47 protein-coding genes and 1 pseudogene are annotated in these 42,187 nt (G+C 58.6%); 9 read left to right on the top strand and 39 right to left on the bottom strand.

The annotated features are described in order from the left end of the window. From UW3_RS29830 to UW3_RS0121250, 4 genes are all read right to left on the bottom strand, one after another. On the bottom strand, positions 1-368 hold a 368-nt coding region (locus UW3_RS29830; protein ID WP_010225444.1), incomplete at its 3' end, for an agmatine deiminase family protein. 24 nt (positions 369-392) lie between these two features. Further along, positions 393-1,484 carry an extracellular solute-binding protein gene (locus UW3_RS0121260; RefSeq protein WP_010225443.1) on the bottom strand — a complete coding sequence of 364 codons (1,092 nt, stop codon included), beginning with the start codon at positions 1,482-1,484 and terminating at the stop codon, positions 393-395. After that, positions 1,481-2,386 carry an N-carbamoylputrescine amidase gene (gene aguB, locus UW3_RS0121255; RefSeq protein ID WP_010225442.1) on the bottom strand — a complete coding sequence of 302 codons (906 nt, stop codon included), beginning with the start codon at positions 2,384-2,386 and terminating at the stop codon, positions 1,481-1,483. The genes UW3_RS0121260 and aguB overlap by 4 nt, the downstream gene beginning before the upstream one ends. Further along, a complete protein-coding gene (locus UW3_RS0121250; RefSeq protein WP_010225440.1) occupies positions 2,383-3,444 on the bottom strand; it encodes an agmatine deiminase family protein in 1,062 nt (353 codons plus the stop codon). The genes aguB and UW3_RS0121250 overlap by 4 nt, the downstream gene beginning before the upstream one ends. Before the next feature lie 125 nt (positions 3,445-3,569). On the opposite strand from UW3_RS0121250, the gene UW3_RS0121245 reads away from it, so the two are divergent. Then, complete coding sequence (locus UW3_RS0121245; RefSeq protein WP_010225438.1) at positions 3,570-4,463, top strand: LysR substrate-binding domain-containing protein; 894 nt, start codon at positions 3,570-3,572, stop codon at positions 4,461-4,463. On the opposite strand, the gene UW3_RS0121240 is transcribed toward UW3_RS0121245, so the two are convergent. From UW3_RS0121240 to UW3_RS0121190, 10 genes are all read right to left on the bottom strand, one after another. Beyond that, positions 4,435-5,109, bottom strand: coding sequence for a polysaccharide lyase family 7 protein (locus tag UW3_RS0121240; protein WP_010225436.1), 675 nt, complete (start codon positions 5,107-5,109; stop codon positions 4,435-4,437). The two genes, UW3_RS0121245 and UW3_RS0121240, sit on opposite strands and share 29 nt — an antisense overlap. A 248-nt stretch (positions 5,110-5,357) precedes the next feature. Next, positions 5,358-6,710: a glutamine synthetase family protein gene (locus UW3_RS0121235; RefSeq protein WP_010225433.1), complete on the bottom strand. Its 1,353-nt coding sequence runs from the start codon at positions 6,708-6,710 to the stop codon at positions 5,358-5,360. A 23-nt stretch (positions 6,711-6,733) separates the two neighbouring features. Further along, entirely contained in the window at positions 6,734-7,291 is a 558-nt protein-coding gene (locus UW3_RS0121230) for a helix-turn-helix domain-containing protein (RefSeq protein WP_010225431.1), read from the bottom strand. 11 nt (positions 7,292-7,302) lie between these two features. Beyond that, positions 7,303-8,592 carry an NAD(P)/FAD-dependent oxidoreductase gene (locus UW3_RS0121225; protein ID WP_010225430.1) on the bottom strand — a complete coding sequence of 430 codons (1,290 nt, stop codon included), beginning with the start codon at positions 8,590-8,592 and terminating at the stop codon, positions 7,303-7,305. 99 nt (positions 8,593-8,691) lie between these two features. After that, positions 8,692-8,985 carry a helix-turn-helix domain-containing protein gene (locus UW3_RS0121215; protein WP_010225429.1) on the bottom strand — a complete coding sequence of 98 codons (294 nt, stop codon included), beginning with the start codon at positions 8,983-8,985 and terminating at the stop codon, positions 8,692-8,694. A 113-nt stretch (positions 8,986-9,098) separates the two neighbouring features. Then, positions 9,099-9,779: a S24 family peptidase gene (locus UW3_RS0121210; protein WP_010225428.1), complete on the bottom strand. Its 681-nt coding sequence runs from the start codon at positions 9,777-9,779 to the stop codon at positions 9,099-9,101. A gap of 62 nt (positions 9,780-9,841) precedes the next feature. Next, the gene (locus tag UW3_RS0121205; RefSeq protein WP_010225427.1) at positions 9,842-10,297 is read right to left on the bottom strand and encodes a multidrug/biocide efflux PACE transporter; all 456 of its coding nucleotides are present in this window, start codon (positions 10,295-10,297) and stop codon (positions 9,842-9,844) included. Positions 10,298-10,445: 148 nt separating this feature from the next. Continuing rightward, a complete protein-coding gene (locus UW3_RS0121200; protein WP_010225426.1) occupies positions 10,446-11,384 on the bottom strand; it encodes a cyclase family protein in 939 nt (312 codons plus the stop codon). A gap of 167 nt (positions 11,385-11,551) precedes the next feature. After that, complete coding sequence (locus UW3_RS0121195) at positions 11,552-12,037, bottom strand: adenosine-specific kinase (protein ID WP_010225424.1); 486 nt, start codon at positions 12,035-12,037, stop codon at positions 11,552-11,554. A gap of 143 nt (positions 12,038-12,180) precedes the next feature. Further along, complete coding sequence (locus UW3_RS0121190) at positions 12,181-13,053, bottom strand: universal stress protein (protein WP_010225422.1); 873 nt, start codon at positions 13,051-13,053, stop codon at positions 12,181-12,183. Positions 13,054-13,345: 292 nt separating this feature from the next. On the opposite strand from UW3_RS0121190, the gene UW3_RS0121185 reads away from it, so the two are divergent. Beyond that, positions 13,346-14,398 (top strand): alpha/beta hydrolase family protein, encoded by a 1,053-nt coding sequence (locus UW3_RS0121185; protein ID WP_026001447.1) that lies wholly within the window; start codon positions 13,346-13,348, stop codon positions 14,396-14,398. A 207-nt stretch (positions 14,399-14,605) separates the two neighbouring features. On the opposite strand, the gene tssI is transcribed toward UW3_RS0121185, so the two are convergent. Both tssI and UW3_RS0121170 read right to left on the bottom strand, forming a co-directional pair. Then, a complete protein-coding gene (gene tssI, locus UW3_RS0121175) occupies positions 14,606-15,757 on the bottom strand; it encodes a type VI secretion system tip protein TssI/VgrG (protein ID WP_010225416.1) in 1,152 nt (383 codons plus the stop codon). Between the two features lie 316 nt (positions 15,758-16,073). After that, positions 16,074-17,177, bottom strand: coding sequence for a polyamine ABC transporter substrate-binding protein (locus UW3_RS0121170; RefSeq protein ID WP_010225414.1), 1,104 nt, complete (start codon positions 17,175-17,177; stop codon positions 16,074-16,076). A gap of 138 nt (positions 17,178-17,315) precedes the next feature. On the opposite strand from UW3_RS0121170, the gene UW3_RS0121165 reads away from it, so the two are divergent. Continuing rightward, a complete protein-coding gene (locus UW3_RS0121165) occupies positions 17,316-18,107 on the top strand; it encodes a response regulator transcription factor (RefSeq protein WP_010225412.1) in 792 nt (263 codons plus the stop codon). Positions 18,108-18,228: 121 nt separating this feature from the next. Here UW3_RS0121165 and UW3_RS29825 read toward each other — a convergent pair. From UW3_RS29825 to UW3_RS0121130, 7 genes and pseudogenes are all read right to left on the bottom strand, one after another. Further along, a pseudogene (locus UW3_RS29825) lies at positions 18,229-18,405 on the bottom strand (LysR family transcriptional regulator); the annotation flags it as partial. 334 nt (positions 18,406-18,739) lie between these two features. After that, the gene (locus UW3_RS27440; protein WP_010225409.1) at positions 18,740-20,350 is read right to left on the bottom strand and encodes an AAA family ATPase; all 1,611 of its coding nucleotides are present in this window, start codon (positions 20,348-20,350) and stop codon (positions 18,740-18,742) included. 27 nt (positions 20,351-20,377) lie between these two features. Beyond that, positions 20,378-20,899 carry a 4Fe-4S single cluster domain-containing protein gene (locus UW3_RS0121150; RefSeq protein WP_010225407.1) on the bottom strand — a complete coding sequence of 174 codons (522 nt, stop codon included), beginning with the start codon at positions 20,897-20,899 and terminating at the stop codon, positions 20,378-20,380. Beyond that, positions 20,900-21,532 carry a DUF2997 domain-containing protein gene (locus UW3_RS0121145; RefSeq protein WP_010225405.1) on the bottom strand — a complete coding sequence of 211 codons (633 nt, stop codon included), beginning with the start codon at positions 21,530-21,532 and terminating at the stop codon, positions 20,900-20,902. It lies immediately after the preceding gene. Between the two features lie 2 nt (positions 21,533-21,534). Then, on the bottom strand, positions 21,535-22,482 hold the full coding sequence (locus tag UW3_RS0121140; RefSeq protein ID WP_237716765.1) for a hypothetical protein: 948 nt from the start codon (positions 22,480-22,482) through the stop codon (positions 21,535-21,537). A gap of 307 nt (positions 22,483-22,789) precedes the next feature. Further along, positions 22,790-23,152 carry a DUF6632 domain-containing protein gene (locus UW3_RS29820; protein ID WP_026001444.1) on the bottom strand — a complete coding sequence of 121 codons (363 nt, stop codon included), beginning with the start codon at positions 23,150-23,152 and terminating at the stop codon, positions 22,790-22,792. Between the two features lie 223 nt (positions 23,153-23,375). Beyond that, complete coding sequence (locus UW3_RS0121130) at positions 23,376-23,942, bottom strand: TetR/AcrR family transcriptional regulator (protein ID WP_010225401.1); 567 nt, start codon at positions 23,940-23,942, stop codon at positions 23,376-23,378. Between the two features lie 113 nt (positions 23,943-24,055). On the opposite strand from UW3_RS0121130, the gene UW3_RS0121125 reads away from it, so the two are divergent. Beyond that, positions 24,056-24,703 carry a glutathione S-transferase family protein gene (locus tag UW3_RS0121125; RefSeq protein WP_010225400.1) on the top strand — a complete coding sequence of 216 codons (648 nt, stop codon included), beginning with the start codon at positions 24,056-24,058 and terminating at the stop codon, positions 24,701-24,703. Here the strand turns inward: UW3_RS0121125 and UW3_RS29110 are convergent. From UW3_RS29110 to UW3_RS28910, 3 genes are read right to left on the bottom strand one after another with little or no spacing between them, the layout of a single operon-like run. Further along, positions 24,696-24,962 carry a DHCW motif cupin fold protein gene (locus UW3_RS29110; RefSeq protein ID WP_081492834.1) on the bottom strand — a complete coding sequence of 89 codons (267 nt, stop codon included), beginning with the start codon at positions 24,960-24,962 and terminating at the stop codon, positions 24,696-24,698. The two genes, UW3_RS0121125 and UW3_RS29110, sit on opposite strands and share 8 nt — an antisense overlap. A gap of 24 nt (positions 24,963-24,986) precedes the next feature. Next, on the bottom strand, positions 24,987-25,361 hold the full coding sequence (locus UW3_RS0121120; protein WP_010225399.1) for a tautomerase family protein: 375 nt from the start codon (positions 25,359-25,361) through the stop codon (positions 24,987-24,989). A gap of 6 nt (positions 25,362-25,367) precedes the next feature. Continuing rightward, positions 25,368-25,517 (bottom strand): hypothetical protein, encoded by a 150-nt coding sequence (locus UW3_RS28910; RefSeq protein ID WP_010225397.1) that lies wholly within the window; start codon positions 25,515-25,517, stop codon positions 25,368-25,370. Between the two features lie 109 nt (positions 25,518-25,626). Here UW3_RS28910 and UW3_RS0121110 point away from each other — a divergent pair, with 109 nt between their 5' ends. Continuing rightward, a complete protein-coding gene (locus tag UW3_RS0121110; RefSeq protein WP_010225395.1) occupies positions 25,627-26,514 on the top strand; it encodes a LysR substrate-binding domain-containing protein in 888 nt (295 codons plus the stop codon). Positions 26,515-26,641: 127 nt separating this feature from the next. On the opposite strand, the gene UW3_RS0121105 is transcribed toward UW3_RS0121110, so the two are convergent. The 5 genes from UW3_RS0121105 to UW3_RS0121085 all read right to left on the bottom strand — a co-directional run bounded on the left by UW3_RS0121105 (position 26,642) and on the right by UW3_RS0121085 (position 31,882). Continuing rightward, complete coding sequence (locus UW3_RS0121105; RefSeq protein ID WP_010225393.1) at positions 26,642-27,202, bottom strand: nucleotidyltransferase family protein; 561 nt, start codon at positions 27,200-27,202, stop codon at positions 26,642-26,644. 46 nt (positions 27,203-27,248) lie between these two features. Beyond that, positions 27,249-29,693, bottom strand: coding sequence for a TonB-dependent siderophore receptor (locus UW3_RS0121100; RefSeq protein ID WP_010225392.1), 2,445 nt, complete (start codon positions 29,691-29,693; stop codon positions 27,249-27,251). Between the two features lie 110 nt (positions 29,694-29,803). Further along, positions 29,804-30,727, bottom strand: a complete 924-nt coding sequence (locus UW3_RS0121095; RefSeq protein WP_010225390.1) for a FecR domain-containing protein — start codon at positions 30,725-30,727, stop codon at positions 29,804-29,806. Then, positions 30,724-31,239, bottom strand: coding sequence for a sigma-70 family RNA polymerase sigma factor (locus UW3_RS0121090; RefSeq protein ID WP_010225389.1), 516 nt, complete (start codon positions 31,237-31,239; stop codon positions 30,724-30,726). The genes UW3_RS0121095 and UW3_RS0121090 overlap by 4 nt, the downstream gene beginning before the upstream one ends. Positions 31,240-31,324: 85 nt before the next feature. Further along, a complete protein-coding gene (locus tag UW3_RS0121085; RefSeq protein WP_010225387.1) occupies positions 31,325-31,882 on the bottom strand; it encodes a GNAT family N-acetyltransferase in 558 nt (185 codons plus the stop codon). A 156-nt stretch (positions 31,883-32,038) separates the two neighbouring features. Here UW3_RS0121085 and UW3_RS0121080 point away from each other — a divergent pair, with 156 nt between their 5' ends. Continuing rightward, positions 32,039-32,893 carry a helix-turn-helix domain-containing protein gene (locus UW3_RS0121080; RefSeq protein ID WP_010225385.1) on the top strand — a complete coding sequence of 285 codons (855 nt, stop codon included), beginning with the start codon at positions 32,039-32,041 and terminating at the stop codon, positions 32,891-32,893. 106 nt (positions 32,894-32,999) lie between these two features. Here UW3_RS0121080 and UW3_RS0121075 read toward each other — a convergent pair whose 3' ends face one another. Together UW3_RS0121075 and UW3_RS27430 are read right to left on the bottom strand one after the other, a co-directional pair. Further along, positions 33,000-33,872 (bottom strand): universal stress protein, encoded by an 873-nt coding sequence (locus UW3_RS0121075; protein WP_010225383.1) that lies wholly within the window; start codon positions 33,870-33,872, stop codon positions 33,000-33,002. Between the two features lie 188 nt (positions 33,873-34,060). Beyond that, positions 34,061-34,396 carry a DUF6124 family protein gene (locus tag UW3_RS27430; RefSeq protein WP_010225381.1) on the bottom strand — a complete coding sequence of 112 codons (336 nt, stop codon included), beginning with the start codon at positions 34,394-34,396 and terminating at the stop codon, positions 34,061-34,063. Positions 34,397-34,499: 103 nt separating this feature from the next. Between UW3_RS27430 and UW3_RS0121065 the strand changes: the two genes are divergently transcribed. Together UW3_RS0121065 and UW3_RS0121060 are read left to right on the top strand one after the other, a co-directional pair. Next, complete coding sequence (locus tag UW3_RS0121065; protein ID WP_026001442.1) at positions 34,500-34,742, top strand: DUF7660 family protein; 243 nt, start codon at positions 34,500-34,502, stop codon at positions 34,740-34,742. Positions 34,743-35,136: 394 nt separating this feature from the next. After that, positions 35,137-35,628 (top strand): GNAT family N-acetyltransferase, encoded by a 492-nt coding sequence (locus UW3_RS0121060; protein ID WP_010225377.1) that lies wholly within the window; start codon positions 35,137-35,139, stop codon positions 35,626-35,628. A 149-nt stretch (positions 35,629-35,777) separates the two neighbouring features. Here the strand turns inward: UW3_RS0121060 and UW3_RS27425 are convergent, their stop codons facing one another. The 6 genes from UW3_RS27425 to UW3_RS0121030 form a co-directional block, all read right to left on the bottom strand. Next, complete coding sequence (locus UW3_RS27425) at positions 35,778-36,389, bottom strand: SDR family NAD(P)-dependent oxidoreductase (RefSeq protein ID WP_010225375.1); 612 nt, start codon at positions 36,387-36,389, stop codon at positions 35,778-35,780. A 64-nt stretch (positions 36,390-36,453) separates the two neighbouring features. Beyond that, positions 36,454-37,455, bottom strand: a complete 1,002-nt coding sequence (locus UW3_RS0121050) for an NADP-dependent oxidoreductase (RefSeq protein WP_010225373.1) — start codon at positions 37,453-37,455, stop codon at positions 36,454-36,456. Next, positions 37,436-37,912: an SDR family NAD(P)-dependent oxidoreductase gene (locus tag UW3_RS0121045; protein ID WP_010225371.1), complete on the bottom strand. Its 477-nt coding sequence runs from the start codon at positions 37,910-37,912 to the stop codon at positions 37,436-37,438. Before UW3_RS0121045 ends, UW3_RS0121050 begins: the two co-directional genes overlap by 20 nt. Beyond that, positions 37,909-38,838, bottom strand: a complete 930-nt coding sequence (locus UW3_RS0121040) for an alpha/beta fold hydrolase (RefSeq protein WP_010225369.1) — start codon at positions 38,836-38,838, stop codon at positions 37,909-37,911. The genes UW3_RS0121045 and UW3_RS0121040 overlap by 4 nt, the downstream gene beginning before the upstream one ends. Positions 38,839-38,872: 34 nt before the next feature. Then, complete coding sequence (locus tag UW3_RS0121035) at positions 38,873-39,661, bottom strand: SDR family NAD(P)-dependent oxidoreductase (protein ID WP_010225366.1); 789 nt, start codon at positions 39,659-39,661, stop codon at positions 38,873-38,875. A 60-nt stretch (positions 39,662-39,721) separates the two neighbouring features. Continuing rightward, complete coding sequence (locus UW3_RS0121030; RefSeq protein WP_010225364.1) at positions 39,722-40,816, bottom strand: alkene reductase; 1,095 nt, start codon at positions 40,814-40,816, stop codon at positions 39,722-39,724. 142 nt (positions 40,817-40,958) lie between these two features. Between UW3_RS0121030 and UW3_RS0121025 the strand changes: the two genes are divergently transcribed. Then, positions 40,959-41,549, top strand: coding sequence for a TetR/AcrR family transcriptional regulator (locus UW3_RS0121025; protein ID WP_010225362.1), 591 nt, complete (start codon positions 40,959-40,961; stop codon positions 41,547-41,549). The last annotated feature ends 638 nt before the right edge of the window (positions 41,550-42,187 follow it).

Genomic DNA, 42,187 nt, shown 5'->3' with positions numbered 1-42,187 from the left:
ACAACCCCCCCGCCGTAGTCGCGGATCCAGATGTCGTCCAGCGCCATCGGCAGGAACTCGATGTTGTCGCTGCCGCATTGCTGGCGCGCCTCAGCCAGGTCTTCGGGGCGGCAGAGTACGCTGACTGGCTGGTAGCGGGCGATGGTTCGGGCCAGTTGCGCGATGCAGCTGTTGACCGCGTCCGCCTGGTCTTCCCAGACATTTTCGGCGGCGGCGAAGGCCAGGAAGATCCGCCGCTGGGCCTGGTCTTCTTCGGGCATGAACCAGCGCGCGTCAGCGGCCATGGCCAGGCGCAACGGGCCCAGGCCCAGGCCGGCGATGCCGGCGGCGACTGACAGATGCTTGAGAAAGGTACGACGGGGTGTCATCGGTGTGGCTCTCGTAGTAACGGCTCAATGGGCCGAGGAGGTCTTGAGGGTGGTCCAGGTGCGCATGCGCGCGCGCATGTCTTTCTGGGAAATGTCCTTGCCCGGGATCAGCCGCGCGTAGGTCGCATCGCTGACGTAGATGTCCGGGTTGTCACGCATCTGCGGCTCGACCAGTGGCCGCGCCTTGGCGCTGGAGGTGGGGTAGCCGGTGAAGGAACTGATGGCGGCCATCTGCTGCGGCTGCATGACGAAGTTGATAAAAGCGTAGGCGTATTCTGGGTGGGCGGCGTCGGCGGGGATGGCCATGCTGTCCATCCAGATGGTCGTGCCTTCCACCGGGATGTGATAGCGGAATTCGACCTTTTTACCGGCGGCATCGGCGGTGCGCTGGGCCTGGATCATGTCGCCGCTGTAACCGAGCGAAATGCAGGTATCGCCATTGACCAGCTGGGTCACCGGCTGCGACTGGAACTTGCGGATGTACGGCTTGATCGCCCCCAGCATCTGGCGGGCGGCGAGCAAGTCGTCGGCCTTGCCGCTGCGCGGGTCCTTGCCCAGGTAGTGCAGCACCACCGCCAGCACCTCGTCGGGCGAATCGATCATCGAGATGCCGCAGTCGGCCAGCAGCGCGGCGTTCTCTGGTTTGAACAACAGGTCGAGGCTGTTGACCGGGGCATTGGCGATGCGCTGCTCGATGGCCGCGCGGTTGTAGGTCAGGCCAATGCTGCCCCAGGTGTAGGGCACGGTGCTCTCGCGCGAGTTGGGGTAGCGCTGGTGCAGGCGCTGCAGGCCGGGCTCGATGTCTGCCAGGTGCTCGAGCTTGCCCGGGTCGAGTTTTTGCAGGGCGCCGGCGCGGGCCAGGCGCTCGGCCACGGTGTCACCGGGGAAGATCAGGTCGTAGCCGCTGTGGCCCGACAGCAGCTTGGCCTCCAGGGTTTCGCTGCTGTCCATGACGTCGTAGATGACCTTGATGCCGGTCTGGGCGGTGAAGTCCTTGAGGGTGTCTTCGGCAAAGTAATCCGCCCAGTTGTACAGGCGCAGTACTTTATCTTCGGCACTGGCCAGGCCGCAGCTCAGGGCCAGGGAGAGGGCGAGCAGGGTTTTCAGGCTGTTCATGCGCCTTGCCTCCAGGTGGTGTGCGGGTGACGGCCATCCAGGCTCAACAATGCGCCGTACATTTCCGGGCGGCGGTCGCGGTAGATGCCCCAGGTCAGGCGCTCCTCGCGCATGTGTGCCAGGTCCAGCTCGGCCAGCAGCACGCAGGTGTTGTCGCGATCCGCTTCGGCCAGCAGGCGGCCCTTGTGGTCGGTGATGAACGAGGAGCCGTAGAAGCGCATGTGCAGCTCGGCATCGCTGCGCGCCACTTCAACGCCGGTGCGGTTGGCGGTGATCACCGGGAGGATGTTGGCGGCGGCGTGGCCGCGCTGGGTCAGCTGCCAATGGTCGCGTGAGTCCAGCGCCGCGGCGCCGGGTTCGGAGCCAATGGCGGTAGGGAACAGCAGAATCTCTGCGCCCTGCAAGGCCAGGCAGCGAGCGGTCTCGGGGAACCACTGGTCCCAGCAGATGCCCACGCCGAGGCGCCCGACGGCGGTGTCCCAGACTTTGAACCCGGTATCGCCGGGGCTGAAGTATTCCTTCTCCTGGTAGCCGATGGCGTTGGGGATGTGGGTCTTGCGATAGACGCCGAGCAAGCGTCCGTCGGCATCGGCCACGGTCAGCGAATTGAAGTAGGCGTTGCCGGCCTGTTCGAACCAGCTCAGCGGCAGCACCACACCCAGTTCTGCCGCCAGGGCGGCAAAACGCTGCAACAGCGGGCTGTGGTCATAAGGCTCGGCCAGCGCCAGATGCGTGTGGCATTGCTCGATGCAGAAGTACGGCGTGGCGAACAGCTCGGGCAAGAGGATCAGCTTGGCACCGGCTGCCGCGGCCTCGCGCACCAACTGCTCGGCGCGGTCGAGGTTGTCGGCCAGGTTCCAGTTGCAGGCCAGTTGCAGGCTGGCGACGGTCAGGGCGCTCATGCGTTGTTCCCCGCCAGTGGCCAGGCCGGTTGCTGCTGGGTGATGCAATGCACGCCGCCACCGCCGTGGGCCAGTTGGTTGATCTGTACCGGCACCACCGTGCGGTCGGGGAAGGCTTGCTGCAGGGTGGTGGCGGCCTGCTGGTCGGCGTCGATGCCGTAGGCCGGCATGATCACGGCACCGTTGCACAGGTAGAAGTTGGTGTAGGAGGCGCAGAACACTTCGGCGTCGGTATCGACGGCCGCCGAGGCTTCGTACAGGTCGATCAGCTCGAAGTGTCGGCCACGGGCGTCGGTCGCCCGTTCAAGGGCGCGGCGGTTCTCTTTGGCCACCTGGGCGTAGGTAGAGGTTTGGTCGTGGGTCGCATCGACCAGCAATACGCCCGGTCGGGCGAATGCACAGACGCCGTCGACGTGGCCATCGGTCATGTCGCCGGTGACGTAATCCGGGTCGCCCGGCAGCCAGATGACCTTGTTCACCCCCAGCAGGCGGATGAAGATTTCCTCGATGTCGTTTTTGCTCAGGCCCGGGTTGCGGTTGGGGTTGAGCAGTACCGATTCGGTGGTGATCAGCGTGCCGTCGCCATCGACATGAATGGCGCCGCCTTCGTTGGCCAGGAAACTGCCGAAGCACGGCAGGCCCAGGCCATTGAGTACTCGCCGGGCCAGGCCCTCATCGAGGTCATGGGCCGACTTGGCGCCCCAGGCATTGAAGCGCCAGCTGACCCCGGCCAGGCCCTGCTGCGGGTGGCAGATGAAACTTGGGCCGGAGTCGCGGCACCAACTGTCGTTGACGGCGATTTCGATCAGCTCGATGTTGGCCGCGCACAGCGCCCGGGCCTGGGCGGCCGCACTGGGGTCGACCACCAGCTTTACCGGCTCGAAGCGGGCGATGGCGTTGGCGACCCGGGCAAAATCGGCCTGCACATTCGCCAGGGTCACGCCCCAGGTCGACTCCCACAGGGCCTGGTTGTGCGGCCAGACCATCCAGGTGGCGGCGTGCCTTGCCCATTCGGCGGGCATGAACCAGCCGTTGTTGTTGGCGCTGTCGTTGTGCATTGCAATAGCCTTCAGTTAAGTAATTGTTTTCAGCAGGATTGCCTGGGTGTCCATGCTATAACTGGGCTTTGCCCCTGAACAAACGATGGATTTTGCCGATATATGATTAGCTGGGCTTATCAATCATGCTGAAACACTGGCCACCCCTCAACACCTTGCGCGGCTTTGAAGCGGCGGCGCGCCTGGGCAGTTTTCACAAGGCCGCCGAAGAGCTGCACCTGACCCAGTCGGCGATCAGCCAGCAGATCCGCAGCCTGGAAAGTTACCTGGAGCAACCGCTGTTCTTTCGCGAAGGGCGCAGCGTATCGCTCACCGATGCCGGCCACGACCTGCTCAGCACCGCCCAGGTGATGCTGCAGCAACTGACCGTGGGCATCCGCCGCCTGGAGCAGTACCGCAAGCCCAACCAACTGGTGGTCAACACCACGCCGGCATTTGCCCGGCACTGGCTGGTGCCGCACCTGGGCGACTTTCACCGGCTGTATCCGGACGTGGACCTGTGGCTGTTCACCAGCGATGAAATCCCTGACATGACCACTCAAACCATCGACGTTGCAGTGCGTGACGACATCAGCGCCCAGGCTGATTGTGGCTTTCGTGTGTTGTTGCAGGATCGCTTGTATCCGGCCTGTCACCCGCGCTTGCTGGCGCAAGAGGTGCAGCAGCGGACCACTCTGCATGGCGAGCGGGAAATGGACTGGAGCTACTGGCACACCCAGGGTGGCGAGGGCGTAGGGCAGAAGCTGCAGGGCCTGAATTTTTCCGACCCCGGGCAGTTGCTGGACGCTGCCAGCCAGGGCTTGGGCATTGCCCTGGTGAGTGCCTTGCTGGCCGAACAGGCGCGCGTGCAAGGCAGCCTGGTGGCCCTGACCGAGCAGACCGTGCGCGGCCCCAAGTGGGCATGGCTGGTACACCGCAACAGTGAAGGGGAGGCCTTGACTGTGAGCTTCTGCCAATGGCTGGAGCAGCGCCTGGCGGGCAGCTCAGGGCTTAATGGTGACCCAGCGCCAGCGCGCTGATGATGCAGATCGAACCGTCAGTGCTGAGTGTGCTGTCGTTGTAGTCGACCTGGTTGTAAACCCCGCCGTGGAAGTTGAAAGTGCGGCTGTTCCAGCTGGAATCCATCTGCAGCGGGCCGCTGCTGGCGGTGCTGCCATTGCAGGTGGCGAAGAGGGTGACCACGCCTTGGGCAGTGACATCGAGGATGATCTCGAACGCGGCGCCCAGCGGCACATTGGCCAACAGGGTGACGCTGGCCGGGGCGGTTTGGTTGTAGCTCTGGCGAAAGCCGTAGGTGAGTTTGCCCTTGTTCCAGAACACCTTGACCGTCGGGCTGTCGTCGTCTTTGACGTGCAACTGGGAGATCACCACCTTCTGCGCCGAGTTGACCTTGGTCAGGGTCATGGTCTGGTGGTTGTGGTGTTTGACTGCGCTGTTGAGTGACCAGTAGCTGGGCTCTTTCCATTCGCAGCGGGTGCGGTGGGTGCTTTTGCTGGAGGCGCCCTTGGTCGGGGCAGTGAAGCGGACCGAACCGTCGCTCAAGGTAGCGATGACCTCGGGCAGTTGCTCCAGGGCCTGGGCGCCGGTCAGTTCCAAGGCGGTGGGGTCGGTGCTGGACTTGGCCACCGGAGTGGTGATAGTGAGGCGGTCGATGTTGACGCTCATGGGTTTCTCCTTCCGTTTTGGATGTAGGCCCTCTCTGAATTGAATGTGGGCTTGAGCTAATATTTAGCCTCAAGCTAAAGTTTCGTCAATGGCTAAATAAGTTGCGGGCTGCAATTTCTCTGGGAGCTAGCCAGCACATCACGTGGCAAGTCCAGCTCCCACAATGGATCTGTATACACCCCACCCTGTGGGAGCTGGCTTGCCAGCGATGAGGCCGGTGCAGCCAGCAAGGGTTTTGCCTTCAGTCGTTAAAGAAACCAGCGATACTCCCGCGCACTCACCTCATGCATGAACGCCAGGTGGTCCTGGCGCTTGTTCTCGCAGTAGACCATGACGAACTCGCTGCCCAGTTGCTCATTGACCACCGGGTGATGACGCATGGCCGCCACCGCCGCGAGCATGTCCTTGGGAAAGTCGATGCCGCTGCTGCGGTCGTCGTTGAGCGGTGCAATCGGCTCCTTGCCAGCATCCAGGCCATGCTCCAGACCACTGAGGATCGCCGCCAGCACCAGGTACGGGTTGGCATCGGCGCCGGGCAGACGGTGCTCGATACGCAGGTTGCGCGCATCCGATTCGGGGATGCGGATGCACGCGTCGCGGTCTTCAAAACCCCAGCTGGCGCGGCTGGCGGCATTCACCATAGCGCCGTAGCGACGCATGGCGTTGTGGTTGGCGGCAAAGATCGGCATGCAGTGCGGCAGCAGCTCCAGGCAACCGGCCACGGCATGGCGCAGCGGGCGCTGGTCATCGGCCGCCAGCAGGTTGTTGCCCTGCGGGTCGTAGAGGCTGACATGCACGTGCATGCCGCTGCCCGGGGCATCCAGGTAGGGCTTGCTCATGAAGCTGGCGCGCATGCCGTGCTTGAGCGCCACGCCTCGGGTGCTGCGGCAGAACAGTGCGGCCCAGTCGGCGGCGCGCAGGCCATCGTCGCAGTGGCCGAAGTTGATCTCGAACTGGCCCGGGCCCAGTTCTGCCGTAATCACGTTGGCGTCCACGCCTTGTTCGTTGGCGGCTTCGACCATTTCCCGCAGCACATCGGAATAGCGCGACAGGCGCTCGATGTGCATGTTCGGCTGGTCATCCGGATCACCACTGAACGGGTCGTGGGGGAACTGCGGCAGGCCGTCCTTGAGCGTGCGGTCGAACAGGTAGAACTCCAGCTCGAAGGCCACCACCGGGCGGATGCCGCGCCGCCGCAGGCGCTGCAAGACTCGCGCAAGCACTTCGCGCGGCTCGAATTCGATCGGTGCGTCGGTGCCGTCGGAGCTGATCAGCATCTGCCCCAGTGGCTGGTTCTCCCAGCGTACCGGCTTGAGAGTGCCAGGGATCAAACGCCGTGGCGCATCCGGGTCGCCGTCGTTGAAGCAATAATCACCAATCGGGTGCAGGCCGCCCTGAACACCGAGCAGCACGCAGTTCTGCGGCAATTTCAGGGCGCTGCCGGCGGCGACCTTTTCGAGCATGTCGATGGGGTAACGCTTGCCGTAAAAGTGCCCGGGGATGTCCAGGCTGATCAGGTCTACATAACGCACCTGAGGATGCTCGGCGCGAAACGCGCGTACTTCGTTCAGTAGTTCAGGGCAGTCTTTGATTGTTGTCATTACGTGCGATCCTGCGCTTGGTTTCAACGGAATACCCAGAGCACCCGGGTAGTGTGGTCGGTCAGATTGGCGTAGCGGAACTGGCTGTGCGGCGGCAGCTGGAAGCTGTCGTTGGCGTGCAGGGTGACCGGTACGTGTGCGTCATCGAGCCAGATGCTCAGCTCGCCTTCGAGCACAAAGCCGCCTTGTTCGGAGCTGTCGTCCAGGTGCCCGTCACCGCTGCTGGCGCCCGGCGCCAGGTGGCTTTCGAGCATGGAAAAACCACCGTTGAGCTTGGGCGAGACCAGCACATCGGTGACCCCGGCGGCGTAGTACAGGGTGCGCCGTTCGCCGGGGCGGGTGACCCAGTCCACTTGCCGTGGCTTGCTCAGGTTGTAGAAGTAGGTGGTGGGCACGCACAGGGTTTCGCTGATGGCGGTCAGGTCGGCCACGGTCGGCCGTGACAGGCCGCGCTCGACCTGGGAGAGAAAACCCACCGAACGGTCGATGCGTTCGGCCAGCTCGCCGAGAGTCAGGTTGCGGTGCTTGCGCAGGTCGCGGATGAGGATCGCCAGGCTTTCGATTTCTTCCTGCATGTCCATGGATGGTCCTCTCAGATAGTGTCACGCAGGCGGTACCAGGCCTTGGCGGCAGCTTCCAGCGGCGCGGCGAGCAGGTCGCCGCCGGGGAAGCGGCCGTTGTCGATGGCCTGGTACAGCGCCAGCACATCAGGGTTGCCAAGGATCGCATCGCTGACCGCCCGGGCGCCGGCCAGGGTTGGCAGCACGCCATGGCCGGAAAACCCCTGTAGCCAGTAGCGCTGGCCCTGGCGGCCGATGTCCGGGGTGCGGCGCAGGCTGCAATCGATATGGCCGCCCCAGGCGTAGTCGATCGACACGCCTTGCAGCTGCGGGAAGGCCCGTTCCATGACCGGACGGGTGGCGGCGGCAACGTCCTTGGGGATGCCGCCCAGGTAGGTGCAACCGCCGCCGAACAGCAGGCGATGGTCCGGGGTCAGGCGGAAGTAGTCGGGGACGAACTGATTGTCGATCACGCAGCTGTTATGCGGCAGCAGCGAATGGGCCAGGGCCGGGTCCAGGGGCGCGGTGGCCACCTGATAGGAGCCCACCGGCAGCAGGCGCTGTGACAAAGGGCGGTCGAGCTGGTCGATGTAAGCGTTGCAGGCCAGGACCAGCACATCGCTGCGGATCTCGCCCTGGTCGGTGCGGGCGACAAAGCCTGCCGGGGTGTCGCGGTAGCTGAGCACCCGGCTCTGCTCGAAGATCCGTCCGCCGCCCGCCTCGATGGCGCTGGCCAGGCCCTGGGCCAGTTTCAGCGGGTTGAGGTGGGCGCCTTCGGCGTCATACAGCGCGGCCTGGTAGCGGGGGCTGCCAATCCATTCGGGTAATTCGTCGCGCTCGATCACCCGCAGCTGGTCATAGCCCCATTTAGCTTCGGCCTCACGCCGGGCCGCGTGGAGCATGGCCACGCGCCGGGGCAGCACCGCCGCCCACAGGCTGCCGCGCCGGTAGTCGACGGCAAAGCCGTGGCGTTCGGGCAACTCGCGCATCTCGCTGGCGGCCCAGCGCATGCTGTCCCACAGGCGCCGTGCGCGTTCCTGGCCAAGGGCTTTTTCCAGGGGGGCCATGTCGCACGACCAGCCCAGCAACGCCTGCCCGCCATTGCGCCCGGACGCCGCCCAGGCCACCCGGCTGGCTTCCACCAGGGTCACCCGCTTGCCGGCCTCGACCAGGCGCAAGGCGGTGTGCAGGCCGCTGAAACCGGCGCCGATGATCAGCACCTCGGTATCGAGACGTTCCTGCAGGGTAGGGCGCAGAGGGATAGGGGCGGGGTAGGTCTGGGCGTAATAGCTGGCGACATGCTGGGCGGATTGCTTGAACATGGCGGACCTCATGAATTTTTATTGGTATTTTTTCATGAAAAACTACCAGATAAATTTCACGAGGCCAAGCAATGCCCAGGCGCAATTGCCGGGCTGGCTCTAGACCGCAGGTTTGCGCTGATGCTTGCTGGTTTCGATCTCGTCAGCCAGACGCGGGCTGTAGCTGCGCGTGGGGATGCCGGTGAGGCGTTCGAACATCAATGCGAACTTCATGTCCAGCGCGCGCTTGCCGGTCATATAGGCATTGAGGGTGGTCACGCTGACGCCCAGCTCGGCGGCCATGCGCCGCTGGGACACCCGCTCTGCCTGGCGCTGCCTGGCCTTGAGCGCGGCAAATGCCTTGCGCAGTGCCAGCAGCTCTTCTTCTTCCCACACCCACAGATTGCCGCTCATGATTCGATCTCAGTCACACGGATTCGGTCGAGCAATCCGTTGCTGGAATCGCTACATCCTGCTGCTGCCATTTAGTGGTGATTAACCGACCGGGGCGGTCGGTTGTTTTCTCATCATACTCTTCGTGCGTTCCAAACCAGTAGCACACGGCCATGAATCTGCAGCATTTCCAGTGCCGCACCCTCGATCAGCACCGGCGGGTACAGCGGGTTGTCGGAGATCATTCGCAAGGCGCCATCGGTCAGGCGCTGCAGGCGTTTGACGAACAGGTCGCCGTCGAGGCTGAAGACATAGATGGCATCGCTGCGCACCTCGTTGATGCCACGGTCGACCAGCAACGCGTCACCGTCGTTGAAGGTGCCGGCCATGCTGTCACCGTCGCCGCTGATGATCGCCAGGTTATGCGCGCCAGAATAGCTGATGCCCTGGCCGCGTAGCCAGTCCAGGTGCACGGTCAGGTCACGGATCACCTCGACATGGGCTGGCGGCGTGTTGCCGTTGCCCATGGAACCGCGGATGTCGAAGTGGGCGATGCTGACGAACGCGCTGCTCAGCGCCTTGCTGCTGGCAGGCACGCCAGCGTCGCTTTGCAATACATCCATCCAGCCTGCCGGCAGGTGTTCGGCCTGTTCAATACGGCGGGCGACTTCATCACCGAGGTTTTTTTCCGTGCGCATCGACAGAATCTGGCTCAGGTGCGCAGGGCTCATGCCCCAGCGCTCGGCACAGCTGGCCTTGCGCTGGGTGCCGAGCAACTGCACCAGGTTGTGCTTGCGAATCGCGTAGATATCCATGGGGTGCAGAATGCCACTATTTAGCTCGATGCTAAAGAGGCCCACGCGCTTTACTCGTACCGTTACCGGGCCCGGGCCACGCTGACTGGCGCCCTCAGCAGGCGCTGACGCAGCAGGTCATAGACCCAGTTGTAGGCCATGGTGTAGGGCAGCATGAAGGCGAAGAAACCGATCTCCAGCAAAAACGCCTGCACCAGTGACACATCGAGCATCAACGCGGCAATCGGCACGCCGATCAGCACAAAGCCGGTTTCAAAGCCGCCCGCGTGCAGGGCGCGGACCTTGACCGTACGCGCTACCCGGCTCACGGGCCAGAAGCGGTCGAACGCCGCGTTGTAGAGCATGTTCCAGATCATCGCCACGGTCGACAGCATCACCGCCAGCGCGCCCATCTCCAGCATCGAACGGTCGAGCAGCCAGGCGCCGATCGGCGCGCAGATCAGCACGGCGATGACTTCAAAGCCGACGGCATGGACGATGCGTTCAGCGAAGGATTTGTGGGTGGCTTGCAGTTTCATGACGTCACCTTGAGGTGTGTTTCGATGGCGTCATTTTCATCGCTTTTTTGCTTATGCTAAAAATAGGTTCCATCGTAAAAAACGATATGTTGGTTGCCTGCGAAGACACCGGATGTGAAGCGACGCATCGACTAACGCCAGAGCGCTATCAGTGAATGGCCACCGGGTTGATGTTGACCTGGGTCGAGCCCTTGTACAGCGGCTGGCCGAGCACGAACAGGAACTCGAAGGCCTTGTCGCGCACCAATGCACGGCTGTCGATCAGTTCCAGGTTGTAGATGCCGCGCTTGGCCAGCATGTACTGGTTGACCGGGAACTCGTCCTTGCCATGCGGGTTCGGATAAACCTCGCTGGCCCAGGTGTCGCCGCCGAAGGCGACGATGCCCTGGTCGGACAGCCACTGCGCCGCTTCCATGCCGATACCGGGTTCCACTTCCAGGAACTGCTTGTTGTCCTTGCCGATCAATTCCAGCCAGCCGGTGTTGAACAGCACCACATCGCCCTTGCGCAGGGTCAGGCCTTGCTGCTTCAACACCGCCTGGATGTCGGTCACGCTGAACTCCGTGCCACCGGGCACGATGGCCTTGCCGTAGTAGGCCGTCATGTCCAGCACCACGCCACGGGTCACGATCGGCGGCACGTTCTCTACACCGAGCTTGGTGACGCCATCGACCGTCACGAAGTCGGCCGCCTTGTTGCCGTTGTAGTACACGTTGTCGATGCCGATATGGCCGATCCCGTTGAGTTGGGTGCCAACGCCGGTCCAGGCGTTCACCAGTTCATCGTTGAAGGTGAACTGGTTCGGTCCCAGCGACTTGCCGGCCTGCTGCCCGACCTGCACGTTGTACAGGCGAAAGCTGCGATGGCGGAAAGCCGGAAGGTTCTTGTCCACGGGGACGGCCAACGGGTATGTCTTGCCCGTCTTGACCAGGCCGACCGCCTGCTTGACCACGTCGGCGGTGAGCAGGTTGGCGGCGCCGATTTCGTCGTGCTGGCCGTAGGGCGAGTGTTGCCAGTCGGCGGCCAGGGAGGCCTGGGCGGTGGTGGCCAGGGCGGTGGCGAGCAGCAGGGGCTTGAAGACATTCATACGGGTTCTCCTGAACGGGACGTCAAATCAGGAGTGGATTCTGGGTGCAGGCGCGGGGTGGAAAAAGCAGCCTGGGGGACAATGACTTTTGCCTTCAGGTCAAAGGCAAGTGTTTCACGGTGCCGTGATGTTCTGGCCGATGCTGGCCATCCATGACCAGCAGCAGTTCACTGCTTGTAGCCAATCTGGCGCAACAGGTTCTTGCGCCACAGGATGTCTGCGTCGCCCTCAATACCCGTGGCGCAGAAGCCATCCACTACGCCCAGGATTGCTCGGCCTTGTTCGGTCTCAGCGAGAATCACCTCGGTTGGATTGGCGGTTGCACAGAAAATACGGCAGACCTCTGGAACCATTTTCAGGGTGTTCAACACGTTCAGCGGATAGAAACCGTCGCCCAGGAAAATGATGAAGCTATGGCCGGCGGCGATGGCTTGCGCATTTTTCTGTGCAAGCTCGATCATGGCGGTATCGGTGCCGGACCATCGCACCAGGCAGTTGCCAGAGGCTTCACAAAAGGCCACGCCAAACTGGATACCGGGCACGGCGTTTACCAGCGCTTCGTGGATGTCCTCGACGGACTTGATGAAGTGCGTCTGGCCCAAAATGAAGTTTGTCACCTGCGGCTTATCGATGTTCAACGTGATCAGTTGCATCTCGAACACCTCCTTTCACGGTGTCGCTACCAGTGCCTGGCAACAGATCAAGCATAGCTACTGATGGGGTAAACCTGCCTGCCGGCAGTTTGAAATGTCGTGTTGTCGAGGACGCTGATTCAGCGTCCTCGACACTACACAGCCTACAAAGACACCAGCACATCACACTGAGAATCGTTGAGGACATGCTTGGTGACGCTGCCGATCAGCAGTTCTTCCAGAGCGCTTTCCCCCTGCTTGCCGATCACGATCAGATCGCAGTCCAACTCCTGCTCCTGCTCAAGGATCCGCCAGGAGGGGTCACCGTGCACCACGATTTGCCGGGCATTGGCCAGCCCAGCGGCCTCGCTCAATGCCGCGAGTTGGTCCACGGCATCTTTCCTGATGACGTTGCGGTAGTGAGTGAGGGTGTCCTGGTCGATGTGGGCGAAGCGCATGCTCCCCTCGAAGGGGGCCTCGAACACATGCAGGAGTATGATCTCGGCCTGCGGGGCAACAGCTTTTGCCTGTTCGATGGTGCGCAGCGATGAAGGCGAAAAATCAACGGCAACCAGCAAGGTACGGTAAGCGTCGCGGGGTGCCTGCTTGACCACCAGCAACGGGCAGAGCATACGGCTCAGCATTCTTTGCACGGTAGAACCCAGCAGGCGACGGGCCAGGCTATGTCCCTTCGCCCCACACACCAACAGGTTGCTGCGTTTGTCCTGCACTACGCGGGTGATTTCGCTGACAACCGCGCCGGGTGCGACCTGTACGCCAGCGTCGATGTCATAGCGCTGGAAGAGCATTGCTGCCAGTTGGTGAATTTTTTCTCCGGCCGTCTCCAGTACGCGTTTCAACAAGTGCTCATCAGGTACCACTACCTGCTTGAGACGCTCGAACGGGGCGGGGTTGGCAACGTAGAGCAGATCCAGTGCTGCATGCTGCGCCTTGCTCAACAGTGCAGCCCGCTCTGCCGCGTTGCGGGCAGAGGTGGACAAGTCGGTGGCAACCAGTACGTGGTTCAACGAGGTCATATGAGGCTCCTTATACAATGCTGCGCACATGGCCTTGAGCTCAAGGCGGTGGCCGCTTATCGATCCGTTCCTTGCTTGCAGCCATCGTCTCGCGAACCACACCCGGCGCTTTGATTTGTGTCAAAGGTGTGGGCGCGGGGTAGGGCATCAGTGTGAGGGGCGGGCATTTCCTGTGATTGGCAGTTGTTCCAGTGTGAGGCCATTGCGGGGCAAACCCATCCATGCGAAGGTGGATGCGCCTAACGGCGGGTTCAGGTTGCAATGCATTTGTCTAATCAAGGAAGAAACGACATTGAAAATAGCTTTCAGCGGCTTATTGTTGACCTGTCTGACGACTATCGCCCTTGCTGACGAGAACCCTGTCGGCTTCCAATCGTCCACACTGGCGGACTCGCACAATGACCGCCCACTGGAGATGGTCGTTTGGTACCCCAGTGCAACGACCGCAGCCACGCAATTGATCGGCGATGATGTGGTGTTTGTCGGTGCCTCTGCCGTTCGTAACGCGCCGCCAGCTGCTGGCAAGCATCCATTGCTGGTGCTCTCCCACGGCTACAGGGGCAACTGGAACAACCAGACCTGGCTTGCCAGTGCTCTGGCCCATAGGGGCTACATCGTCGCGGCAATCAATCACCCTGGCACCACGACCCTGGACCGTAACCCTCAGGCTGCGGCGCAGTTATGGCAGCGCCCCGTTGATATGCGCCGAGTGATTGATAGGGTCACGACCCAACCTGAAAAGTTCGGCGTGGTCGCCAATGGCCGAATTGCAGTAGTGGGCCATTCACTCGGCGGCTTGACCGCCCTGGAGATCGCCGGTGCGCGTTTCGATCCAGACCGCTTCGCCAATGAATGCAAAGCACACCCGCAGTTATCAGGTTGCACCGTCTACGCAATGATAAACCCTGCAAACAGCTCAAAATCAAAGGCCGCATTGGCCGCCGACTGGCGCGATAAACGCGTCGCTGCCGTGGTTACATTGGACCTGGGCCTTTCACGGGGCCTGACCGATGAAAGCCTGGCCGCGCTGCCAGTACCTGCGCTGGTGATCGCTGCCGGCGCACCGTCGCACGAGCTTCCCGCTGCGTTGGAGTCTGCCAACCTGGCCAAGCGCCTGCCTGCGGCGTCAAGCCGTTATGTCGAAATCAGCGACGCAAGCCACTTCAGCTTCTTGTCGGTATGCAAACCTGGTGCGAAGGTACTGCTCGAAGAAGACGTACCAGGCGATGGCATCATTTGCGAGGATGGCGACAGCACTCGCCCGCGCGAGGCGATCCAACAGCAGGTTACAGCGCTGATTGCAGAGTTTCTTCAGTCATCGCTCTACAAAGAAGGCAGTTTGTAAAGTCGTGGTACAGAGAACTGCACGTCTGTGCAGCCCTGAAGCAGCGGCTCGAAGTAGCACGTAGATTTGTGCATCTGCATCCTCGGCGCGGACATGCTGCAGGAAAACCGCGTCGACTACGAAATCATCGTCGCCGAGTGCGCCGGGCCGGTGATGTATATCGCCGAGGCGCTGTATTTCGGCCCGCGGCCCTGATTGGGGTTGCGGTTAGCGGCAACACAGGCAACCGCTGATCAGCGGTTGATCGGGGTCGCTTTCGAGAAATGTGACCATGACTTCCATGCCCGTTCGCGGGGGCGTAATTTCACAACTCCAATTGGCAGCCCCGCTCAGCCAACAACTATTCTTGTCGTCAAATCTATCTTCGCTGCCCCAGGGGAACTTGACCTTGACCCTTCCAAGGCGCCGATCACTCGGGGTCTCCTCGTCTTCCACTGCGATGACTACAGCGGTCTGGTTGCTAGGCACCTGAGGTTTCATGTGAGTCAAAGGCGGACGATAGAGCACGTCCCACGGCAGAACCATAAAGCGGTTGCGGTAACCCTGATGAAAGTCATCCTGGTTGTCAGTGTGGCCACTGGCGACGTGCTCACTCAATACCTGGGGTTGCTTGCCTTCGTGGATGACCTGGGTCAGTAGCCATAGGGCATTCCACGCTTGGCGTGGCTGGCCGGAGATTTCCAGCACATGGCCACTGGCTAACCGGGTCTGGTCACTTTGCCCTTCAGCTTGACGATAAACCGCGTGGCGGCGCTGCATAGCACGAAGATTGGCAGTGGGTTGCCCAATCCTGGGAAAAGCCGCCTGATCATCGCCAAAGACCAGCACGTGGCCTTGAGCACTGTGTTGGAAGTGAAAGTGGATACCTTCTTCTTCGCACAAGCGCTGAACAAAGTGCAAATCCGTTTCATCGTACTGGATGCAGTAGTCACGCTCGGGATAGGTCGACCCTAGATGAAACCGATAAGCGTCGCCCAAAATCCCGTGCTCTTCCAATATCAACGCAACGATTTTCGGCACCGAGAACTGTTGATAGATCCTCTGGTTGATGCGGTGGCGCAAGTAGGACAGGTGCGGTACAAGGGCCAGGCTGTAGCGCGTCAAACGCTGACCGTTACCGCGTTGAGCGATGTGATAGACCCGTCCATGAATGCCGTGGCCCTGCGCATCGAAGGTCAGAAAAGCCTCAAGGTCGAAGAGGCTTTCGAGATCCAGGTCAGACCGCTCGCTAACAAGTTCCACGTTGAAGAAGTAAGGCCTGCTGATCGCCTCCTCTCCGCTGAATGCGAGCACTTGAAAATCGTGCTCAAAACCGTCGATTGTCAAACTGAAGTGGGTCTGATGGGCTGGGCTGAACATCCGCTGTTCTCTTTTTACCTAAGGTGTTGAATTGACGCTGTCGCAGACAGCAATGTCAGGACGCTGGGTACATTCAGCCCAGCTGCGCGAATGCCGTTACTCGCAATGGCCAGAGCAAGGGCCATCAGTATTGGCAGCTTCCGACGCCAACTCCAACGCGAGGCGAGCGTGTTTCACCGGGCGTTTAATCAGTGGGTCGGAGAGGGCCCTGGGTCATCTCGGGCTCAAGGGAGTAGCAGGCATTAATGTGCTGCTCGATCCACGCCTGTATAAAAATAAAGGCTTGCATCGAGCAACAGCGACAGATCACCTCAGATCACACACCACTCTTCACTTTGGTCCAGACCCGTGTGCGGATTCGCTCCAGCTTCAATGGCAGTGGCTCAAGTGGAATAAGTGTCGCAACAGTCTTTTTGTCTGGATAAATCCAAGGGTTGTCTCGCAGCGTCTGTTCGACAAACGCAGTGGCGTCTTTATTTGCGTTAGGGTAGAGCGTGTGGTTTGACGTCTTGGCAATGATTTCTGGTCGCAACATATAATTGATAAACGCCATGCCTTCCTTGGGGTGGGGAGCGTCTTTTAGCAGTACCAGGTTTTCCGACCAGACCAGCGCGCCTTCGCGCGGAAGGCTGTAGGTAATCTTGCGTCCAGTCTTGGCCTTCTCGTTAATGGCCTGTGCAGCAAGGGCACCATTGGCCCATCCCACCACTGCACAAATATTGCCGTCAGCCAGGTCGGCGTCGATTCGGGATGAATCGAAATAGAGGACGTAGGGGCGGATTTTTAACAGCAGGGCTTGGGCCTTCTGGTAATCATCCGGATTCTTACTGTTGCTAGGGAGTCCAAGGTAATGCAAAGCAATCGAAATGATCTCACTTGGAGAGTCAAGCATCGCCACGCCACACGACTGAAGCTTGCTGATGTTTTCTTCTTTGAAGATCAAATCCCAGCTGTTCACCGGCGCATTATCACCCAATGCCGCTTTGACTTTGTCAACGTCATAGCCAATGCCGGTAGTGCCCCATAAATAGGGCACCGCGTAGCGATTGCCAGGGTCATTGACCGCGACCTGGGCCAAGAGATCAGGGTCGATATGGGACAAATTACTCAGTTGCTCACGATCCAACGGCTGGAGTACTCCCGCCTGGATCAGGCTTGGCAACACATCGGAGGTGGCCACAACCACGTCATACCCCGTGCGCCCAGCCATTACCTTGCTCTGCATGATGTCGGCGCTGTCGAACGCATCCATGTGCACTCTGGTGCCGGTTTCCTGTTCAAACGCCTTTGGGGTCTCCGGTGCGAGAAGCCCGAACCAGTTATACAGATACATCCCAGGCTCTGCAGCCGCCACTGACGTGCTTATCCCTACACAGAGAAGCGTGGCCGAAAAAATGGTTCGCAAATGTGATTTTCTCATGCAACATCCTTGTCAAGACGATGTACCCTCATGGCCATCCTAGGCCCTGGCAGTGAATATACCGGGCGTTACCGAATAGTAAATACCTACGAATACTTACCCCTGACCTACGAATCCCTAACCCAAAAGGGGTAGAAAATGCCGTTCGACCTCCAGAGCCTGGCTTGGCACCGATCGATTGGGAAGCTGATCATGCAGTTGAACCGTCCAGAGTTCTGGAGTTCACTGGTTCGGGTGTTGAATGAATACGTGCAAATCGATAATTGGGTTGTATTGATTTTCAGCAGTCAACAAGTGGAAGTGGTTAGTCTTCCTGAGGTGGCAGATGCGGAAGAGGTGAACGCGTTCATTCATCGCTACGTGAAGGGACTTTATCTGCTGGATCCGTTTTATATCGCTAATCGAGAAAACCCACAGAGCGGTTTCTTTCACCTGCTGGATATTGCGCCAGAATATTTTCTTGAAACTGAGTATTATCATCAATATTTCGCACAATACATTTCTGCGGATGAGGTGCAGTACAATGTTCAGCTCGACGCCGATAGAACCTTGTGCATTTCCGTTGGCAGCAAAGTCCGTTTTGATCAAGAGCAGATAACAATACTTGATATTATCAAGCCGTGGGTGACTGCATTGATGCATCAGCGCATGTGTTTTGAAACTGACGTCGGGAAAAACCACGCGGAGCCACCGCTATGGCCAGAAACGATGACCCCGCTGGGCGCACAAATAACGACGCGCGAAAGTGATGTGCTCAGGTTGTTACTGAGTGGCTTCTCTAATAAAGAAATAGCCGGGAAGCTTTCCCTCTCGGTGGAGACGATAAAGGTTCACCGCCGCAATATTTACGGCAAATTGAACATCAAGTCGCAATCTGAATTGTTTGCTCGATTTTTTATGCCGAAACAGGATGCCTTCTCTACAACTTGAAGTCAGGTTTTTAGTCTGGATATTATCCTTAAATGGGGTCGCGGCTTCTGTACATGGCTCGCATCGAACTGTCCCATCCACCAACGTAAGGCCCCAGATCGCACATAAAGTGAAGGTCTTTTCAACAATCTTTTGCCAGGATATCGCTCATTTTTCGGGCTTGCGTTCGCAGCGCCTCACTGAACAAATCCACCGCCGCCGAGCCTGGCCGGTGGTTGGGGCGAATCATCATCACCTGGTAACGAACGCAGACACCTAGCTGGCGAATCGACAGCCCACTCAGTGGGTTGATAAGGGATGGAGACTTTACTGCGTGCGAGATCTCGTAGGTGCTTGTGAAAATGCGTTGGTAGAGATGGAATCTGTTTGCATAGCGTTTAGTTAACTGCTTCCAGCCCGTTTTCACACAACCTGGACCCAAAGCAGCCTTTGGCGAGGGCAGGAAACGACCAGAAGCAACCGTTCGCGCGTGCACGCTTTGAGCCAACAGCTATCCCGCTCACAGATATCCAAATCTAGCGGTTCGGAATTCTGTTCCGAGGGAAGAAATGTTGGCCACGAAAGTCATCCTTTCTTCCCTGGGCGCACTCGGTTCTGCTGAAAAGCCTTACCCACCGAAAAATCACCGCAGATTAAAAATCAATTTGCCTGCCGCCGATTTGAGTTTCCGTATCATTCTGACCGGCAACCATAGCCGATGCGCTAATTGCATTTTGATTTGCCCAGTCACGTAGTTTTGTAAACTCGTCTTTACGCATTTTGCTCATTGGTACTAAACGCGAAATGGTAGTTTCAAAATCAGCCATAGTCAGGTCGCTTACATCACCGGAGCCATTCATCCGCCGTGAGAACGCTTCAATCAGCGAGTCCCCAACCCACGCTTCGATTTCGGCACCAGAGAGCACAATATCTTTACCAAAATTCGGCTCACCTCCTAGAGCAGCCAATCGATCCAAATCAAATTTTTCTGGGTCACGTTTCAACTTCTTGAGGTGTATTTCAAGAATCTTCTTTCTTTCTAATGTCGACGGGAAGTCAACGAAAAATATTTCGTCGAATCGCCCCTTTCTCAACAACTCCGGAGGTAAGCTGTTGATGTTGTTTGCGGTAGCAAACACAAAAACAGGCGCCGTTTTTTCTTGCATCCAAGTCAACAATGTGCCGAATACGCGTGAGGCCGTGCCACCATCAGATGCGCCTCCGGAAGAGCCGGAAAGTCCTTTTTCAATTTCATCGATCCATAGGATGCAGGGCGAAATAGCTTCGGCCGTACGTAGGGCGGAACGAATATTGGATTCTGAAGAGCCAACCACCCCTTGGAAAATTTTTCCCATGTCCAAACGCAATAACGGCATGTTCCATGACGACGATACACATTTCGCCGTTAGCGACTTACCGCAACCAGGAACTCCAGTTAAGAGCAAACCCTTCGGGGTTCCGACACCGAACTCCTGAGCCATCTGCCCAAAACACTGGCTACGCAAATTAAGCCACTTCTTAAGCGTTGCCAGCCCACCAACATCCTCAAGATTTAACGTTGAGTCGATATATTCCAAAATACCTGTTTTCCGTATAATTTGTCTTTTTTCGGAAAGAAGGTCTTTTACGGTATTTTCATTTACACTCAGGCTGGATACCAATGAACGAGACAAGCTGTTGTCAATCTCTAATCCCGTGAGACCCAAAGCGGCATCAATGAGTTTATCTTTGGTTTCGCTGGAAAGATCAATATTGACGCTACTGTTGCCTTGCCATGAATTAACAAAATTACTTATCTGATCCTTAACTTCATCTCTTGATGGCAAAGGAAAATCAATCAGCGTGATTTCCTTTTGAAGATCATTGGCAATTTCAAAGCTGGGCGCCACGATAATGCAATTGCTTCGATAGCCACGTGAGCGGATATTTATGGCTAAATCTCGAAGTCGACGACGATAGACGGGATTTGAACTTGAGGTAAGGTAGTTATGAGCATCACAAAAAACAAATATATTTTTGCTGCCTTCATCCTTCGCCTTTTCTTCGCAAAAGTCCAAGGCTACTTTCAAATCAAAGGTTTTATCCCCGGCCACGACGCCATTTATCTGGACGCCCAGCGTCGAGTTCCAAACAAACAAACGATGGCTAAGTGTCTTGGCGATTTCAGATATTTCATTGAGCGCACGCTCTTCCTCGAACGTTTCAATAACCAAAATAGCATAGCGCGCTTTGAGGTAATCTGTTATCTGCTTGGTACGGTTCATGCTTGTTATCCCTGCGCTTGAACTGAGTTATACACTCATCGGAAGACCGGTTTTAGTAATGCCAGAATTTGAAACTACAAACTCGACAACTCTTCTAGTGCGGAAAAAGTCAATGTCGACTCTGTCGCTGGTTTTGATAATCTGTTTGTGCTGATAGGGATGGCTCGCGTTATGCCGATACCGACCCGCCAGCGTCAAGTCTACGGCTTTAACAACACGAATCATGGCTTCGTTCTGGAATATCTCTTTTGGCGTATAGCCTGTGTAAAGTATCCAGTTTTTCTCGCCATTGACTGCATTTATTAATTGCTCCAAGGCTGGCGCCTGGTCGAGCGGCTCCCCCCCAGAGAGGGTAACTCCAGCGATGTCCAGTGCATTTATCTTCTGTGCCAATTCATCAATAGATATCAGCGTACTCGCTTCGCGAGCGTGGGTGCTCTGATTGAAGCACCCCTTACAATTCAGCGCACAACCCTGCACCCATAATGTCAAGCGCAACCCGGGGCCGTTAACGCTGCTCAACGCCATATGGTGTACATTGATGTCCATTTAGAAGTTCGCGCTGAGAATTTGAAGGGTTTGCTCTTCATGGACTACGGTATATTCCGGCTTCCATTCAGTCACAAGTTCCGCAGTAGGGCTAGAGAGTAGAGACTCAAGCTCTTCAGTAAGCTTTGTGCAAATGTCGCCTTTCACGCCGTGCACTTCCTCCGTAATTTCATCGCCCGTAAAGGTGACATGAATGCCGTATTCGTAGTTAGGTCCGAATTCAATCTCGAACCCTTGAGAAGTTTCTTTGACTCTTGCAGGAACACCTGATGCGTCTATGCGCTTAATAGTTTCATCGATGGCTACGCTGATGTACGCTTTCTGAAAGTTTAAAGCCAAATCAGCCATTATTGCTTCATCGCCGGCCGAAATAGTTTCTCGTTCGATGAGGAGCTTGTAGGAGCCCTCCTCAATTTGGCAAACAAATAGATTGATTTTATCAGCCGTTTGGCCACAAATAGCTCTAAATTGCTGCTTGCCCATATAGCCTATTTTGCTCAACACCTTTTTACTGAAGTCGCTGGCAAATATGGAGACCAGACCAGTCGTTGGGCTAAGGTCCAACTTACCGAAGGCTTTGGCAATGGCTTCTTCATTAACATAAGAAAATTCAAACTTTGTGCAATGAGACATTGTTAAAGCTCCAGCTTGCGACCGGGAGCAACTTCTTCTGCGTCCTGGGTGGCATTTAATACGCCAGGGACAACCTCAATGTTGCGCACAGGCGCCATGGATGCAGGCGCAACGTTTTTCGAACGCTCGGTTGGAGTTCCAGAGTTGACAACTACCCGACGTCTTTGGGTTGCCTGTGATGCACCACTACCACTCAGGAGACTTGCATCAATCGTTTCCAACAACCTTCTTATTACCAGGATGGGACTTGATGTGAGCTTTGCATAGAGTCCAATTCGCAACAACGCATCGGTTCCATCATTGAACTGCAATTTAACGAAGTAATTTTGATTTTTATCGCCAATGATGCCAATGTGCGAGATCTGATTCAGATCCCGTGACAGCTTTCCCCAAAGATGCCCATCAAATGACGCTACAATTAATTTTGTCGCTGATGCGGCAAAAGCATTGCTACCAACATCAACGTCATCAGCATCAAAATTCTGGTAGCTGACCTGAATTTTCTCCCCGACAGGAAATCCCAGTTCGGTTGCCAAATATTCATTTGTCGAAAAATCGATATCGGCGTGAAATTTTAAGCTTTTTGATAGAACATAAAGGCTAACGATGCCTGATGCTCCATAGCCTATTGCGCTTAGTGCGTCTTTCGGTTCAAAGGCGACACAAACTGCGGAAATAAAAACAATGATTCCGTAACCGTAATTAATGGCCGTCTGCGAACTGAGTTTTTTATTTCTATAAGCCTGAAATGTTTTGCCGGGAATATATTTTTTTGAAGGTGCAAAGAGCAGGGCGCACGCACCAAAAAAAACCACACAACAAAATCCCGTTGCAGCCTGGCGATTTTGCCCATTTTGCAACCCTTCAAGAAACATCCACGCACCGCCAACGATGAAAACAGGTACGAATGCCAGTACTACAAGTGCCGTTATCTTACCTTCGGTGGCCATTACCATTTTCCACATCGGGATAGTCTTTATCATTCACAAACCTTCTAGAGTTGGTGCAGAAGCGCGTAGTGAGGGGATGACTGTAGAACTACTCATTGGTCTATGCTACATGACGATTTTTGGTTTATCACGCGCCAAGGTTCGTCTGAAGTAGCCAGGCAGAAAAAGTCCCAGGCGGTGAAAAAACGCGGACACATTCTTGAGGGCTGCGTGGCTACGCAAAATCTGTCAGCGTTGGTTGATCACCAGAGCAAAAAATTGCGTAGAAACGCGATTTTAGTTTCTATCCTGACAGTCAAACCTGCTCTTAGTCCCCATTGTGTGTCCGGGGCCGAGCGGCGAATTGCGAGCGGGGCGTCAAGATGGCCAAGGCAACCGCCACGATGAAGAGCGCCGGCACGTCGCCAGCCATGATTCCTCCGTGTACGGCGCTAGACCACACAGTGAACCAGATTAGGCTCAGATTGGCTAATGGATAACGTGCGGCCAGGATCAAGAACACGCCAAGTGCGGCGTAGATGCCAACGATCATCATCGGGTAGTCCGAGTGACCGACGTGCCAAGCCCAGCCAGACGGCCAGAACAACATAAGAGGGTAGAGAGCAAGGCACGCGAGGCCAGCCAAAACTAGAACGACGCGCAAATACCTGAGGCGATCGACGACGGTTATGGCGGTCTCCTCTGAAGGGGCTTATACACCTGGACGGAAAGCCCAATTTGCTCAGTCAGTTCCGGCTTTAGACCAAGCATAGCTACTCATTTGCTTTCGCTCCGTCCAGCGGCTGTTTCTGGCCGATTGCTGCCTTTCGTCACCGGCAGCTATGGTTGAAACCAGCCGTCGCGACTGACCGCTATCGACCCCGTGCAGTCGTTTCGTTGCTTGCTAAGGCATGTCATCGCTCAACGAGCTGCAAACACCCCTGTTGACAGGCTGTGAGAATCTCTTGTGCCAATTGCTCATCGGCCACAGCTCGCGCTAGTGCCAAGCCACCAATCATCCCTACGGCAATTTGCAAAGCATGCTGGCGTGTATCGGTCTCTGTCGTCGATTTCAGTCTGGATTCCAGACGTGCAATGAAAGCTTCGAGCACTTGGGTGTAGCTCTCCTGGATGGCTCCGTTCTGCTGAGCAGCATCATTGACCATAAAGGCTAGCGGACAGTGCATACGGCTTGCATCCCGATGGTCCATGCGCAGGTAGTCTTTCACTACCTGCTGCAAACCGTCTTTACCAGCCTGTTCCAGTATCGCGCCCCCCGCGTTCGCGGCATTTCTAATCGCTTCGGTGTAAAGCTCCGTTTTGGATGCGAAATGACTATAGAAGCCCCCCCGGGTCAGTCCGGCACTCTCCATAATTGAGTCGATACTGACTTTTTCGAAACCTTCCAGTGCGAAGAGTCGTGCTGCGCTATCCAAAATCACCTGTCGAGTGGTTGCGCGCTGTGTAGCAGGCCAGGGCATACGTCTTCTCCTCAGTAAAGCGTGAGAGGGAGTATGACAAAACGGGACTTTATGTTCTTGAACATAAAGTCATACCGACCAGAATTGCCGACTCTTCCCTCAAGGAGCTACTCATGCGATTGCACATACTGGGACCTGGATTTAGCACCTTCGTGCGTAGTGTCAGACTTTACTGCGAAGAGAAAGCGCTCGATTACACGCACGGGATGCACGTGGAGGGTAAAACGATCACGCTCCACGGCCCTGAACACAAGGCACTGCATCCTTTTGGCAAGGTCCCGGTATTGCTGCATGGAGAGCGGAGCGTAAGCGAAACAACCACCATTTGCCGCTACCTGGATGAAGCCTTTGCGCACGCATCCCTAAGACCCGCAGACTTGGCCCAGAGGGTAAAGGTCGATCAGTGGTCTGCTGCCTTGGCGACGTATGCCGATGATCGATTGATACGTCGTTATCTTTTATTGCTGGTTTCACCTGCGCAACCGTCACGCCCTATCGATAGAGAAGCTGTGGCGACCGCCGAACCAATGGCTACCCAAACACTTGGGCTGCTGGAGAAGCAGTTGGGCGGGCAGCAATTTTTCTGCGGGGCGGACTACAGCATGGCGGACGCCATCCTGACGCCGATGCTCGATTATTTGGAACGCGTGCCCGACAGTGCACAATGGCTGAAAAAAACATCCAAGCTTCGTGATTATCTTTTTCGCATGCGATTGCGCCCGTCAGGGCGCAACGTGTTGACCGAGCCGAACTTTAGTTAATGCAGCAAATGCTGGGCTCATCGTTCGCCCAAGGGGCGCTTTTGGCCGGAAGCAGTCGTTGGCGACCGACCGCTTTCGGCGGTGGATTCAACCGACCCTTCAGGCACAACAGGATATGTCCCCTCCAACACCAGTGATCGGTCAAATAGCCAGGGCTGTACTCGACCATCCGCACGCGCGCTGAACCAAACTGGCAGGTACGCCAATAGGCTGTGCCTGTCTGACCGGCATGTGCTACCGGTGCTATCGATTTTGGAATACAGGCGCTGCACTCACCCGAAGGCTAGTTGCCCCGCCCTCCACCAAACGACCACTCATCACTGGCCGTAGTGGTGATCACCACCATGACATCCTCCGCGTTCAGTCCCGTCGTCCGCCCCAGTTTCTCGACCAGATCGCGGTAAAATCGCTGTTTCGTCTCAACACTTCGAGGACGGCCAGCGGTAATCGCGATTAGCACAAAGTCATGGCTACGCGGCCCCCCCAAGTAGTGGGGATCAAATATCAGCTCTCCGACCTCATGTTGGTGAATGGCCTGGAAGCGATCGGTCTTCGGCACTTCGAAGCTCTCGACCAAGGCGTCGTGCAAACCCTGAGACAACGCCTGTAAATACTCGGCGGACTTGCCCCGGTGCAGTGAAATTCGTGCAAACGGCATGGCCGGTTACTCCTGGGCTGTGGCGAGGCTGCGTTCACGAGGCGTCCATTGCGTACGCGTACACATCTCGCCGAACAGCTTATGTTCGGTCAACTCGGCAAATGGTTGCGGGTAATCGGCCTGTTGCGTTTGCGCAGTGCTCATGGATGGGTTCATGAGGTTTTTCCCTCTGACTGGCTAATCGACAGGGCAAAACTATCAATTCGCGATAATGCCGAATATCAGATTTAATAGCGGCAACTATCCCGAATTTGTGGACTATCGAATGCGCCGCCCGACCTTCGATCTTGATGTATTGCGCACCTTTGTCACCGGCGTGGAGTTCAACAGCTTCGCCAAAGCGGCGGATCGTCTCGGTCGATCGACGTCCGCCGTGAGCGCCCAGTTGAAGAAACTCGAGGCGCAGCTCGGCACGCCGGTACTGGCTAAATCCGGTCGTGGGCTGGTGTTGACTCCCGTAGGAGAAACACTGCTCAGCCATGCCCGTCGGTTGCTGGAGCTGAACGACAGCATTTTCCAGACCCTGCATGAAAGCCAGACCGCCGGGACCATACGCCTCGGGCTTCAAGAGGACTTTGGGGAACATTTCCTCAGCGATATCCTGCGACGCTTCGTCCAGACGTACCCGAGGGTGAGCCTGGAAGTGAAGATTGCGCGCAATGTCGAATTGCTGGCGCTGGTCGAAAGCGGGGGCTTGGACTTGGCCCTGACCTGGGACACCGGGTACATGTCGCCCTATGCCACGCGACTGGGCGAAACCCAGATGCACTGGATCGGGGCCCGCGATATGCCATTGCTGACTGCCCTTGATGACTCACCGCTGCCGTTGATCATGTTCGACGCGCCTTGCGTATTGCGCAGCGCCGCCACCCAGGCGCTGGATTGCGCGCAAATACCTTGGCGGATCGCCCTGACCAGCCCCAGCGTCGGTGGTATCTGGGCGGCCGTCGCCGCCGGGTTGGGCCTGACGCTGCGAACTCGCATCGGGCTGCCGAGTCATCTCACCGTTGTTTCTGGCTTACCCGCCGTGCCAAGCCTTGGCTATGTGCTTCACCGCGGTGGCGACGACCCAACACCAGCCACCCAACAATTGGCTGCATTGATCAAAACGAGCTTGCAAGAACAGGCGTTCAGTTTCGCGGTTACGAAATAATCGAAGGCACCCGAGGGCTTAATTCGAGCGATAGGATGGAGAATAACGAAGCACTGGGGTGATGGGCCGATGACGGCTATGGAAAGCGCTAATCCACGACCGACAGCAATCGACCCAAAACAACCGCTCAACTGACCACGTTCAACCATGGCCAGCGCTCCCGATAACTGGCCGCTTTTTGCCTAAACAAGCCGGGCAAGGGGTTCAGTTGGTTCAGCCTGAGCAGGTTGTTGTGAAGATCGTCCAGGCCGTGTGTGCTGTACAGCTCCCCGGTGTAGACATCCACGCCCAGGCAGGTCGCGTTGATCAGGTAGCGGTCTATACCGTCGGTGACCTTGTACAACCGAGGATAGGCCGCGCCGAATTTTGAGGGGTACCACAGGTGAACGCGGGCCTGATTGCGTACCTCGACGTTGACGTCGAGATGGGCACAGGCATGGCGAACCCGGGCGATGATGCGATCCTCGGCTTGCCATGAAAGATCTTCATCGAAATAGGCGATGTCGTAATCCTTGATTCCCCACTCGGCAGGCTGTCCGGCTTGATGATTCCAGAAGGTCTGGAACAGACAACCCGCAGTCAGCATGCACTGCGGGATGTCCAGCGTCGGCAGGAGCGTCAGCAATTGCTGGTTGATGGCGTTACCTGTGGCGATTGCCAACACCTGCTCGTTGCTCAGTGAATGCATTGGTACCCTCCATGGTGGCTGGAGGGGAGCTTACCTGACCGATGTCTCAGAAGCTGTACCTGGTAGAGAGCATCACATTGCGAGGCTCACCGTAGTAGCCGCTGAAGAAGGTGGTGTCCAGGGCACTGATGTACTTCTTGTCGAACAAGTTATTGACGTTGAGGGTGGTGGAGAGCTGCTCGGTCAGTTGGTAGCGGGCCATCAGGTTGACCACGGTGAACTGCTCCTGCTTGGCCTTGATGGTGCCCATTGCGGTGCTCGGGGTCACGGTGATGTGGGTGCCGCTCTGCCAGTTGGCGCCGCCACCGACAGTCAGGCGGTTGAAGTCGCCAGGCAGGCGGTAGGTGGTCCACAGCTTGAGCATGTTGGCCGGCGCTTCGGTGTTGATACGTTGGTCGTCGGCATCTTCGGTGAGGCTGTGGTTGTAGCTGGCGGCGACGTTCCAGTCCGGCAGCAGCTCGCCATTGGCCTCGATCTCGAAACCGCGGGTGGTGGCGCCGCTGACGGCCTTGTAGGCCGCCGAGGTGGTGCCGGGGATGACCTGGCCCGGATCGATGACCGCTAGGTTGTCCTGCTTGATCTCATACGCCGCGATGCTGGTGTTCAGGCGGCCACCGAAGAATTCGCTCTTCAGGCCGATTTCATAGTTGTCGCCCTCGCGCGGGTCGAGGGTCGCCCCGGTTGCGTCGCGTACGCTCTGTGGCTTGTAGATGCTGGTGTAGCTGGCATACACGGAGTGAATGTCGTTGAGGTCGTAGACCACGCCGGCGTAAGGCGTGACCACGCCGCTCTCGCGGTACTGGGTGTTGCGGTTGTTGTTGGGGGTCAGCACATATTCTAGGTCGTAGTTGTACTTGTAGTCGCTGGCACGGGCACCGAGGATGATCGACAGGTCGTCGGTCGGGCGCAGGCGCGTGGCGATGTAGGTACCGTTCTGGTAGATGGTGGTGTCGCCGTCATAGAGCTTGCCGTTGCTGGTATTCGGCTGTTTGGTGTAGTTGTCCCAGTCGTAGAAATTGACGAAGGTGCCTTCGATCGCCGTGCCGCGTAGGGGCGAGTGGCGGTTTTCGTAGCGGGAGAAGTTGTAGCCGACGATCAGCTCGTGCTGGCGGCCGAACAACTGGAAAGGCCCCTGGGCCTGAACGTCCACCCCGGTCTGTTTCTGCCAGGTGCTGCCGGCGCCACCGTACAGACGCACCCCGGCGCCGCTGTTGATGTCGGGGAAGCCCCAGCTGGCGGTGGCCAGTTTGTAGTCATCACGGTTGATGTACATCTGGTTGACGGCCACCTTCAGGCTCCAGTCGTAGCCCAGCTTCTGTTCGATGCTGGCGAAGGTATTGAGTACATCCTGGGGGTTGCTGCTCCAGCGCGCGGCGCTGTTGGTCGAGCGCGAAAAGTCGGTCTGCCGGCCGTTGCTGTAGAACAGCGGGAAGGCCACCGAGGACGAGCCCTGTGGGTTGTTCTTCTGGTAGTCGGCGCCGACCGTGAGCAGGGTGCTGTCGCTCAGGTCAGCTTCGAGGATCCCGTAGAAAATCTGCTTTTCCTGGGCGTAGTGATCCACGTAGCTGTTGTTTTGCTGATAGGCCGCGACCATGCGCCCGCGCACGTTGCCGGTCGGGGTGAGCGGGCCGGATAGGTCGAGCTCGGTGCGGTATTTGTCCCAGGAGCCCAGCCCCGCGCTGAAGTGGCCCTTGAAGTCGGCGGTAGGGCGCTTGCGCACCATGTTGATGGTCGCCGAAGGGTCACCGGCACCGGTCATCAGGCCGGTAGCGCCACGCAGCACTTCGACGCGGTCGTAGATCGCCATGTCGGCAAGGCTCTGTGCCGAGACCTGGCTGACGATGTCCAGCGTGGTGGGAATGCCGTCGAACTGGTAATTGTCGACGCTGTAGCCACGTGAATAGATGTTGAAGCGTTCGCTACCCAGGCTCTGCACCGACAGGCCAGGGGTCTGCTTGAGCACCTCGGTGAGATCGTTGAGGCCCTGATCGTCCATGCGTTGACGGGTGACCACGCTGATCGACTGCGGTGTCTCGCGCAGCGACATCGGCAACTTGGTGGCGGTACTGGTCATGCCGGTGGTGTACGAGCCGGTCCCTTCAGTGGTGGCGCCGAGGCCTGCGTTGATGCTGGTGGCCCCGAGCTCCACGGCGGCGCTGTTGTCAGCCTTGGCCAGCACGTAGCGTTTCTCGCCGGCTTGCACCACGCGCAAACCACTGCCTTGCAGCAGCCTGGCAAAGCCCTGGTCCAGTTCAAAATCGCCCTGCAAACCAGGCGATGACAGCCCGGCAGTGTCCTCGGAGCTGAAGGTAATCATCACGCCGTTGGCTGCGGCGAACTGGCTGAGCGCAACCGACAGGCTACCGGCGGGGATGTCGTAGGCGAGCGCTTTGGCCCAGGCCGGCGTTACGGCCAGCAGCGAGCCGGACAAGCCCAGGGCAAGCGCCGCATGGTGGATGCTGCGCCCAAGAGAAGACGGTTGGAAGGACATGCAATGGTTCCTGTTCGGGTTGGCAGGGGCTGCGTCTGATGCGCACGTGCAGGAAGAGCCGAAACAGGAATGAAAATCTGTTACCCAAAAAGCTAAAATATTTCTCACGCTCAGGCTATTCGGCTTTCCACGCGAACCCAGTAGCGCGTCATGCGGCGCAGTTGCACCGGCAGGGAGTCCTCCAGGTTGGCCAGCACCGCCTCGCTGTCATCCAGCAGGAAGGTGCCGGACAGCCGCAAACCGGCCACTTGCGCCGTGCAGCCCAGGTACCCATGGCGGTAGCGGGAAAGCTCGGCGAGCAGGTCCTGCAGCCGCCAGTCGATTGCCACCAGCATGCCGCGTGTCCAGGCCGAGGCCTGTGCCGGCGCGGGCTGCAAGGGGCCAACACGGTCGGCGGCGAAGGTCAGTGTGTGCCCGGCGTCGGCACGCACGGCTGGCGCCGTTGCCAGGCGCGGACGCACCTCCACGGCGTGCGCCTCGACGGTCACCCGGGTGACGCCGTCGCCTTGGCGCACCGCAAAGCGCGTACCCAGGGCGAGGATGCGGCCTTCGGCACTCTGCACGCTCAGCGGCCGGGAGTCCTTGCCTGTTTCGACCAGGATTTCGCCGTGGCGAAGAATGATCAAGCGTTGCTGCGCATCGAAGCGCACATCGACCCGGGTATCGGTGTCGAGCACCAGCCGGCTGCCGTCGGCGAGGGTCAAGGTACGACGTTGTCCCACCCGTGTTGTGTAGTCCGCGCGCCATGGCGAAGCCTGATAACCCTGCCAGCCGAGCATGCCGGCACCGAGCAACAGGGCGAAGGTTTTCAGCGTTGCGCGACGCCCTTGGCGGGCCCGTTCGAGAGTGCTGGAGGCGAGGGCGGCTGGCGCCTGAGTCAGGCGTTGCTGCAGCTGTTCGATACGCTTCCAGGCTGCGGCGTGTTGCGGGTCGGCGGCCAGCCAGGCCTGCCATTCGCTGTGGGTAGCTTCGCTGACCGTGCTCTCGTGCAGGCGCACATACCAGTCCACCGCCTGGGCCAGGATGCTGTTCATGCTTCATCCAGCAGCAGGCAGTGCATCAGCGCACTGGCGAGATGCTTGCGCACCGTGGTGACCGATACCCCGAGCCGTTCGGCGGTTTTCTCGTAGGTGAGCCCGTCCAGTTGCACGGCGAGGAAGATTTGCCGGGTGCGCGCACCGAGCCCATCGAGCATGCGGTCGATGGCCATCAGGCTGTCGAAGATCAACGCCCGCGCCTCGGCCGACGGCGCGTGCACCTCGGGGCGCAGCGCCAGGGCTTCAAGGTAGGCTTGTTCGAGGCTGCGGCGCCGGTAGAGGTCAATCACCAGGCCACGGGCAATGGTCGCCAGGTAGCGCCGAGGCTCGAGCAAGGTGCCGGATGTGCGCGCGAGCAGGACGCGCACGAAGGTGTCCTGGGCCAGGTCCGCCGCATCGGCCGAGTTGTTCAGACGCTTGCGCAACCAGCCACGCAGCCAGCCGTTGTAATCCTGGTAAAGCGTCTGCAGGTGCTCATGGCGCTCTGCATCACAGCCTGGTGTGGACATCCCGCTCTCTCAACGACAACCAATGCGAATAGGAATTTGTCGCGATTGTAAGAGAGACAGAGGCCGCAGGGAAGCGCCGCCGTTTTCAGCGGCCTGCCGGTTGGTTCTGTTCCAGCCACTGCAGGTAAGTGATGCAACTGATGTGTTCGGTCCGATAGTCCTGCAGGAACGGGTTGTATTTGTTCTCTTCGGTGTGGTGATGGCGAAAGCCACATTTCGATTGGGCGGCAAACGACTGGCTGTTGTTGGCAAAGTAGCCGCACCACAATGCCTTGAGCTTGAGGGTTTCGAAGCCATGGCGCATCACTTCGCGCACCGCTTCCGGAACCAGGCCCTGGCCCCAGTACGGTACCCCGATCCAGTAGGCGATTTCGCCTTCCTGCTCACTGATCTCGAAGTTGCTGTTGGCGCCGATGAGAATACCGACGCAACCCACCGCCCGTTGGTTGTCCTTGAGTTGCAGCGCATACACCTCGGGGTGATTGAACACGCTGCGAATGATCTCGGCACTGTGCTCGACACTGGTGTGCGGGGGCCAGCCGGCGATGGGGCCGACGCGCTCGTCGCTGGCGTATTCGTACAAGTCGGCGGCATCGTTGGCGTGCCAGGGGCGCAGCAGCAGCCGTGGTGTTTCTAGTCTCATGTGCTGTTCTCGGGTTGGCTTGATTCAGGTCAGACACGGTAGTGGCAAGCACCCGATCGGCAAACAGCAGTACCTCGGCACTTTCGGTACTTTTCGAAACTCCATGGCCTGGCGTGATAGGCTCAAGCCTCTTGTACTGGGTTGCCGTGGGCCACTATGCAGCACATTCCAAAACTATATGCGCCTGACGAGCCGCTACGGCTGGGCGACACCACGCTGGCCGACGGGGTGGGGGTGCCGCTGGCTTTCGGGCATGCCTACATCACGTTGCTGGTGTGCCTGTCCGGAAGTGCCTGCTTCACCCTCAACTTCAAAGAGCATGCGGTCAGGCGCGGTGATGTGCTGGTGCTGGCCGAAGACACGATTGCCTTGCTCAAGCGTCGCTCACGCGGCTTCAGGGTGTTTTTCTGCCTGATGCCCAAAGGCTTTGCGGCGGAGGTTGCCTACCAACTGCCAAACCCCTTGTTCGTGTTTCTGCATGACTATCCCCATTGCGTACCCGCCAGGGCAGACCGGGCGCTGCTGGAGGGCTGGCTGATGCAGATGCGCGATATTGCCCGCAGCGGTGCCAGCTACTGGCAGATCATGCTGCGCAATCAGCTGCAGAACTTCTTTCTGAAGATTGCCGAGCAACTGCCCACCCTGGAAAAAGGCAGCCGGGAGTTCAGCCGCAAGGAGATGCTCAGTTGGCGTTTCTGGGAGTTGATCGGCAAAAACTGCATCCGCCACCGCGATGTGAAGTTCTATGCGGACGCGCTCAGCATCACGCCGTTCTACCTGTCACAGCTCACCAGGGCGTTTTTCAATGACAGCCCCAAAGGCCTGATTGATCGGCAGGTGACCCTGGAGATCAAGGCGCTGCTTTCGTACAGCAACCTGGCGATCGGGCAAATCGCGGACGCGCTCAACTTTGCTGACGCGTCCTACCTATGCCGCTATTTCAAACGTCAAACCGGGGTGTCGCTGTCTGGCTATCGCCGGCATGAGCAGGAAGAGGGTGGCGAGGGTTAGCGCAGTGTCAGTGGGACACCACAGCTGGCAACGGCACTGCGACCGCTTCGCGCTCGATCGCTGGCAAGTCCGGCTCCCACAGGGTCGGTGTATGCCGGCCTGCAACCTACAACGACACCAACACATCACACTGCGATTCGTTCAGCACATGCTTGGTAACGCTGCCGATCAACAGCTCTTCGAGCGCGCTGTCCCCCTGCTTGCCGATGACGATCAGATCGCAGTCCAGCTCCTGCTCCTGCTCGACGATCCGCCAGGCCGGGTCGCCGTGCACCACGACCTGCCGCGCATCACCAAGCCCGGCAGCTTCACTCAAGACCGCCAGTTGCTCCAGGGCATCTTTCTTGATGACGTTGCGGTAGTGGGTGAGGGTGTCCTGGTCGATGTAGGCGAAGCGCATGCTGCCTTCGAAGGGCGCTTCGTACACATGCAGCAGAATAATCTCGGCCTGCGGTGCCACCTTTTTCGCCAGTTCGATGGCGCGCCGCGACGAGGGCGAAAAATCCACCGGCACCAGCACGCTGCGGTAAGCGTCGCGAGGCGCGTGCTTGACCACCAGCATCGGGCAGAGCATGCGGTTGAGCATGCGCTGCACGGTCGAGCCCAGCAGGCGCCGGGCCAGGCTGTGGCCCTTCGCCCCACACACCAGCAGGTTGCTGCGTTTGTCCTGCACCACACGGGTGATTTCAGTCACCAACGAGCCGGGCGCCACCTGCACGCCCGCGCCGATGCCATAGCGCACAAACAGCAGGGTCGCCAGGGCGTGAACGTTTTCTCCGGCGGTTTCCAGCACGCGATTCAACAAGTCTTCATCGGGCACCAGCACCTGCTTCAAGCGCTCGTAGGGCGCAGGGTTGGCAACATAGAGCAGATCCAGTGCTGCATGCTGCGCCTTGCTCAACAGCGCGGCGCGCTCTGCCGCGTTGCGGGCAGAGGAAGACAGGTCGGTGGCAACCAGAACGTGGTTCAACGGGCTCATGGGGGCTCCTTATGCAATGCCGCGCACAGGGATCGATGGCGTCGGCCGGTTTCGATCCGTTCCTTGCTTGCAGCCATCGTCTCGTGAACCAGGCCCGGCGGCTTGATTTGGGTCAATGGAGTAGGGAAGGCGAGGCTGCGGTACGGGATAAGCGGGCCGCATCGGCGGCCCAGGACAAGCGCTGGCGATCACTCCACCGCCGATTGCCCTGCTTGCAGCGAACGCCGCAACAACGCAGCGGTTGCCGAGCGCGCTTCTACCTCATCCAGCAACGCCTCGACCAGGGCGAGGCTCATCTCCAGTGATTGCTCGGTGGCCCAGAGCAACCCGCGCACCTCGGCATCGACCAATTCACAGGCGTGGGCGTTAGTCTGGTAGGCGCTTTTGAGCAGGATGGACGTGTGGATCAGGGCGTCTTCGGACGAGACACCGGCACGGACAGCGAACAGCGGATCGTGGCTGCCGTTGCAGGAGCCGAAGGTGGTGCTGGTTTGGGTGGTGAGGGGTGGATCGAGGGGATTCAAGCTGGGATTCTTGATGGGAGCTTTTGACCCATTACAGACATTGCATTGCTGATGGGAGAAACTGGCGCACCACCTGTGACGCAGACTTTGCATGGAGAATGTTGTGGAGCTTCATGAACATTTGGATCAGGTCAGAGATGCTGAGACCTTTTTGAGGTTTGCCCGGGCTTTGGCGGCAGACAAATCAACAAGTATTGACTGGGAGAACACGACGATAGAAGCGTTTCTGGAGGGTGCTATTTCATGGGCGGAAAGTAGCGGTTTCGGGTTGAGTCAAGGGCTTCTACCATCCAATTCGTGGCGGCAGTTCGCCGTTTTCTTGTACTGCGGCAAGATCTATGAGTGAGCGGCTTTAGCCAGACGGGCCAACTCTTGCAACGAACTGGGGTGGCTTGTGGGCGCATCTGGCCGAATCCTGGTGTGCGCCAACGGCGCCATGGGGCGAAAGCGGTCTCTCGCGAATGGTTGCTATCGACCCAAAGCTGCCGGTGGCGAAAGGAAGCAATCGGCCAAAAGCGGTCAAAAACAATCATCCAACAATGTCGTCCCGGTCAACAGCTTCGGAGTGCTTAGCTACGCTCTAGGGCGTATATGCCATGACCAGCGTTGAAGTCGTAGCGTATCCGTTGAAGAGCGGATGCGTGCGCCGCGATCGCTGTATGGCGCGTTTTTATTCAATCTGTGTCTAACATTCTCCTATTGACCGCCCTACCATCGGCCGCTCCGTCCAGGTGCATACGATGAAAGATATTCCCGGCAACATCGATTTTTCAGGCTTGACGGCCCGTCGGCTAGGGCCAAATGACCGTGAGATCATTTGTGTGCACCGTGAAACGATGTTCCTTGAGGCGGGAGGAGACCCATCGGAGTTGCGGGTGATGACTGAGCACTTCCGGCCCTGGTTGCACCAGCGCCTATTCGATGGCCGCTACTACGGTTTTGCGCTGATGGACACGGGGCAGCCTGTGGCGGCGATAGGTCTGATGAATATCGACTGGCCACCTCATCCGTCCCATCCGGCCTTAGACCAGCGCGGCTATGTGCTAAATGTTTTCGTCGAACCTGCTTACCGGCGCCGGGGCCTGGCTTCAACCCTGATGAAGTTGGCTGAAGCCGAATTTGCGCAACGCGGAATGAGTTTTGCCGTGCTACACGCGACCAAGGCCGGCAAGCCGGTGTATGAAGGACTGGGCTGGGCGAATACATCTGAGATGGCGAAAACCGTTTCGTGATTTGACTGCCTATCTCAGGAGCCTGGTCGCCGATTCTAGCTGTTGATGAAAGGCTGCTTCGGGTCGATAGCAGCCTGTCGTGAACGGCTGCAACCGACCCAAAGCAGCCCTTGCTGGAGGACAGCAAACGGCCAGTAGCAGACGTTTGGTCAACCCTTAGTGCGTACCGGTAGAGCCAATGTCGGTTTGCCCAGCACGTACGTGGTGACCCGTGATGCGAGAGGGCGTGACAGAAAACGCACGCCAAAACACGTCAGTTTATTGAACAGTCCAGGTACAACCGTGCGCTTGCCTCGCAACATGGCCTGGATGGCGGACTGTGCGACAAACGCTGCGCTTTTGGTCGAAGCGTTGGCGATCCATGAGTGGTCGCCGCCTGACGCACTGTGGAAGGCTGTATCAGTGCCGCCAGGGCAGATGCAGGTGACCGATAAGGGCGTGCCGCTATGTTCGTCGTGGAGCGCTTCGCTGAAGTTGCAAACGAAGGCTTTCGAGGCGGCGTAGAGCGCCATGTTGGGTACGGACTGGTATGCACCGGTGGACGCTATGTTCACCATGTACGCGGGCGTGTTAGTGGTTTTGTGTGCGTCTACAAAGCATCGTGCGAGGGCGACCAGGGAGTTCATGTTGAGCTGCATGAGCTCCGCGTCGCGTGTCCAGTCGACCTCGTCGAAGCGGCGGAAGTATCCGAAACCAGCATTATTGATGAGGATGTCGATAGGGCCGTTGGCAGTCGCCGCAGCCCATAGCGCGCGTGCCAACGCGGGCTGATTTAGAAATAGTCATGGTCTTCTCCTGGATTGCGAACTCGACGGGGGCTGCTGGCTAAATTACTTTCACCACGACCTTGCCCTTGGCGCGCCCACTTTCAACGTAGGCCAGTGCTTTAGCGGTGTCGGCGAAGGAAAAAACGTTGTCGATGATCGGGCGGATGGCGCCGGCCTCGACGAGGGCAGTGATTTTGCGCAGGTGTGCGCCGCTGGCTTGCATGAAGACAAACGAGTAATCCACCTGTTTTTGCCTTGCCTTTCTCCGGATACCGGCACTCAGCAGACGCAGCACCTGTTTGAGCGGCCAAGCCAGGCCACGCGCGGCGGCAAACGCCGGGGTGGGCGGCCCGGAAATGGAGATGAGGTGCCCACCGGGTTTGAGAATATGCAGAGATTTGTTCAACTCGTCGTTGCCCAGGCTGTTCAGCACCACGTCGTAGTTGCGCAGTTCGTTGGAAAAATCCTGCGTTTTGTAATCGATGATGACGTCCGCATCCAAAGCGGTTGCCCAATCGACATTGGCTGTACTCGTGGTAGTGGCGACAAAGGCGCCCAGGTGCTTGGCCAACTGGATGGCAACGGATCCGACACCGCCGGAACCGGCCTGGATAAATACCTTCTGCCCTTTCTGCAACTGAGCGGTTTCGACCAGCACCTGCCAGGCAGTCAACGCCACCAACGGCAGGGCGGCGGCCTCTACCATGTTGAGGTTTTTGGGCTTCACTGCAACTGACGACGCCTTGACGGCAATAAGCTCGGCAAAGGTGCCGATGCGGTCATCATCCGGACGCGCATAAACCTCGTCACCCGGCTTGAAGTCGCGAACGCGGGCGCCAACGCGCACGACCTTACCGGCCACGTCGTTGCCCATAACAAGCGGCAGACGGTAGGGAAGAATCAGCTTGAATTCACCGCTCTTGATCTTGCTATCCAACGGGTTGACGCTCGCCGCGTGAACCTGGATGAGCACGTCATCATCCCGTACTTCAGGGGCGGGCATTTCGCTGATGTGGCCAACCTCTTTCTTCCCGTAACGATCAATGATGAACGCCTTCATGGTGGGATGGTTCTCTGGAGTTTTTGAACGAATGGGTGTCGTGGGGTGCCCCGGCCCAATGGCACCGGCGGGCGGCTTCGCGACCGATCAGGAAGCCTGAGTAACAACCAACGCGCCAGAAGCCCTCAAACTGCGCGGCGGTTAACTGGGTGAAATCGATAACGGCGTTGTTACCCGCGTTGGAGATCACCACATCGGCAGGCTCGCGCCCGGTGCCGGGACTCATCGCGCGATCGAACGCTGCCATTACCTGGGTTTCGTCGGTTACGTCAGTTGGTAACGCCTCGGCGCTGCCGACGGCCAGAGCGGTGATTTCTGCCACCACCGTGTCGATCTTGGCTGGCGTACGGCCCACAACGATGACGTGATAGCCCTCGCGCGCAAAACTTTTGCACACGGCCCCGCCAACGCCGCGTACCGATCCCACGCCGAACACAATTGCCGTTGGTTGACTCATTTCATCGTTTCCGTTGCGCTGAGGGAGCTGATCGCCCCGATAGACTCCGGTTGGGCCTCAAGAAAGGCCTGTGCTGTGTGCACAAACTCGCTGTGATACTGAAAAATTCCGCCATGCCCAGCATCGTTGTAGATCACCAGTTGCGCGCCAGGGATGCGCCGCGCCATGTCGTGACTGTTCTCGGTCGGCACCATGATGTCCTGATCGCCATTGGCGATTAGGACAGGGACACGGATGCGGTCGAGCGACTGAGGCGCCTGCCGGCCCCACGCCTTGATGGCCTTCAGTTGGCGCAGCAAGGCATAGGGAGTCGGGCCTTTGTCCCGGTTTGACTTGCGCTCTTTCAGCCGCTGCAAAAAAGCCCTGGCAGCCAACCGGCCATTGGCTGTGGAGGTAAAAAACAGATAAGTCTTTGGGTCGCGCAGGGTCAAAAGACCTTTGAGCATCAGTGGCCAAGAGACCTTGGCGACCTGTTCGATACCGATTCCACCTGCCGGCCCCGTACCCGTCAGAATTAGCCGGCGCACGCGCTCAGGGGCCTTCAGCACGATGTCCTGTGCGACGAAGCCCCCGAGAGAGAAACCCAGCAGATCGACGGTGTTCAAACCCAGCGCCTTGCTCAGTTCAATCACATCCCGCGCCATCCCATCGATGGTCACTGGTGCGGTTCCGCCTGAGGCGCCAATGCCTCGGTAGTCGATGGCTATAACGCGCCGCGTGCGGGCGAGCCCATCCACGATTCGCGGGTCGAAATTATCCAGCACCGCGCCCCAGTGGTTCAGCAGAATCAATGGCACGCCACTGCGCGGGCCCAGGTCACGGTAGGCAAATGCAGTGCTGCCAACCGTGACCGAGCGTGTGGGGGTGTCGATGTAGCTGGGGCTTGGTACGCCACTTGGTTCGGCGCGTTTTACCTGGGCTGTCATGGTTCTCTCCTGGGGCAACGTGCCGGAGCGGCCTTTACGCCTTGACCTGATAGCGCTCGGCGACCTGCGCCTGACGCAAGTCAGAAATCAGGCCCAGTCGTGCACCGTTCAACGCTTCCCAGCGCGCCGCGTCGTGCAACGGCGGGATGGTGATCAGTTCACGGCGGTCGAAACCGACCAGTGCCGCGTCGACCAGGTCGTCCACGCTCATCAGGTCGGCAAGCGTGTTGATGTCGATGCCTGCACGCTCCCAGATCTCGGTGCGGGTTCCGGCCGGCAGCACGGCCTGCACGTAGACGCCCTTGGGCGCGAGCTCCAGGCTCAGCCCTTGGGACAGAAACAGCGCAAAAGCCTTGGTCGCACCATAGACCGACATCCCGAACTCCGGCGCGAAGCCAACCACCGAGCCGATATTGACGATCGCACCCTTGCCAGCCTGCGCCAGACGCGGGGCGATGGCGCTGGCCAGGCGAACCAGTGCGGTGGTGTTGAGCGTGACGAGGCGGGAGATATCGTCTGTGGATTGGTCGATGAACTGACCGGACATCGCAGCCCCGGCGTTATTGATCAGGGTTTCAATCTGGGTGTCCTCGCGCAGACGTGTCTCGACTGCCGCCAGATCGCCCGGTTGAGTGAGGTCTGCCGCAAGAACGTCTACCGCTACACCGGTTTCCTCGTGCAGACGCACGGCTAGTGCGTCCAGACGTGCCCGGTCGCGGGCGACCAGTACCAGGTCGTGGCCTCGGTGTGCGAAACGCTGTGCGTAGATGGCGCCAATGCCGGTCGAGGCGCCGGTGATCAGAACAGTAGCCTTAGAGGTCATGATGTTTTCCCGTGATCGAAAAGGTGAACCCATGCCGCCGCACGCAGCATGAGCAGGTGGTTAATTGGCGCTGGAAATTTCGAGGGTCGGATAATCGATGTAGCCCTTGGCGCCGCCGCCATACAGGGTGGTGGGATCCAGCGCGTTCAGGGGCGCGCGTTGCTCCAGTCGTTCGACCAGATCCGGGTTGCTGATGAAGGGGCGGCCAAAGGCAAACAGATCGGCCTTGCCCGCGTTCAGGTGGGTGTTGGCCAAGTCGAGGTCATAACCGTTGTTGGCCAGGTAGGTGTTCTGGAAGCGGCTGCGTAGCGCATCAAAGTCGAACGGTGCGACATCACGGGGACCGCCGGTGGCGCCTTCCACCACGTGTAGATAGACGATGCCCAGCGCGCTGAGTTGGTCGACGATGTAGTCGTACTGCGGCTGTGGAGCACTGCAGGAAATGCCGTTGGCCGGCGAGACGGGAGAAATACGTACGCCCATGCGGTCGGCACCGATCTCCTTGGCGACTGCGGCAGTGACCTCCAGCAAGAGGCGGGCGCGGTTTTCGATAGAGCCGCCATAGGCATCGGTACGCACGTTGGCGCCGTCTTTGATGAACTGCTCGAGCAGGTAGCCGTTGGCACCATGCACCTCAACGCCATCGAACCCAGCCGCAATAGCGTTGGCCGCAGCCTGGCGGAAATCGTCGACGATGCCGGCCAGCTCATCCAGCGCCAGTGCGCGTGGTTCGGAGACATCGGCAAAACCGTTGTTAACGAAGGTCTTGGTCGCGGCGCGGATGGCCGAGGGGGCAACTGGCGCTTCGCCATTGGGCTGCAGATCGACGTGGGAAACACGGCCGACGTGCCACAGCTGTACAAAAATCCGCCCGCCCTTGTCGTGAACGGCATCGGTTACTTTTCGCCAACCGTCGATCTGCGCCTGCGTGTAGAGACCGGGTGTGTCTTGGTAGCCCTGAGCCTGCGCCGAGACCTGCGTGGCTTCGGTAATCAGCAAGCCCGCCGAGGCGCGCTGACTGTAGTAGGTAGCGGCATGCTCACTGGGAACCAGACCGGCACCGGCACGATTGCGCGTCAGCGGCGCCATCACGATACGGTTCGGGAGCGTGAGCGGCCCAAGGGTGTAGGGTTCGAAAAGGGTTTTGTCAGTCATGAGGTTACCTGCGCCGGATCGGCTTCACTAAAAGTCCATTTATGATGTTGATCGTCATCTTTACTGTCAAGAGTTTTGATGATGATCAACATCAATGTATGATGCCGGTATTTCTGATGGCCGAACCAGAGGAGTCCTGCAGATGAAAGTCAGCAAAGCGCAGGTGCAGGCAAACCGCGCGCACATTGTCCAGACGGCGTCGGTGCTGTTTCGCGAACGGGGTTACGACGGCGTGGGTATCGCCGATTTGATGGCCGCCGCAGGCTTCACCCACGGCGGGTTTTACAAGCACTTTGCGTCCAAAGCCGAGCTGCTAGCGGAGGCGGCCACCTGTGGTTTCGCACAAGGCGCCGCCAGAGCGGACGAGATGGATGGGCTGGGGTTCGTGAAGTACTACCTGTCCAGGGAACATCGCGACGCGCGGGGTGACGGCTGTACGATGGCAGCGCTGTCTGCCGACGCGGGACGCCAGCCCGAGCAGATCAAAGCGGCGTTTGCGTCTGGCCTCGAAAGCATGCTGGCGACGCTGGCGAGCAAAGCTGGCGAAGCGGACTCGGCCGAAAGCGAGTTACGTGCCCAACGCATTGTGGTGATTGCCCAAGTGGTCGGTGCACTCATGTTGTCGCGTGCTTGTCCGGATGATTCAACACTAGCCGACGAGATCCTAGAGGCCTGCTGTGCGGACGTTTTGACTAGACTTTACTCCCGCACGAAACCTTCCAGCGTCTCCTGACCACGTGTTCGGCATGGTGGAACCTGCTTGCAGACCCTGCGTCTGGAAAAGGCCAAGCACTTGCTGAAAACCACCCATCCTGGTTTCGAGGTATTCCCCCAACCGAGTGAACTACGAAAACAGCAATTCGTTCAGGCGACTTTTCTGCCAGCCTATTGGCATTTCAGCGGCGCTTTCCGCTAGCGCCTTCTTCGGCTTCCGCCGAACACGTAATCTCCACAACTGCCTTGCTCGTACGCACCGAGGCACCGAGCCTCAAGGCCTAATGAACACACCGCGCACCCTACAAAAAGCGGCTTTTGTTCGGTTCACGAACGTCCGCTACTGGCCGATTGCAGCCCTTCACGCTATGTAGTTTTTTGGCCACTCTACCCGACGGGGTGGCAGCTGCACGCGGGTAACCACGCCAGCGACCAAGGAACCCGGCACGCACGAAAACGCCCCACGCCCAGCCCCCACAACAAGAATTGCCGCAGAGTTAGACCCCTACCAATAACCTTGATTGTTAACAAACAGCCACTAGCCTATACACATCTTCGCGTAACCCCCTCAACGCAGGAGAGCCCCATGAGCAAGCCAGCCAATACCGTGATGCTGTGCTTTGATCCGGCATTTGCGTCATTGCGCGATGGCCTTTC

It is taken from the genome of Pseudomonas donghuensis (assembly GCF_000259195.1).
Taxonomy (GTDB): domain Bacteria; phylum Pseudomonadota; class Gammaproteobacteria; order Pseudomonadales; family Pseudomonadaceae; genus Aquipseudomonas; species Aquipseudomonas donghuensis.
Note: the sequence above shows the minus strand (reverse complement) of the source record. Positions and strands in the feature narration are given on the sequence as shown.

What these genes read in the sequence shown, in the direction of transcription:
- UW3_RS0121240 (WP_010225436.1), bottom strand. Translation starts at nt 5,109, where the DNA reads ATGAGCGTCAACATCGACCGCCTCACTATCACCACTCCGGTGGCCAAG.
- tssI (WP_010225416.1), bottom strand. Translation starts at nt 15,757, where the DNA reads ATGTTCAGCCCAGCCCATCAGACCCACTTCAGTTTGACAATCGACGGT.
- UW3_RS0121225 (WP_010225430.1), bottom strand. Translation starts at nt 8,592, where the DNA reads ATGTTCAAGCAATCCGCCCAGCATGTCGCCAGCTATTACGCCCAGACC.
- UW3_RS0121050 (WP_010225373.1), bottom strand. Translation starts at nt 37,455, where the DNA reads ATGAAGGCGTTCATCATTGATCGTTACGGGAAGAAAGAGGTTGGCCAC.
- UW3_RS0121125 (WP_010225400.1), top strand. Translation starts at nt 24,056, where the DNA reads ATGCGATTGCACATACTGGGACCTGGATTTAGCACCTTCGTGCGTAGT.
- UW3_RS0121045 (WP_010225371.1), bottom strand. Translation starts at nt 37,912, where the DNA reads ATGAGTCAACCAACGGCAATTGTGTTCGGCGTGGGATCGGTACGCGGC.
- UW3_RS0121040 (WP_010225369.1), bottom strand. Translation starts at nt 38,838, where the DNA reads ATGACAGCCCAGGTAAAACGCGCCGAACCAAGTGGCGTACCAAGCCCC.
- UW3_RS0121130 (WP_010225401.1), bottom strand. Translation starts at nt 23,942, where the DNA reads ATGCCCTGGCCTGCTACACAGCGCGCAACCACTCGACAGGTGATTTTG.
- UW3_RS0121195 (WP_010225424.1), bottom strand. Translation starts at nt 12,037, where the DNA reads ATGCAACTGATCACGTTGAACATCGATAAGCCGCAGGTGACAAACTTC.
- UW3_RS0121230 (WP_010225431.1), bottom strand. Translation starts at nt 7,291, where the DNA reads ATGGACATGCAGGAAGAAATCGAAAGCCTGGCGATCCTCATCCGCGAC.
- UW3_RS0121030 (WP_010225364.1), bottom strand. Translation starts at nt 40,816, where the DNA reads ATGACTGACAAAACCCTTTTCGAACCCTACACCCTTGGGCCGCTCACG.
- UW3_RS0121215 (WP_010225429.1), bottom strand. Translation starts at nt 8,985, where the DNA reads ATGAGCGGCAATCTGTGGGTGTGGGAAGAAGAAGAGCTGCTGGCACTG.
- aguB (WP_010225442.1), bottom strand. Translation starts at nt 2,386, where the DNA reads ATGAGCGCCCTGACCGTCGCCAGCCTGCAACTGGCCTGCAACTGGAAC.
- UW3_RS0121245 (WP_010225438.1), top strand. Translation starts at nt 3,570, where the DNA reads ATGCTGAAACACTGGCCACCCCTCAACACCTTGCGCGGCTTTGAAGCG.
- UW3_RS27440 (WP_010225409.1), bottom strand. Translation starts at nt 20,350, where the DNA reads ATGAACCGTACCAAGCAGATAACAGATTACCTCAAAGCGCGCTATGCT.
- UW3_RS0121250 (WP_010225440.1), bottom strand. Translation starts at nt 3,444, where the DNA reads ATGCACAACGACAGCGCCAACAACAACGGCTGGTTCATGCCCGCCGAA.
- UW3_RS0121085 (WP_010225387.1), bottom strand. Translation starts at nt 31,882, where the DNA reads ATGAGACTAGAAACACCACGGCTGCTGCTGCGCCCCTGGCACGCCAAC.
- UW3_RS0121205 (WP_010225427.1), bottom strand. Translation starts at nt 10,297, where the DNA reads ATGAAACTGCAAGCCACCCACAAATCCTTCGCTGAACGCATCGTCCAT.
- UW3_RS0121060 (WP_010225377.1), top strand. Translation starts at nt 35,137, where the DNA reads ATGAAAGATATTCCCGGCAACATCGATTTTTCAGGCTTGACGGCCCGT.
- UW3_RS0121120 (WP_010225399.1), bottom strand. Translation starts at nt 25,361, where the DNA reads ATGCCGTTTGCACGAATTTCACTGCACCGGGGCAAGTCCGCCGAGTAT.
- UW3_RS0121165 (WP_010225412.1), top strand. Translation starts at nt 17,316, where the DNA reads ATGCCGTTCGACCTCCAGAGCCTGGCTTGGCACCGATCGATTGGGAAG.
- UW3_RS0121260 (WP_010225443.1), bottom strand. Translation starts at nt 1,484, where the DNA reads ATGAACAGCCTGAAAACCCTGCTCGCCCTCTCCCTGGCCCTGAGCTGC.
- UW3_RS0121140 (WP_237716765.1), bottom strand. Translation starts at nt 22,482, where the DNA reads ATGGCCACCGAAGGTAAGATAACGGCACTTGTAGTACTGGCATTCGTA.
- UW3_RS0121080 (WP_010225385.1), top strand. Translation starts at nt 32,039, where the DNA reads ATGCAGCACATTCCAAAACTATATGCGCCTGACGAGCCGCTACGGCTG.
- UW3_RS0121210 (WP_010225428.1), bottom strand. Translation starts at nt 9,779, where the DNA reads ATGGATATCTACGCGATTCGCAAGCACAACCTGGTGCAGTTGCTCGGC.
- UW3_RS0121075 (WP_010225383.1), bottom strand. Translation starts at nt 33,872, where the DNA reads ATGAGCCCGTTGAACCACGTTCTGGTTGCCACCGACCTGTCTTCCTCT.
- UW3_RS0121200 (WP_010225426.1), bottom strand. Translation starts at nt 11,384, where the DNA reads ATGAATGTCTTCAAGCCCCTGCTGCTCGCCACCGCCCTGGCCACCACC.
- UW3_RS0121090 (WP_010225389.1), bottom strand. Translation starts at nt 31,239, where the DNA reads ATGTCCACACCAGGCTGTGATGCAGAGCGCCATGAGCACCTGCAGACG.
- UW3_RS0121235 (WP_010225433.1), bottom strand. Translation starts at nt 6,710, where the DNA reads ATGACAACAATCAAAGACTGCCCTGAACTACTGAACGAAGTACGCGCG.
- UW3_RS0121035 (WP_010225366.1), bottom strand. Translation starts at nt 39,661, where the DNA reads ATGACCTCTAAGGCTACTGTTCTGATCACCGGCGCCTCGACCGGCATT.
- UW3_RS0121170 (WP_010225414.1), bottom strand. Translation starts at nt 17,177, where the DNA reads ATGAGAAAATCACATTTGCGAACCATTTTTTCGGCCACGCTTCTCTGT.
- UW3_RS0121095 (WP_010225390.1), bottom strand. Translation starts at nt 30,727, where the DNA reads ATGAACAGCATCCTGGCCCAGGCGGTGGACTGGTATGTGCGCCTGCAC.
- UW3_RS0121105 (WP_010225393.1), bottom strand. Translation starts at nt 27,202, where the DNA reads ATGCATTCACTGAGCAACGAGCAGGTGTTGGCAATCGCCACAGGTAAC.
- UW3_RS0121110 (WP_010225395.1), top strand. Translation starts at nt 25,627, where the DNA reads ATGCGCCGCCCGACCTTCGATCTTGATGTATTGCGCACCTTTGTCACC.
- UW3_RS0121100 (WP_010225392.1), bottom strand. Translation starts at nt 29,693, where the DNA reads ATGTCCTTCCAACCGTCTTCTCTTGGGCGCAGCATCCACCATGCGGCG.
- UW3_RS0121025 (WP_010225362.1), top strand. Translation starts at nt 40,959, where the DNA reads ATGAAAGTCAGCAAAGCGCAGGTGCAGGCAAACCGCGCGCACATTGTC.
- UW3_RS0121150 (WP_010225407.1), bottom strand. Translation starts at nt 20,899, where the DNA reads ATGGACATCAATGTACACCATATGGCGTTGAGCAGCGTTAACGGCCCC.
- UW3_RS0121145 (WP_010225405.1), bottom strand. Translation starts at nt 21,532, where the DNA reads ATGTCTCATTGCACAAAGTTTGAATTTTCTTATGTTAATGAAGAAGCC.
- UW3_RS0121190 (WP_010225422.1), bottom strand. Translation starts at nt 13,053, where the DNA reads ATGACCTCGTTGAACCACGTACTGGTTGCCACCGACTTGTCCACCTCT.
- UW3_RS28910 (WP_010225397.1), bottom strand. Translation starts at nt 25,517, where the DNA reads ATGAACCCATCCATGAGCACTGCGCAAACGCAACAGGCCGATTACCCG.